Origin of the sequence: Pseudomonas spelaei (genome assembly GCF_009724245.1) — a bacterium.
Classification (GTDB): Bacteria; Pseudomonadota; Gammaproteobacteria; order Pseudomonadales; family Pseudomonadaceae; genus Aquipseudomonas; species Aquipseudomonas spelaei.
In genome coordinates this window covers 1-57,671 of record NZ_WNNK01000026.1, presented here as the reverse complement: position 1 = coordinate 57,671, position 57,671 = coordinate 1, and the positions used below count along the sequence as shown (strand labels likewise).

Sequence of the window (57,671 nt, the reverse complement as noted above, 5' to 3'; positions counted from 1 at the left end):
GATGTCATGCCGGGCCACGACCTTTTGCAGTGCGCCCGTAAAGGCCTGCAAACGCTCGAGACTGTCAAAGGCCATGCGCGATTGCAGCAGGTACGGGTCGCCCTGCTCGGCGCTGATGTGGTGGTAGAGAATGCCTTCCTGCAACGGTGCCAGGGGATAGATGTCCTGCACGTTGGCGCTGCCGCCAGGGACTGTCGCGACGATACGGTCAATGGCCGGTTGGTCCAGCTTCACCAGAGTCAGCATCGACGGTGTGAGGTGCTGGCAATCCTGTGGAATACCATTGGCCGGCACCACGATCTCCCGACCGCTGCCCACGGCAGCGGCCAGCGCCGCCAAGCTTGGCTGGCTGAATAACACCCGTACATCGGCGCTCAGGCCGACCTGGCGCATGCGCTCGATCAGGCTCACCGCCAAGAGTGAATGCCCGCCCAATTCAAAGAAGTGATCGTGACGCCCAACCCGTTCAACCTTGAGCACTTGCTCCCAGATCTGCGCCAGAAGCATTTCCACCTCACCCTCGGGCGCTTCATAACCACGGCTCAGCAGCGATGCCTGATCAGGGGCCGGGAGTGCCTTGCGGTCCAGCTTGCCGTTGGCGGTCAACGGCAACAGCGCCAGCCAGACATAGGCCGACGGCACCATGTAGTCGGGCAACTGGCTTTGCAGGTGCGCCCGCAGTCCATCGATGTCCAGCGCGGTCTCGGCGGTGTAGTACGCCACCAGGCGCTTGTCGCCAGGCTCGTCCTCGCGGGCCAGCACCACGGCTTCCTTCACCCCGGCACAGCTGGCCAGGCGGGTTTCGATTTCGCCTGGCTCGATACGGAAGCCGCGAATTTTCACCTGATTGTCGTTGCGCCCCTGATACAGCAAGGTACCGTCGGCCTGCCAACTGGCCAGGTCGCCAGTGCGATACAGCAGGCCATCGCCGAATGGGTCGTTGATAAATTTCTCGGCGGTCAGTTCCGGCTGGTTCAGGTAACCCTTGGCCACACCCGCACCACCGATATACAACTCACCGACCACCCCCAACGGTGCCGGTTGCCGACGGGCGTCCAGCACATAGGCACGGCTGTTGCCAATCGGTCGACCAATCGAGATGCCACTCTCGCCCACCGTGGTGATCTCGTGGGTCGTGGAAAAGGTCGTGGCTTCGGTGGGGCCGTAGCCATTGAGCAGGTGTTGCGGTGCGCCGTACTTGAGCACCCGACCGATCACCAGCGGGTCAAGCACATCACCACCAACGATCAGGTAACGCAACTGACGGAACACCGACATCAAGCCGTCGGCGTACTGGTGAAACAGGCCGGCGGTCATCCACAACACACTGACGGACTGCTCCTGCAACAGCGAGGCAAAGGCTGCCTGGGACAGCAGTACCGCATGTTCAACCACCACCACGCAACCGCCGTTGAGCAACGGTGCCCAGACGTCGAGGGTGCTGGCGTCAAACGCCGGGTTCGAGGCAAAGGCCACGCGGTCGTGCGGGTTGAAATCGGCGTAGCCGTTGTTGATCACCAACCGTGTCACGGCACGGTGCGGCACCCGCACACCTTTCGGGGTGCCCGTGGAGCCGGAGGTGTACATGATGTACGCCACGTCTTCGGACGACTGGGCAATGTCGGGGTTATGTTGCGCACCGCTGTCCAGGGCCAAGGTATCCAGGTCAATCCGCAGGACGGCGTAGTCGACGACCTCATCAGCATGGGTCAGCACGGCTGCAGCGCCGCTGTCCTGGACCATGAAACCCTGGCGCTCGGCGGGGGCATTGATGTCCAGTGGCACGTAGACTGCCGCACACTTGAGAATCGCTAACTGGCTGGCCAGCATGTCGATGGAACGTGGCAGCAGGATCGCCACGCTGTCACCCGGCTTGACGCCCTGAGCGATAAGGTAATGAGCCAGGCGGTTGGCCCGACGGTTGAGCACGCTGTAACTCACGGACCGTTCGCCATGCACCGCCGCCACCGCGTCCGGGCTGGCCTCGGCCTGGGCTTCGAAGAGGGCCTGCACTGTCTGCTCGGCCGGGTATTCGCGCGCGGTATCATTGAACGACTTCAGCAGTAGCTCACGCTCGGCGTGCGGCAGGATCGAAATAGCCTGCAACGGCGTCGCCGGGGCCTGTTGCAACGCCGTCACCACGTTGCGCAGCGCTGTGTACAGGTAGTCGGCGACGCGGTTCACGTCCACCTCGGCCACCCCTTGCACCGTCAGGGAGAAACCCTGTCCGAGGTCGTCGACACTCACCACCAGCGGGTAGTTGGTGCGCTCCTCGGCGCTGAGCACTTCGATCCCGGCGCCGGCAAACGGGCTGTCACCCGGTGCCTCTTCCGGCGCACTGTGACGGTAATTGAGCAACGTACTGAACAGCGGCAACGAACCCGGTACGCCGCTGCAACGCTGGGCCAGGGACAATGAAGCATGCTCATGCCCCAGCAACTGCGCCAGGCGTGCGTGGGTGGCGCGCACGCCGGCTTGCACACCGGCGCTGCTGACGCTGACCCGCAACGGCAAGGTATTGATGAACATCCCCAGGGCCCGATCCGCACCCTCGCCACCCTGCATCCGCCCCAGCAAAACGGTACCGAACACCACCTCTTCGCGGCCCGATACCTGGCTCAGCACCTGAGCCCAGGCCATGTGCACCAGGCTCGCAGCGCTGACACCCAACTGGCGCGCCTGCTCCCGCAGGCCCAGGCTCAGTGCCGGGTCCAGCGCCAGGTGCGCATCACGGATGCCACTGCCGTCACGGTTGACGTCCTGCAAGCCGAACGCCAGGGTGGGCTCATCGATATCCCCCAGCATCTCGCTGAAGAACGCCTCATGGGCCTCCTTGCTCACGCCCAGCCGCGCCTGGGCCACGTAGTTGCGATACTGCACGGCATCGGGCAACTGCGCACCGCGCCCTGCCAGGTAAGCGCTCACTTCATTCACCAGCACGTGCAGTCCGGTGTGATCCAACAGGATATGGTGCAACAGCAGCATGCCGACCCAACGGCCCTGCTGCGGATCTTCGGCATAGGCCAGGCGCATCAGCGAGGCCCGGGACAAGTCCAGTCGGTACTGACGCGGGTCGAAACGTTGCTGTAACTGTTGCAGGACGTCGCTGTGTTGCGGCTCGACCTCGATACGCTCCACCGCCAGGGGCGCCTGGCGCCAAACCACTTGCACCGGTTCGTCCAGCCCTTCCCACAGCACGCTGGTACGTAGGGTGTCATTGCGGGCGATGACGCTTTGCAGGGCGCCGACAAAGGCCTGCACCGCCGGCTCGTCGGTAAAGCTGAATTGCACCTGCAACACATAGGGATCGCCCTGGGTCGTCGACAGGTGGTGGTACAAGATGCCGGCCTGCAACGGTGCCAGGCCATAGATATCCTGCACATTGGCGATACCGCCCGGCACCGTGGCAACGATCTGGTCGATGGCCGCCTGGTCCAGCGCCACCAGGGGCAGCATGTCCGGGGTGATCCGCAGGCTGTCTGCGGCAATCCGGTTGGCCGGCACCCGTACCTCATGCTGTCCGCCTACCGCCGCCGCCAACGCGGCCAGGGTGGGTTGGCCAAACAGCACTTTCACGTCGGCGCTCAACTCCACCTGGCGCATGCGTTCGATCAACTTCACCGCCATCAACGAATGGCCACCCAATTCAAAGAAATGGTCGTGACGGCCGACCTGCTCCACGTTGAGCAATTCGGCCCAGAGTCTGGCCAGGGTGATTTCGGTTTGCCCGACCGGGGCTTCGTATTGGCGGGCAATCAACGAGCCCAGGCCCGGCGCGGGCAAGGCCTTGCGATCGAGCTTGCCGTTGGGGTTGAGCGGGAAGGCGTCGAGGTGCACGAACAACATCGGCACCATGTAGTCCGGCAACTGTTCCAGCAAGTGCGCCCGCAGGCTTTCGATCTCGGCCGGTGTACCGGTGTAGTACGCCACCAGGCGTTTGTCTCCCGGAACGTCTTCACGGGCCAGCACCACGGCTTCCTTGACGCTCGGGAAGTCACTCAGGCGCGCCTGGATTTCCCCCAGTTCGATGCGCAAGCCGCGAATTTTCACCTGGTCATCGTTACGCCCCAGGTACTCGATGGCGCCGCCTTCAAGGAAGCGCCCAATATCGCCAGTGCGGTACATCCGGCCGTCGGTGAACGGGTCCTTGAGAAAGCGCTCGGCGGTAAGCTCCGGACGGTTCAGGTAACCCCGCGCCACCTGCACCCCGCCAATAAACAGCTCACCGATCACCCCCAAAGGCACCGGCTGCAACTGCGCGTCCAGCAAGTACATGCGGGTGTTGGCAATCGGCTTGCCGATGGGGGTGTTGTCCGCTACCTGCTCGACAGGACCGGCGCAATCCCAGGCGGTGACTTCCACGGCGGCTTCGGTCGGACCATACAGGTTATGCAGCTCGCAGCCCGGCAATTGTTGCTTGAAGCGCCGGACCAGGCTCCCCGGCAAAGCTTCACCACTGCACATGACCCGGACCAGCCCGTTGCTCTGGCTGATATCACCGAAGGCCAGGAATACATCGAGCATCGACGGTACAAAGTGCATCGTGGTGATCCGAGCGGCGGCGATCACCTCCCGCAGGTAGGCCGGATCCTTGTGGCCGCCCGGGCGCGCCATGACCAGTTTTGCCCCCGTGATCAGCGGCCAGAAGAGCTCCCAAACCGACACGTCAAAGCTGAACGGGGTTTTCTGCAGCACGATATCGCCAGCCGTCAGGCCGTAGGCGCCCTGCCCCCACAACAGACGGTTAACCACCGCGCCGTGCTCGTTGCTGACACCCTTCGGTTGTCCGGTGGAGCCGGAGGTGTAAATCACATAGGCCAGGTGGTGTGCCGTATGTTCGGGAACTGACGGCTTGCCGGTGGGTTGCTGTTGCCAGGTGCAACAGTCCAGGTCCACCACCGGTACGGTCACCGCGCCCAGCAGCGGACGGGTCGCGGTTTGCACCAGCACCGCCACCGGGGCGCTGTCCTGCAGCATGTAGGCGATGCGCTCCAGCGGGTAGGCCGGGTCCAGCGGCACATAACCGCCACCGGACTTATGGATCGCCAACAAGCCAATCATCATGTCCAGGCCACGCTCGACGCAGATCGCCACTCGGGTGTCCGGTTGTACACCCAGCTCACGCAGGTGATGGGCCAATTGGTTGGCACGCTGGTCAAGCTCGGCGTAAGTCAGTTGCTGATCGCCGGCTTGCAGGGCCACCGCGCTCGGGGTACGCAGGACCTGCTGCTCGAACAGACCATGAATGGTCTGGTTGAGGTCGTAGTCGATGGCGGTGTCGTTCAAGCCAAACAGCAAGTGCTGACGCTCGGCGGCCGGCAGAATGTCCAGGCTGTGAAGCGCGGCATCCGGGGATTGTTCCAGGGCCTGCACCAGACTTTCGAGGGCTTTGTGCAGGTAACCGGCAATACGCGTGGCGCCGATGGCGGTGTCCACCAGTACGGTCAATGCAAAGTCCTCGCCGAGGTCATCGACGTTGACCGTCAGCGGGTAGTTGGTGCGCTCCTCGGCGCCCAGTACCTGGATGCCTTCGGCGATCTCGATGACATCGGCGGTGTCCGCAGCGTCGCTGTGGCGGTAGTTGAGGATGGCGCTGAACAACGGCGTCGGCGCCGCCACTGCACTGCAACGCTGGGCCAGGGCTAAAGACGCATGTTCGTGATTCAGCAACGCGGTCAGCCGCTCATGGGTGACCTTGACTCCGGCGCGCACGCCTTGCTCACCCACATCGACCCGCAATGGCAGGGTGTTGATGAACATGCCCAAGGCCTGATCAGAACCCTCACCGGCGCCCATGCGGCCGAGCATCACGGTGCCGAACACCACGCTCTCACGACCGGACACCTGGCCCAGCACCCTGGCCATCGCCAGGTGCATCATACTCACCGGGCTGACACCGAGTGAACGTGCCTGGGCCCGAAGGCGCTGGCTCAAGTCATGCTCGACCGTGATACGGGCCTCATCAATACCATGGCCATCGCCCTGCACTTCGTTCAGGCCGAAGGGCAGCGTCGGCTCATCAATGTCCGCCAACATCCCGCGAAAGAACGCTTCATGCGCCTGCTCGCTGACGCCTTGGCGTACCTGGGCGATGTAGCCGCGAAACGGTACGGGCGTGCCGGCCAGTTCCGCCTGCCCGGCCAGGTACAGCTGGATTTCCCGACGCACCACGTCGAGGGCGGTGTGATCGAGAATGGTGTGGTGAAACAGCAGCATGGCGACCATGCGCTGGTGGAGGGGGTCTTCGGTAAATACCAGGCGCAGTAACGGCGCCTGCCCCAGGTCCATGCGGTAATCGCGGGCATCGTAGCGGGCCCGCAATTGCGTCAGGGCATCACCGTCGGTGGCGCTGAACAGCGCTTCTTCACACACCAGGCGGGCCTGGCGCCAGACCACTTGCAACGGCTCGTCCAGGCGCTCCCAGACCATTGAAGTACGCAGGATGTCATGGCGATCGATCACCCATTGCAGCGCCTCGGAAAAAGCCTCAAGGCGGGCACGGTTGTCGAACACAAACTGCGCGTGCAGCACGTAGGGATCGCCCTCGCGCGAGGACACGTGGTGGTAGAGCATGCCTTCCTGCAGCGGCGCCAGCGGGTAGATATCCTGCACGTTGGCCGCCCCACCCGGAACGGTCGCGACAATGCGATCGATGGCCTGTTGGTCGAGCGTGACCAGCGGCAGCATATCCGGGGTGATGCGATAGGCCGGGCTCAGCCAGTCACCGCCGTGTTGGGCCACCAGCTCCAGCAATTGGGGTTTGTGCGCAATCAACTGGTCCCACAGCGCGTCATCCAGCGCATCGTCGTCACCCAGGATGATCAAGTCGCCTTCTTCCAGTTGCAGACGGATCGGGTAGGTGGAAAGAACTGCCAATAATTCGCTGAACTGCATGGGAGTAACCTGCTTTTTTGAGTCGGATACAGTTGGGGAGAAAGTCCGTTTTCAGCTGCCACATAAGTGCCCGAAGACGAGCGGGTTTGCCGCGAGGGACTGCGCAAAAAAATAGCGTGCGGCGTTCAGCCGCAGGGGCTCCCCGCAGGGTTGGAAAACTAGAGCATTCAGCTCGGTGGGGGTGACATGGGAAGCAGGGACAAGAGGGCGCGGTACACACCTTGCGCGTGCACCGTAGAGCGGATTACTTGACCCGTCGCGTTTCCCTGGAGGGTCGGTAGCCGAAAAAAGCGCTGTAGCATTTGCTGAAATGACTGGGCGACACGAAACCACAGGCCACCAGCACTTCGACCTGGGACATTTCAGTGTGCTGGAGTAAACGCCGCGCCTCGGTGATGCGCAGTTCCAGGTAATAACGCTGCGGGGTGGTGCCCAGTTGCTCCCTGAACAAGCGCTCCAGCTGGCGCCGTGAACGACCGGCATAAACCGCCAATTGGTCCAGCGCCAACGGATCTTCGAGGTTGGCCTCCATCAGCTTCACAACCTCGCGCAGCGGCGCGCTCACCGAGATGTGAGTCACCGGTTTGACCCGCCGATAGCGCGACTCTTCGAACGCCAGAATGTCTTCGATACCTTCCACCAGCGCCTTGCCGTGCACGCTTTTGATCCAGTCCAGCGCCATGTGGAAGGCGCCGGAGGGACTGGACGCGGTGAGTCGGTCGCGGTCAATCACATAGGGCTCACTGCTGACCTGCGTCGCCTTGGCGATCTCTGCCAGTGCAGGACGATGCTCGGGGTGAATGGCGCAACGATAACCGTCCAGCACACCCGCCTTGCCCAGGAACCAGGCGCCATTCCACAGCCCGGCCAGGCTGACACCCTGCTGCGATGCGGCCTTCAGCAGGTGCAGGAACTCGTCACTGGCCGTGAGCGCGGTACGGTAGCCACCACAAATCACCAACAAGTCCAGCTCGGAAAGCGCTGAGGCCTCGAGCCGCGCCTCTGGCCGAATGACCAGACCCAGGTCGCTGACAATCTCGCCCTCGCTCAAGCCGAAGGTGCTGGTGGAAAAGAGCCCGGGACGCAGCAGGTTTGCCGTGATGAGCGTATCCAGGGCCTGGGTAAATGCCGGCAGAGAGAAGTGTTCGAGCAGCAGGAAGCCTGTTCGGATCTTTTGTGGTGTCTGGCCAGGGGCTTCGTTCAGGTAGCGCAGGTTTTTCCCCTGCATACCCCCGCTGAATTGGCGTCGTTCCATTATTGTTTGACCGGCTGGTTGGCGGTGATCCGCCCGCTGGATGTCGGGCGGATGGAGCGCAATGCTAACTGCCGGGGCGGGAAAGGCGTACTACTTTGTTGTGGGGTGCAGGGGTGGCTCTCAAGCCAGCCCCCTTCAAAGCCTACGTCGACGATCCAGCTGCGGAATCAACGTCTGCGGCACCTCCACCCGCGGCACCAGCGCCCCGACCTTACCCGCCAACCCCGCCAGCGTCGGCTGGCTGAACAAGGTCCGCGCATCCACCTCCAGCCCCGCCTTGCGCAAGCGCGCTACCAGGCCTACCGCCAGCAATGAATGCCCGCCCAGTTCAAAAAAGTGGTCATGGCGCCCCACCCTTTCCAGCTTCAACATCTCGGCCCAGATGCCTGCCATCAACGTTTCCACTTCGCCTTGGGGCGCCTCATAGGTACGACTCACCACCGCCTCCAACCCCGGCTCAGGCAGAGCGTTGCGGTCGAGTTTTCCGGCCGGGTTCAGGGGCAGCGCTTCAAGCTGCACAAAGGCCGCCGGCACCATGTATTCCGGCAACAGCTCCAGTACATGGGCACGCAAACGCTCAAGGCTCGGTGCCTCACCGCGAACGGTAAAGTAGGCCACCAACCGCTCATCGCGAATCAGTACCGCGGCTTCACGCAACGCCGGATGCGCCACGAGTCGCGATTCGATTTCTCCCAGCTCCAGGCGCACACCCCGCAGCTTGACCTGGAAGTCGTTGCGACCGAGAAACTCCAGGTTGCCGTCCGGCAGGTAACGCACCCGATCCCCGGTGCGGTACAGGCGATCACCTGCCACAAACGGGCTGTCGATAAACCGTTCGGCCGTCATCTGCGCCAGTCCCAGGTAACCCCGGGCAACGCCCACGCCGCCGATATGCAACTGGCCACTGACGCCGGTGGCCACCGGCTGATCATGTTCGTCCAGCACATACAGCCGGGTGTTGCTGATGGCCCGGCCAATGGGCAGTTGCACCGACGGCACCGGCGCCCCCGGTTCCAGGGTCCAGGCACTGCTGTCGACGGTGGCTTCGGTGGGACCATAGACGTTGTGCAGGCGAACCTTGGGCAACCGGGCCTGCACACCTCGGGCCAAGGCTTCGGTGAGTTCGCCGCCGCCGCACAACACATCGGTAAGGCTGGTGCAGAGGCTGGACGCTTCCAGCTCGAGGAACTGTTGCAGCATGGCCGGCACGAACTGGACCACGCTGATCTGCCGCTCACGAATCAACTGGGCCAGATAAGCCGGGTCGCGGTGCCCGTCAACACGTGCCAACACCAGGCGCATGCCATTGGCCAACGGCCAGAACAGCTCCCAGACCGAGCCATCAAAGCTGAAAGGCGCCCGCTGCAACGAGGCGCCATTGCGGGTATTTGGGCACAACCGAGCGCCCCACTGCACGAGGTTACTCAGCCCACGATGCTCGACCATCACACCTTTGGGCGTGCCGGTGGAGCCGGAGGTATACATCACATAGGCCAGGTGGGCGGCATTCAGGAGGGGGACTTGGGGATTGGTGACCGGGTGCTGCTGCCATGTGGACTGATCAAGGTCGATCACCGGCACCAGGGTGCCTCCCGATAACCCACGGGTAGCCCCCTGCACAAGCATTGCCACCGGTGCGCTGTCTTGCAACATGTAGGCAATGCGCTCAGCCGGGTACCCCGGATCCAGCGGTACATAAGCACCGCCGGCCTTGAGAATCGCCAACAATCCCACGATAAGGTCTGGCCCGCGCTCAACACAGAGTGCTACCCGGGCATCCGGCTGCACGCCCAGTTCGAGCAGGTGATGGGCCAACTGGTTGGCACGTTCGTTAAGTTGGTGGTACGTCAATGACTGCTCACCCGCCTGCACCGCCACCGCATGGGGAGTCTGCCTGGCGTGGGCTTCGAAAAGTGCATGGACGGTCAGATCCACAGGATCATCGGTCTGGGTCACGTTGCAGTCGATCAACAACTGTTTCAGCTCGGCCACGGGAAGCATCTGAACCGTGCGAAGTAGCCTGTCCGGTGCTTGTTCAAGCGCCTGCACCAGGCCCACCAGTACCGTTTCCAGGTAATCCAGCAGGCGCCGCGCGCCAATCTTGCGCGGAGCCTTGGCCATGAGCCGAAAGCCGCTGGGCCGATCCTCTACTTCAAACACGAACGGATAACTGAGGATGTCTTCACTGCTCAGCAGCTCGACCCCCGGCACACCACGCAGCAGCCCGTGATCATCATCGGCCAAGGCATGCCGATAATTCAGCAGGCTGTTGAACAAAGGGGTCGAGGCAGGAAGGCTGCTGCAACGCTGGGCCAAGGCCAGCGAAGCCTGTTCATGGGCAAGCAGGGCGCTGAGTTGCCCGTGGGTGTCCAGCACCGCCTCGCGCACCGGTTGCCCGGCCAGGCGCAGACGCAGCGGCAACGTGTTGATGAACATGCCCAGGGCACGGTCCGCGCCCTCGCCCGCCTGCAAACGGCCCAGTAATACAGTGCCAAACACCACGTCGTCGCGTCCCGAGACCTTGCCTAGCACATGAGCCCAGGCCAGGTGATACAGGCTCGCCACGCTGACGCCCAGGGTACGTGCCTGTACCCGCAGACGTTGGCCGAGCGCCTCAGGCAGCGTGCACTCGACTTCTTGCGTCCCGCGACGATCCGCCTGGCGCTCCTGCAAGCCGAAGGCCAGGGTCGGCTCATCCATATCCCCCAGGCGCTCACGAAAGAACGCCTCATGCCGGGCCTGGCGATCCGGTGCTCGGGTTTGAGCGACGAAGTTGCGATAGGCAATCGGCGCTGGCAACTGCTGTTGCTGACCCAACAGGTGTGCCTGGATTTCTTCCATCAGCACGCCGGTTGACGTTGCGTCGTTAACCAGGTGATGGAAGCGCAACATGCCGATCCAGCGCTTGTTCTGCAGGTCTTCGACATAGGCCAGAGCCATCATCGGCGCCTGGCGCAGGTCAAGCGGTCGCTGGAGTGGATCGAAGCGTTCGCGCAGCTGATCGACGATAGCATCCCCCTGCAACGCCATGTGCTCCAGCGTCAGCCGCGCCTCGCGCCAGACCACCTGCATCGGTTGCTCGATGGCGTCCCAGGCCAGGCTGGTGCGCAGGATGTCGTGCCGGGCGATCACCTGCTGCAAGGCCTCGGCAAAGGCGTCCAGTTGCGCGCGACCGGCAAAGGTGAACATCGCATGTTGCTGGTAGGGATCACGCTCGTCGGTCACATGGTGGTAGAGCAGACCTTCCTGCAACGGTGCCAGCGGGTAGATCTCCTGCACATTGGCAGCGCCACCGGGAATCGCGGCGACAATGCGATCGATCGCCACCTGATCCAGCTCGGCCAGCGCCAGCATGTCCGGGGTGATGCGTGTGCAATCAGCCGGAATGCGATTGGTCGCGACCTCAAGCTCCGTGCCAACACCCACCGCCGCGGCCAACGCCGCCAGTGTGGGCTGGCCAAACAACACCTGGACATCGGCGTGCAACCCGGCCTGGCGCATGCGCTGCACCAGGTTGACGGCTAGCAGGGAATGCCCGCCGAGTTCGAAGAAATGGTCCTGGCGCCCTACCCGCTCCACCTGCAACACCTCGGCCCAGATCTGCGCCAGCGCAGTTTCCACGGCCCCTTGAGGCGCTTCGTAGCGACGGGTGATAAAGGCCTCTGGCCCTGGCGCGGGCAAGGCCTTGCGGTCAAGTTTGCCGTTGGCGGTCAGCGGTAGCGCGTCCAGTTTCATATAGGCCACAGGGACCATGGCGTCCAGCACGCGGGATTGCACATGGGCACGAAGCTCGTCGATTGCCACCGGCTCAAGTGCCGTGAACCAGGCCAGCAATTGCCCCTCACGGACTTGGGCCACGGCTTCAGCAACCCCATGATGGCAGGCCAGGGCAGCCTCGATTTCCCCCAGTTCGATGCGCACGCCACGAATTTTCACCTGGTCGTCATTGCGCCCCAGGTAGTCGAGGTTGCCGTCCTCCAGCCACCGTACCAGGTCGCCGGTGCGGTACATTCGACCAGGGTGGAACGGGTTGTCGAGGAAGCGTTCTGCGGTCATTTCCGGGCGGTTGAAATAGCCCCGCGCCACGCCTTTACCGCCGAGGTACAGCTCACCGGCAACACCCACGGGCGCCAGCCGCTGCTGCTCGTCCAGCACGTACACCGTGGCATTGGCGATCGGCTTGCCAATGTGCAATGGCTGGCCCACCTCGACCCGGCCAGAAGTGGCCACGACCGTGGCTTCGGTAGGCCCGTAGTTGTTGATCACCTCGAAGCGCTGGGCATGGGCGAACTGGCGCAGGCGGTCGCCGCCGATCAGCAAGGTGCGCAGCGTCGGGTGCTCCAGGTGTTGGCTGAAAGCGTACTCGGCCACTGGAGTAGGCAGGAAGCAAACGTCCAGGGGTTGTGCGCGCCACCAGTCCAGCAGCGCATCAATGTCTTCCGCGCCGTCGTGGCTTGGCGGCAGGTGCAATGTCGCGCCAACGCACAAGGCCGGCCAGACCTCCCAGGCCATGGCGTCAAAACCGAAACCGGCAACGCTGGCGGTGTGGCCCCCTTGGTGCAGATCGAAGGCCTGGCAATGCCAGTCCACCAGGTTGGCCACGGTGTGATGCTCCACCATGACCCCTTTGGGCTGACCGGTGGAGCCCGAGGTGTAGATCAGGTAGGCAAGGTTCGTCGGCGCCACAGCCGTTTGCGGGTTGGCCGTCGAATGCTGCTGCCAGACAGGTTGATCCAAATTGATCACCGGCACATCAAGGGCCGGCAAGCGTGCCAGCAAATCCTGCTGCGCGAGCACCGCCACCGGTGCACTGTCACTGAGCAGGTAGTTCAAGCGTTCGGCCGGATGGGACGGGTCCACCGGCACGTAACAGGCGCCGGACTTGAGGATCGCCAGCAAGCCCACCAGTGTGTCCAGCCCGCGCCGCGCGACGATGGCTACGCGGTCGTCGGGTTGAACCCCCAGCGTCAACAGGTAATGCGCCAACCCGTTGGCCTGTCGATTCAACTCGGCATAGGTCAGTGACCGGCCCTGATACAGCGCTGCCACGGCATCCGGTGTCAGCGCGGCCTGGTTTTCAATGCGCCGGTGAAGGGTGTGCCCGGCCGGGTAAGCCTGAGCCGTCGCATTCCAGTGCTGCAACTGCTCGGCTTCCCGGGGTGTCAGCAGCGAGAACTTACCCACCGGCAAGGTCGTGTCTTCCAGCCCCTGCTCCAGCAGATACGTAAAGCGCTCCGCCAGGGCCTGCACCTCGTCGTGTTGGAAATACGCCTGGTTGTAGACGCAGTGCAGGCAAGCGGTATGGTTGTAGCGATTGCTGCGCAGGTGGATAGCCATCGGCAGTTGTTCATGATGGTTGGAGACCTTGATCGCGTGGGCCATGGCCTGACCGTAGCGGTAATCATGGTCATCCTGCTCATAGGACACCGACAGGTCGAACAACTGGCCGCGATCCACCTGCAACAGGCCCAGCTCGCGATTCATCTCGCTCAACGGGAAACGCTGGTGGCGAAAATCCTGCTTGAGTTGATCACGCACGCCACGCACCAGCGCGCTGAACGGCAGTTGCTCGTTGAACTCAAAGCGCACGGCGCTGACCTGGGCGAACAGCCCCAGGGTCGAGCGAAAACGCGCATTGGAGCGGTTCAGAATCGGCAGCCCGACGACCCATTCCTGGCGCTGCGCGGTACGGGTGAAATACACGTACATCGCCGCCAGCAAGACATGGAACGCCGATGCCTGATAGCGGTTCGCAACCTGCTCCATGCGGTCCAGCAGGGCAACAGGAAAGGGTTGCGCCAGGGTTTTGCTGGGGGCCTGCTCCTTGTCGCGCCGTGTGCGATAACGAGGTACCAGCAGTGGTTCAGGCAGCGTCTGGTATTTATCCAGCCAGTACTTGCGGTCGCGGGCGTAACGGGCCGACTCACGATAGTGTTCATCGTTATCAATAAAGTCGATATAGGACGGCGCCACCAGATCCGGCTGCCGCCCTTGCTCCAACGCGCAATAGATCCCGGCCAGGGATTGCAGCATCTGGCCAAAACCCCAGCCATCGAGAATCAGGTGGTGAGCCTGGGTGCCGAGGCGGTAATGATCGTCATCAAGCTTAACCAGGAAGAAGCGGAACAAGGGTCCGCTTGCCATGGAGTAGGCCTGCGCCATCTGCTGTTGCATCAGGGCCTGGGTAGCACCCTGTGGATCTGGCAACGTGGAAAAGTCGTGCATCGGCACTTGCACCGCCAATGTCAGGGTGAAGGTTTGCCGGGGCATGCCGTCGCCATCGAGCAGCAGCACCGTGCGCAACGCATCGTGCTTGAACACCAACAGCTCCACCGCTCGCTGGATCAGCTCGGGGATGACAGGGCCCGCAAGGTCGACATAACCGCCAATGTTGTACAGCGGCGAGTCGCCGAGGCGCAGTTGGTCCAGCCAGATATCCCGTTGGGCAGCGGTGAGCGGGAACTCCGGCAACGTGCCACAAGGGACCTCATTCACGGCAACGTCGCCCACGGCGGTGGTAGAAAAAAGCGTCATAAGGTCCATCTCATGGGAGGGTGTTCAGAGGGCGCGTAAAGCTGCCCGTTCAGGCGAAATCAACGGATTTAAGCACTGCCCCCGGGGACTGTCTGTCACCCGAAACCCGGACAGTCCGAGGCATCTGGGGACCGATGTCGGTGCCTCAAAAGCGGGTTGGCTAAACGTTCACTGCTGAAACGATTAAATGAATGTAGGAGATTGACCATTTTCTTCCGATGCCTAGCTAACTAATTAGCTTGAGACATCAACAAAATATGTTTCTTATCAATCAGTTAAAAAACCCTAATCACCACTATTCGTCAGATCAAAAAACCTCTTCCTGTCAGAAACAACGAGTTCATTTCATGGATTCTATGGCAGGTTGTGTCCCCCGTTTCCGCTACATACGTAGGACAAATCTATATGGCTAAATAAAATCTCGAGCGCCGCATTACGTTTAAGGAGTACGGACGGTCTGCTGATGCACCGGGCAACCGTTGACGGTTTTCGACATCAAGGATGGATGTATATGAGCCTGACCAGCAGTATTCGACAGATGGAAAGCCCACATTTCTATTTCGAATTGGGAGAGTTGATTTCAAGTACGGGCAATGAGCACTTTGCAACGCGGATGCTGCACCTGGTGGACAAACTGGTGCCGACGCACCTGGTGGACCTCAGTGAGTGGACCCTGGACGAGCAGCAGGCCAGCGTACTGGACATCACGTTGCTGGGCAGCGCCGGTTTGAAGGAAGACTTACCCGCACCGCGCATCCTGCACCATCGCAACGATCATCCGTTGCTCAAGGAAATGCTGGGCATGGATGATTCTCTGCTGATCCAGATGAATGCCAAAGCCAATAGCCCCCATGTGCGAGGCACCTCCCATCAGTGCAATCTGGTGTCACGCAGGGCCAATCGTCGCTACGTGATTTCTCTTTACCGTCCTCATACGCAACCGGTGTTTTCCCTCACGCAATTGTCTTTTCTCAAGTGCTTGTCCGACACCCTGCTGCCACTGATCGAGCGGCACGCCCAGACCAGCCGGCAAGCCCTGCGGGCCGAGTCGGTAAATGCGGCGCTGGAGTCGCAAACCTTGCTGGAACAGTCGCAATTACAGCGTGAGTTCTACAAGCGCCTGTCCCTCACTGACATCACCCTGTCGGCGCGGGAACAAGAAGTCTGCCTGGGGCTGTTGACCGGCGGCACCGTACCGCAGATGGCCGAGAAGCTCAGCGTAAAAAACAGCTCCATCGAAACTTATCTCAAACGCGCCGCCGCCAAACTGGGGGTCAGTGGCCGTCATGGCCTGGCCAAATGGATGGTCGGCGCCTAAAACACCTTCACGCTGGCGAGCCCTGCAACCCGGCTCGCCTCCTTCCTTTTTCCTGAGGCTGGTCAATGAGCAAGCTCCCCATCTCTTTGGTGACTGTTGCGTGGATCCTCGGCGGTTGCTCGCTGACTCCGGACTACCAACAACCCAAGGCGCCCACCCCTGCACAGTACCCCCTGGGCCCGGTCTACCAGGCCGCGCTGACGGGAGTCGATACAGCGTCAGGACCGGACTGGCAACAACTGTTTCATGACCCGGCGATGCAGCAGTTGATCCGCGATGCGCTGGTCAACAACCGTGACCTGCGAGTGGCGGCCCTGAACGTGGAAGCGTTCCAGGCGCAGTACCGCATTCAACGGGCCAACCTGTTCCCGGCCGTGTCCGCCAGCGGCGCCGGCAAACGCCAGAAGCTTCCCGGCGACCTCACGGGCACCGGCAAATCCGCTATCACCTCCTCTTATTCGGCGACGCTGGGAGTCAGCGCCTATGAACTGGATTTCTTCGGCCGCCTGCGCAGCCTCAGTGAACAGGCCATGCAGACCTACCTGTCCACCGAAGAAGCCCGGCGCAGTGCCCAACTGAGTCTGGTGGCCAACGTTGCCAACGGCTATCTGACCTGGCGCGCCGACCAGGAATTGCTGGCCCTGGCCGAGAAAACCCTGGCGGCCGACGAGCGCAGCCTGCGCCTGACCGCCCGCAGCAAGAGCGCCGGCAAGGCGTCCTCGCTGGACGTGATCCAGGCCCGTACCAGTGTGGAAAGTACCCGCGCCAGTGTCGCCCGCTATCAGCGCCAGGTCGCCCAGGACGTAAACAGCCTGAGCTTGCTGGTGGGCGGTCCGGTCTCGGAAACACTGCCCGCGCGCCCGTTGGCTGACGACCTGATTGCCCGGGTCCCCGCCGGGCTGCCGTCAGACCTGCTGCAACGGCGCCCGGACATTCTCCAGGCCGAATACCAACTCAAGGCCGCCAACGCCAACATCGGCGCCGCTCGCGCTGCGTTTTTCCCCTCCCTCACCCTGACCGCCAATGCCGGCAGCGCCAGTAAAGACCTGTCAGGACTGTTCAAGGGTGGCTCGGGAAGCTGGACGTTCCAGCCACAGATCAACCTGCCGATCTTCAATGCCGGCAGCCTGCGGGCCAGCCTCGATTACGCGAAAATCCAGAAAAACATCCTCGTCGCCCAATACGAAAAGTCCATCCAGACCGCCTTCCAGGAAGTCTCCAACGGCCTCGCCGCACGGCAGACCTACAACGATCAACTGGAAGCACAACGGGACTTCGTAAAGGCCAACCAGACCTACTATGACCTGGCGGAACACCGCTACCGCAGTGGCGTGGACAGCAACTTGACGTTCCTGGACGCACAACGCTCGCTGTTCAGTTCGCAGCAGATGTTGATTGCCGACCGGTTGGCACAACTGGTGGCGGAGGTGAATCTGTATACGGCGTTGGGTGGCGCGTGGGCGCAATGGCCGAGCCTGGTAGGCTCGACACAGAAACCTTAGTGTTGAGCGGTTGAGTTCAGCCTCGAAAATAGCGGAGCATCACCGTAATATCGTCACAACTTTACCTGGAGTCAAAAGACCGTCCATGCAAGAAGAAATTGAGCGCTTTTTCGAGATACATGCAGCTCTGGAACAGGCCGAAAAAGATCGCCATCGCGTAAAAAGACAGGAAGCGAAGTCCACAGCGGCCTATCGATTGAGTAATCACGTTTTCTGGTGGGCGCTCTGTGCACCCGCTGCGCTGTCCATCGCTGTCGGAGTTGTTGCGTGGCTCGGGGAATGGCGGGAGCTGTTCATCTTAAGCTGGACCCTGCTGGGTATTTCCTACCTGACGATACTGTTGTCTCCACTTCTGGGAGCCTGGCTGTACCGATCGGCGCTCAAGAATACTTATCGCGCGCCGTTTTCCAACTTGCTCAATATCAACGTTAAAGTTCCAATGCAAACAGATGGTCAATATCTCGACTCGTTCTGCGAGCTGTCCGCCGCGACCCTGAAGCTCGGCGTCCTGGAACTCAAAAGTGAACGGGCAAGCTTTGAAAGGCGTACGACGATGGTTGCCGGCCCGATCGAGAAGATTGGCATATTGCCGGGACTGCTGGCCTTCATGACTGCAATTCCCAAATTGGACTCACAGCCTGATTGGGTATATGCCCTGGCGTACTCCACCATCCTGGTCATTCCGCTTTGCATCTTTGTCCAAGTATCCCTTGTACGTTATGAACGAATGATTGCGCTGACCGAACTGGCCATAGATCGAAAAAAGGACCTGCCGGTACCCGAGGACCATTAAGCCCTGTATGGAAGTATCATTTCAAACAAGAGCGCTGATGGTCGCTGTAAAACACAGTTCACCGCACATGTATTTACAGACACCCTTCGAAACACCTCGCTATTTTTTCCAGATCAATCGGGAATCAACGCCTCGGCCTCAATCTCGATCAACCATTGCGGCAGCGACAAACCGCTGACGATAATCCACGACGATGGTGGCGGGCTTTGTGAAAAACGCTCACGCAAGGCCACGGCGATAGGTTCCTGCTGATCACGGGCAGACTCGACGATATACAGACGCAACATGATCACATGGGACAGATTGCCATCGACCGCCGCCAGGACCTTCTCGATGTTATCCAGCGCCGCAGCGGTCTGCTCGGCAATACCCGGGCCCACGGTGTTCTCCTCTGCATCCACACCCACCTGGCCGGACAACAAAATTCGCCGACCATCGCGCACCTCAATAGCCTGGCTGAATCCGTATTGCAGGGAGTTGAAAACGGTTGGAGGGTTTATGGTCCTTCTCTGCATCGCCATTCCTTGTGTGCAATAGGTAACGTCAGGGTTTGATGCCTTTGAGCTTTTCGAGCAACGTCATCAGTTGTTCAAGTTGCTCCTCGCCGAACTGTTCCTGGATCTTCAGGTAATTACTTTCCATCCCCTCGCTCATGTCGACGAAGCGCTGTTGCCCAAGCTCGGTCAGGGCGACGAACACCCGGCGCTGGTCTTCAGAGGATTTGCGGCGGCGAACAATACCGTCACGCTCCAGCCGCCCGAGCACACCGGTCATGCTGGGTTTGAGGATACAAGCCAATTGGGCCAGTTGATGACTTTCCAGCTCGCCTTGGCGGCGCAGGATGCGGATGACTCGCCATTGCTGCTCGGTCAGGTCGTGCTCGTTGAGCAGCGGCCGGAAGAAAGCCATGGTCGCTTCGCGAGCTTGCAGCAGGGTGAGGGTCAACGAGGGTCTCGGGGTGGGCATGGTTTACGCGTCGCTAGGGGCTGAAGTGGTGGAGCTTAGAGTCGGGGCCCGGGGGGTGCAAGCTACGAACTCGCATAATCCCCACAACCAACTAAGCTCACTCCACCCAAAAAAACCACAACGAGCCACGCCCATGCCGCACCCCACCGAGGCCTTCCGCACCCGCTACCGAGCCAGCGTCCACCCCCGCTACAACCCCTGGCTCCACGCCGGTTTCGTGCTGGGCTATGGCCTGCTCTGCATCACACTGTTCTGGTCCACCGCCCACCAGATTCATCCGCTGGAATGGTTGGCCATCCCCCTGTCCCTGGTGTTCTTCAACCTGTGCATCTACCTCGTCCATCGTCACCTGGGCCACCACAAATACGCCTTAGCCAAACTGTTCTACGCCCGCCACACCGGTGACCACCACAGTTTCTTCACCCCTGGCCACATGACCTACCAAAGCGCAAAAGACTGGCGCGTCATTCTGTTCCCCGCCTGGCTGATCATCCTCCACAGCCTGGCCATTACCCTCCCCGCCTGGTGGCTGCTCAAACAACTGAACCCCAACGTCGCCGGCCTGTTTGCCGGCTGTATGATCCTCGGCTACCTGCTCTACGAAATCTTCCACGCCTGCGAACACCTTCACGACACCCATCCTCTGGCCCGCCTCCCCTGGATCCGCCAGATGCGCCAACTGCACGCCCTGCATCACCGCCGCGAACTGATGCAGGGACGCAACTTCAACATCGTCCTGCCATTGATGGACTACCTGTTCGGCACCCTGCACTGGGAGCCCGCCACCCAAGAGCCCAATGACAGCCAGGAACGACCATGAACACCCGTCCACGAAAAGTTCGGCATCTACTGCTGGTGATCCTGATCGCCGTTATTGCCTTCCTGCTGCTGATGCCCACCAAGGTCCAGCCGGTCAACTGGTCGCCGCCCAAGGCACCGTCGATGAAGGATGGACCTTATGCACAAAACCAACGCCTCAAGAACGTGCAAAGGGTCGGTGCCCAGGGCATCGCAGGCCCCGAAGCCCTGCTGCTGGATACTCAAGGTTTTCTCATCACCGGTCTGCATGACGGGCGCATCATCCGCACCTCGCCCGATAGCCAGGCACTGGAGGTATTGGCCGACACCCAGGGCCGCCCCCTCGGCCTGGCGCAACACCCGGACGGTCGATTGATCATCGCCGACGGCATCAAGGGCCTGCTCGCCCTCGACACCCAAGGCACACTGACCACCCTGAGCAGCAGCGCCAACAACCTGCCTTTTGGTTTTACCGATGACGTAACGGTGGACACTGCCGGGCGCTATGCCTATTTCAGTGACGCATCGAGCCGCTGGGGTTATGGGCAGGATGGTGAGGCGGTGATCGAACACGGTGGCGACGGCCGGCTGCTGCGCTACGACTTCAGCAACGGTCATACCGAGGTGCTGCTGGACCAACTGCAATTCGCCAACGGTGTCGCCCTGGGTCCAAACGAAGACTACGTGCTGGTGAATGAAACCGGCGCCTACCGCATCAGCCGCTATTGGCTCAAAGGCGATAAAGCCGGCCATCACGACCTGTTTATCGATAACCTGCCAGGGCTGCCGGATAACCTCAGTTTCAATGGCCGGGACCGTTTCTGGGTCGCCCTGTATTCCCCGCGCAATCCACTGCTGGACGGGTTCGCGGGTTATCCCTTGATGCGCAAAGTCATGGTGCGGGCGCTGATGGTGGTGCCCAAGCCGGTCGAGCACCGGGCCTTTGTGCTGGGGCTGGACGTCAACGGCAAGGTGGTCGCCAATCTGCAAGATGGCGGCCCGGGTAATTACTCGCCTATCACCACCGCCCGCGAGTACGGCGACTGGCTGTACCTGGGCTCATTGAAGAACACCAGCATGGCGCGGCTGCCACTGCAGGTTGCACTGAAACCCTAGAGACAAAAAAGGGATACAGACCGCAAGGCCTGTATCCCCGGAATCGCTACATCAAATCAGCTCTTGGTGCTGCTGATCAGGGTTTGCTTGCACAGGTGCCCGAAGGTGACGAACTGCACGTTGTCGCCACCGATACCAATACCCGGGAACTCCAGCACACCCATGCGCCACACGCCGAAGTTGTACTCCGTACGCCAGGTATTGTTGTAGCCCATCGAATAGTCGACAGAGGTCGCTTCGAAGTCACCGAAGCACGTCCCCAGGTTGACGGTAGACGTCGCCTGGCCACTGCTGTTGGTGGTTGCCGGATAAGCCTTGTAGAGAATGTCGCCAGTGTTCGGATTGATGTGCTGGTCGAGGAACAGGATCGGGTGCAACCCCACCAACGGCGCGCCGGTGCTGTCCGACAGGTTCATCGACCAGTTCAGCGTCCGGTAGGCCTGGGTGGTCATGAAACCATAAGGGCTGGAACCGGGAGCGCGAATCACAGTGGGCTCGCCCTTGACCTCACCGCTGTTCATGCGGGGGCTGGAACCCAACGACAGGGTGTATTTACCGTTCGGGCTCCACGGCTCATTGGGGTGTTGATTGGGACGCACCCGAACCTTGACCACACCATTGACGCCTGGACTGGAGACCGTCGTCGTCGGGATATTCGCGCCCAGGGTCACCCACTGGGTGCCATCGAATCGCTCGAGAATCCACTTGCCACGGGTACTGCCGCTCGCCGCGTCAGCCGTCAGCGCGATACCGACCGCCTGGCCACGCACCGCCGTGAAGTCAAAGTAATCGACATCATCCAGGGTGTCAGCGTTGGCGCTGAGGAAGTTCAATGTATCCGGCAGTTGGAAGGCGGTGTCCGGCGTGTCATTGGGCTCGAAGTCATCGATATTGCTGTCCACCGCGACACCGAACTGGAACGTTGACCCGGCCACTGCCGCCTTGGTCTCCATAAACCAATAGTAATCACCGGCTGACACCACCCCGCCAATGCTTTCATCGGCAGTGCCCGGGTTGTCGGAAGTCACCAGGGGAATCGGATTACCCTGGCCATCGTCCTGGAACAGGGTCAACGACATGTCGGTGCCTTCGCTCTGACCAATCAACAGGGCATTGATCCGGGATTTCTGCGGCACGTTGAAGTGGTAGCACAGCAGGTCGCCGGTTTGCACACCGTCCACCGGGTAAAGCACGTTGATATCCAGCGTGGTTTCACACCCTGCCACCAGCGCAGCCTTGGCAACCTGCGCCACACCGGCCTGACTCGCGCTTTGCTTGAGCACCTTGATGGCCGGCGCACGTGCAGCGCTGCCTTCAACCACAGCGGCACTGGCCACTGGCTTGGCATTGAGGGTGGTTTTTTTCAGTTGGGAAGCGGCTTGCAACTGCTGCTTCAGCTCAGCAGAAGCCTTGTGGACCGCTACTTTTGCGCCTTGCTTCAGGCCCTGTTTGTCAGCAGGCCGAGCCGTTTTCTGGGTCAGTTGAGGGTATTGCTCGGCCAGGGCAAAGGCCGAAACAAAGCAGGAAGCGGCCATGACCGCGCCCAGCATAAAGGCTTTTTTCGAGTGCATTTTTTATCCATCCATAGTTAAAAAATTTGACGCTGAGGTGCTCGGTGACATCCGAGTCACCGGGGATGGAATGTAGGATAAAACTGTACATATGTACAGTATTTTTTGCATTGATTGTGGCAGATCTACCGCAAGGCACACGAGAAAACACGGTGAAGCCCAGTTGTCATTCTGGCCACAAACTCAGTACTGCAATTGCAGATATGACATTCATATTGGGAATTAATCCTACAGTTAAAACCCTCAAAGATTACATCCACTTCTCAATCAATCATTCAAGCAGAAAATTTAACACTACTTAAACTAAAAATAATTAAAAAAGTCATAAACGTCCATCACTCTCTCACTGCACCACCTACTGACATCAATTCAATATAGAAAAGGAAATCCGATATGAACCTTGCTCACTGCAACCTTAAAGAGTTGACCCTTGATGAGATAAATGCTGTTTCAGGAGGCGATCGGGGAGATGCTGCAGTTAGTATGGCTCAACAGATGGGTGCAGGTGGAGCCGCCATAGGCGCCGGGATTGGAATAATAGGTGGACCCGTAGGTATTTCCCTAGGCATCGCAATTGGTGGAACTATCGGAATAGCGATTGGAGCTATTGTTGGCGCGGAAATTTATGACGAATTTAGTGAAAGTGACCCGGAAAACATGATGTGCGAAAGCTAACTAATACGAGAACACGAGAACACGAGAATATTCATGAGATCCATATTCAGTAAGGCACTGGCAGCACGACTTGGAATACTAGCATTTACAATACCCTCATACCATTTTATCTGCGGCCCCCATAAATATGAAATCACAATGTCAATTTTCGCTCTATCTATTTTCCTTATGCACCTGACATTTACACTTGAAGAAGGAGAAAGAAAGGCCTCTCTGAAATTCAGTGTTATTACAGGACTTATCACCACCTCTTGTATCGTCTATGCAGCACCCTACATCATCAGTAAAAGCATAGCACCATGACCCACTTCGAAAAAATACTCCCTGAAGACTTGGTTACCAACAAGCACTTCAGGGCCGAAAAAAACCTGGGAGGACAACAACATGCTCTGTCCGCCGCGCGCGCCTATGTGCGTGCGCGGCACAAGAGCTGCCTCGTGTCCTTTGTCACTGGCTCTTACTCATCGGGTCGATTTGGCGAGTACTCCGATGTCGACATCTATGTCATCGACGAAAGAGTCAATAAACCACTACGTGAGCAGATCATTACTACCTTCCCTATACAGGTGGCCATTATGGATACCCGCCATTTGCAAAGACTGCTACAGCTGGAAAGTGTCCATGGCAGCATTACCATTACCCACGCTCTCTACAACGCTAAATACCTTTCAGGTGACACGCACTACTTCGACAGTATCCATAAGGATGCCAAGCAGCGGATCGAAACGCCTCCCCTATATGATAGACGCATCGTTTATCGATGCCGATTGGCCGTCACCAACAACTTGATAAAACTCAGAAAGGTCAACACAGAAATTGAAATTTCGTGCGCCGCAGTAAAGCTGTTCCAGAGCGTCATAAAATATCTGCAACTGGAGAATGGCAGCTGGATATATAACAACGAGTTCTGCCACCTTAACTTGCATGAGTGCGACGAGTTCACAGCCGTCCGTACTCACTTTTCAAAAGCCGTATCAGGAGACACTTATGATTTTTGTGATGCCATTGCACAACTATTAAGGTCTCGGGAGAAATGAAGTGGTCCACCCATGAAACAGGTCTACTTCCGCTCCATAGCTGAACATTTTTCACTCCACATCATTCAATTTTTAAACATCGAGGACTATTCGTGAGTGCCCCCCTCTTTCGTACAGCGGCATCTGAGGCGCAGCAGGTCAAATGGCTAGGTGAAATCGTATTAATCCGTCCTACCTCCTTTATATTTCTCACTTTGTTTGCCGGAGCGCTGGCTGTTCTGGTAGTCAGCTTTTTTGTCTGGGGCTCCTACACCAAACGAAGCACGGTGAGCGGTCAACTGGTTCCGGCCAACGGCCAGATAAAAGTGCATACCCCACAAATGGGTGTTGTGCTGGAGAAGCTCGTGTTCGAAGGCCAACCCGTGACCCGCGGAGATCCGCTGTTGAGCATTTCCAGTGAGCGTTACGGCTCCAATTCCGATCCTGTACAAGCCAGCGTCAGCTTTCAGTTAAGGCAACAGCGTGACTCCCTGCTCGCTGAAATAGAGAAGACTCAGAAACTCCAGCAGGCAGAACACGACAGCCTGACGAGCAAAGTTAACAGCCTGCGCACCGAGCTGAAGACTTTAGCGGCGCAAGCGGCTAACCAGAAAACACAGGTGGCCGTGGCCAGTAACGCTTCGGAACGCTATCAGGGATTAATGGAAAAGGGTTACATCTCCACGGACCAGTTCCAACAGCGCCAGACAGAACTGCTCACAGAGCGTCAGACGTTACAAAGCCTGGATCGCGAACGCACCTCAATGCAACAACAGTTGACCGAACAGCATAACCAACTATCGGGGCTCAAGACCCGTCAGGAAAATGATCTGGCCCACCTGCATCGCCAGCTCTCGAGTCTGGAGCAAGAACTCGCCGAAAGTGAAGCCAAACGTACCGTTCTCATCACAGCTCCGGGGACCGGAATAGCTACCGCAGTGCTCGCTGAAGTGGGCCAGAGTGTGGACTCTTCACGTGCCCTGTTGAGCATCATGCCGATTGATATGCAGCTGCAAGCGGAGCTCTACGCCCCCAGCAGATCAGTTGGATTCATCAAGCCCGGGGACTCGGTTCTGATTCGCTATCAGGCTTACCCCTACCAGAAGTTTGGCCAGCACCAAGGCGAGGTACTGTCCATTTCCCGTACCGCAGTACCCGTCCTGGACCTGGCCAACAGGGTCGGCGAGGTGCCAGGGCTCGCCCAGAGTGGTGAACAATTATATCGACTGCGTGTACGCCTGAATGAACAAGCCGTCATGGCCTACGGCAGCCCTCAACCGCTACAGAGTGGAATGCTGTTGGAGGCCGATATCTTGCAAGACTCCCGGCACCTTTATGAGTGGGTACTTGAGCCGCTCTACAGCCTGACCGGCAAACTCCAGGAAGGATGACTATGGTGTTTTTCGATGCGATCAACTTGCGCATGGGGCGCAGACTTCCCCTGTTGTTGCAGACCGAAGCAGCCGAATGCGGCCTGGCCTGCCTGGCGATGATCGCCGGATACCATGGCTACCGCACGGACATGGTCGACCTGCGACAACGTTTCAGCGTGTCCCTCAAGGGTGTCGAACTCAAACAGCTGATTCAGAGTGCCCATCGCCTACACATGGGCACCCGTGCAGTGAAACTGGACCTGGATGGCCTGAAGCAACTCAAACTGCCCTGTGTACTGCATTGGAACTTCAACCATTTCGTCGTACTCAAGTCTGTCGACTCGCGGGGTATTAGCCTGCACGATCCGGCGCACGGAGTGCGCCAGATGAATTGGGAAGCGGTTTCCCGCTGCTTTACCGGCGTTGCCCTGGAAATATGGCCGGATGCAGGCTTCGAGAAACAAGAGGTCAAACCGAGAATTAAGCTACTGGGCATGATGGGGCGGATCAGCGGCTTATATCGCTCACTGCTGCAAGTAATCGCACTGGCCTTCACGCTGGAAATTTTTTCCCTCATCAGCCCGTTCTTCCTGCAATGGACCGTCGACAACGTGATCGTTAGTGCCGATAGTGATTTGCTGGTGACTCTCATACTGGGTTTTGGTCTCCTGTTGTTGATGCAACAGGCCGTCAGCGGCGTACGTGCCTGGGTCATGATGCACCTGAGTACCCTGCTCAGTGTGCAATGGCGGGCCAACGTCTTTAGTCACTTGTTACGCCTGCCGACGCAGTACTTTGAAAAACGTCATCTGGGTGATGTGGTATCGCGTTTTAGCGCCGTAGACAGTATCCAGCGAACCCTGACGGCGGCTTTCCTCTCAGCCATTCTCGACGGCCTGATGACGATCGCCACCTTGACCATGATGATGCTCTACAGCCCACCGTTGGCGGCCATTGCCATCACCGCCATGACGCTCTACGCCCTGGGACGCTGGGCGTGGTATCGCCCGCTACGCAATGCGACCGAAGAGCAGATCATCCACGCTGCGCGCCAGCAAAGTCATTTTCTAGAAACGGTGCGTGGAATACGCCCGCTGAAGCTGTTCCAGCGCCAGGATGAGCGGCGTTCGGCTTGGTTGGGCCTACTGGTGGAGCAAATCAACGCAGGCTTACGCACGCAAAAACTACAGCTGCTCTATCAGCAAATGAACGGATTGCTGTTCGGTACGGAAAACCTGCTAGTCATCTGGATGGGTGCTACAGCCGTCATGAAGGGGCAATTCAGCGTTGGCGTGTTGATGGCATTCATTGCGTACAAATCTCAATTTGATAGCCGGGTCGGCAGCCTCATCGATAAGTGCTTTGAGCTACGAATGTTGCAACTACAGGGTGAGCGACTGGCAGATATTGTCCTGCACCCTCCCGAGGAAACTCACGGTGATATTGACCCGCAGATGTTGACCGCAAGCGAGGCCAATATTGATATCCAAGGCTTGCAGTATCGCTACTCAGAACAGGATCCGTGGGTGCTGAATAACCTTGATCTGCATATTGCGGCAGGAGAGTCAGTCGCTATCGTGGGACCTTCCGGTTGCGGAAAAAGCACGCTGCTCAATGTCATGCTGGGCCTATTGCCACCGACTCAAGGACAGATTCGAATAGGCGGCATCGAGCTCGCACAGCTGGGTCTTGATGGACTGCGCCAACTGGTTGGCACAGTACTGCAGGATGACGTGCTATTTGCTGGTTCACTCAAAGACAACATCAGTTTCTTCGATACCCATGTAGATATGCCGTGGTTAGTTGAATGTGCACAGATCGCCTCGATTCACACTGACATTCTGGCCATGCCGATGGGTTACAACTCGCTGGTTGGCGACATGGGCACAGTACTGTCGGGGGGACAAAAACAACGAATATTGCTGGCCAGAGCACTGTACAAAAAACCTAAAATCCTGTTTCTCGACGAAGCGACAAGCCACCTCGACGTCGCATGTGAACAACAAGTGAATCAAGCTATCAGGAACTTGCGTATCACTCGAATCATGGTCGCGCACCGGCCTGAGACTATTGCCTCCGCAGATCGCATCATCAGGCTGGAAGCCGGAAAATCGGGACTGGACCGGCACACAAAACACCCGGCGCAGATAGCGGTATCAGCAGCATCCAGCATGACGCCCGAGTGTTTTACATGAGACGTCTGCTACATGGACTGCTGGCCTGCCTGCTTTGGTGTTCGCTGCCGGCAGAAGCCTATGAACCGGGCATCTTGGGTACCACCAAAGGCGTGCGCCATCAGGCAGTGCATGACGACGTACGCGCTAACATGTCCTGCCAGTTTGGTCAGTTGCCCAAACAACTACCTCTCGCCGAAGTCATTGAGCGAATTCTCTGCCAGGATCCTCAAACTCGGCTGAGCTGGGCCCATGCCAAGATTCAGGCCGCCCAGGTCGGTCTTAGCCAATCGGCCTATCTGCCTCGCCTGGATGGGCGCCTGAGCAGCGGCCAGACAGATCGTTTCGGCGGAGCACATCGGCGCTATGACACTGCCAGCCTAGAACTGAGCTGGGTACTCTTTGACTTTGGCCGACGTAGCGCCGCCATGCGTAACGCTCACCAATTGCTGCTGGCCGCTAACGCCAACCAAGACGCAACGTTGCAGAACGCCTTTGCTCAAGCGGCGCAGATCTATTACGACGCCCAGGCGGCCGAGCGCCGCCTGACAGCCTCGGTACAAATTGCCAACCTGGCGACACAAAACCTCGACGCCGCCGACGCACGATACAAAGCCGGGACTACAGCCATCTCCGAGCGGTTACAGGCGCAGACAGCCTTGTCCCAGGCCCACCTGCGCGAGGTCCGCGACCGTGGTGCTTTGCACAATGCCATTGGCACCATCGCCCTGCGCATGGGACTGTCGCCTAACGTACCCTTGCAACTGGCCGTAGACCCGACACCTCTGCCCGACACCCACTTTGTCAAAGCTATCGATAAGTTACTGTCACAAGCTCATCAGGAGCATCCAGCTCTCCTTGCGGCCCGGGCACAGCTCCAGGCTGCCAATGCCGCCGTCGAGGAGGTCCGAGCAACAGGACTGCCCAGCGTGGCATTCACCGCCGACTTGTCACAGGGGCGTAACATGACAAATGGCGATACGGGTGAGCAGAGTCATGGTATTGGCCTGCAGCTAACCATTCCCCTGTTTGACGGATTTGGACGTACCTACCAAATCCGCAACGCGAAGGCCCGCGTTGAAGCAGAGCAAGCCAATTTGGCCAACGCCGAACAGCAGGTCGCACTGGACCTTTGGACCCACTATCAGACCCTGAGCACAGAGACCCAAAGCTTGCAACGTACCAGCGAACTGGTGGATCAATCGCGCCAAGCCCTTGAGGTGATACAAGGTCGTTACCATTCCGGCGTCGGCAGCATGGTCGAGGTGCTCAATGCATTAACTGCTTACGCTGATGCCGAGGAACAACACACACAAACATTGAATCATTGGCAGACTTCGCGCTTGAAGCTGATCGCAAGCCTCGGTCAACTGGGATTTTGGGCGTTATAGGTGAAGGAACCCACAGACCACGATGGGCACCACACTAATACCCCGTCATCTCCAAATACCCCACTCCCCCCTCAAACCGCACCGGCCCTTCCCAGTACGGAATGCTCACCTTCATCCACGCCTTCGGGTTCACCGCTTCAGTGGTGATGTCGAGCTGTTTAGCGGGCACCTTCAACGACCAACGCGTAGGAACACTGCGTCCGTCGACCTCGGTACTGGTCAGCGGCGTGAGTTGGATGTCCTGGCTGTGCAACACCTGGGTACGCCCATCCTTGTCGATCCAGGTGCCGGTCAGGTAGGACCCGCCTTCTTTCTGCCGCACCCGGAACAGCATCAACTGCTCACCACTGTCCAGGTGCAGGGAGAACCAGTCCCAGCCAGTCTGGTTAGCCGTCAGCGGCTGGCTGCTCCACTCGCGGTCGAGCCAGGCCGGGCCGCTGACATGGTAGGTTTTGCCCTCCAGGGTGAGGCTGCCGTTGGCCTGGAAAAATGGCTGGCTGTAGTAGTACGAGGCCTGGCCCTGGTCGGATTTTCGGCTGTAGCCGTTGTCGCCCTGGAGGACCAGTGGCCGGCTGGACGTCAGGTGCAGGTCGTAGTTGAAAGGCCCATCACCGGCCTTGAGCTGCATATCAGCCAAGGTGCTCGCGGCGCCCGGGCGGGTGGCGAAACTCCAGTTGTCGATCCAGGCACTGAAGGGCATCGCTTGAGCGCCGGCCTGCCCCACACCCCCTCGGGCGTAGCGCTCGGCGGCGTAGTGGTGGGTGGCTGAGGTGACGGCGGCATGGCCGAGCCAGATCGTCGAATCATGCCAGCCCGGTTGCACTGGCCCGGCCTTGAGGGCGTTGCGAAAGAGGGTCCATTGCACACCGAAAAGATTGCCCTGAGCATCCTTCAAGTTGGCGGTGACGTACCACCACTCAATGCGAAAGCCATCATGGGGGCCGTGATCTTCAGGAAAGCTGAAGACCTTGCCGGGGACTACCTGGGCAAAGTCGGCGGCGTCGCTGCCAAGGCCGGCGAAGCTTTCTTCAGGCGGCGCCGGCTTATCGCAGGCGCTCAGCAACAGCAGTGAAATCCACAACAGGCACTTAATCTTCATGGGCAAAGGTCCTCAGCAAATCAGCCGGGCGACTGCGGTACAACTGCCAGAGCGGCCAGGCCGAGGCCAGCAACGTGGCAAGCATCGCCAGCCCCAGCAACTGGGCCAACTGCCAGGGAAAAACCTGTAACGGCAAGCGCCAGCCAAAGGCCTGAACATTGATCACTGCATCCAGGCACCACGCCAACAGCAAGCCCAAGGGCAACGCGAGCACCAGGGTCAGCATCGCCAGCAGCCAGGTTTGCCCCAGGTTGAGCAGCATCAATTGGCGTCGCGTCACCCCCAACGCCCACAACGGCGCCAATTGGCCGAGGCGGCTTTGGCTCTGGGTCAGCAGGCTGATGAACAGCGCCACGCCGGCCACACCCAGGGTCAAACTGTTGAGAGCGGCGGTGGCCGCAAAGGTGCGCTCGAAGACCTGGCTCGACCAGCCCTTGAGTTGCTGTTGGTCGACGATACGACTGTCTTCCAGGGCAAACCGGGCTTGCACCTCATGCACCAGCGCCGGCACATTTTCCGGCACTACCCGCAGGTTGAAACGCGCCGGAGATGATCCTGGCCAGTGCTGCAACAGATGCCGGGCGTTGACCAGGATGTGCCCCTTGGGGTTGCCATAGTCGGCGTAGATCCCCACCACCGTGGGCGTCCATGCCCCCTGTGGTGTCGGGACCGTCACCGTATCGCCCAGTTGCACTTTCAACCGGCGAGCCAGTTGTTCGCTGAGCATCAGCGTATCGGCCTGCACTAACTGATCCCACGGATCACCCGTCACAGATTGCAGTAGCGGCCAGTGCTGACGATAGGTGGGATCATCCACCACACCAAAAACATCCGCCGGCCAGCCCTGCAATTGCACCGGGACTTGCCAGGCAGGCAGCACCGCTTGCACCCAGGGTTGTTGCGCCAGCCACTGCTGCAACTGCTCGGCCTGGGCCGGGTTTTGCGGATTGACGTACAGCTCGGCGGTGAGCCGTTGCTCCAGCCAGTTGCCGAAGGTCTGGCGAAAGCCCGAGGTCATGGAGCCGGCGCCGATATTGGCCGCCAATGCCAACAGCAACGCCATCAACGCCAGGCTCAAGGCCGGTAATTGTTGGCGGCAATCGGCGAGAAACCATTGACCCAACACCGAACGGCTACGTCCCAGCACCGTCTTGAGCAGGACGTTGAGCAGCACCGGTAAACCGAGCGCCGCCCCCAGCAGCAACGCTGCCATCAGGATGAAACCGCTGACGAGACTGTCACCCAACCACAGCGCCAACAGCGCGACCAATAATGCCACGGCGGCCACCCAACCCTGACGGTGCAACCAACGCCCGTGGGCCTGGTGCCAGGCCTGGGCATTGGCCAACGCCAGCAGCGGCAGGCGTGCTGCCCGCCACACACTGCCGGCCCCGGCGAGCAAGGCGCCCAGCAGGCTCAAGCCCAAGCCGCTGGCCCACCATAATGGGCTGAGATTCAATTGCCCTGCCACTTCGGCGCCATACAGGCCCCGCAAGCTGGCCGCCACATCCGGCAGCAACAGGCTGGCCAGCAGGTATCCACTGGCGACCCCGGCCAGCCCGCCCAACAAGGCCAGTCCACCCAGTTCAATGCTCAAGCTGAGGATCAGCACCCGCGCGCTGACCCCACAGGCACGCAAGGTGCGCAACAGACCACGGCGTTGTTCCAGGGCCAGGCCAATGGCCGCGTGGACGATAAATAACCCCACCACAAAGGACAAAAAACCCAGGGCATCAAGGTTCAAGTGGAAGCTTTCGGTCAGGCGCGCGAGGTTATTTTCCTCACCGGCCCTGAGTTGCAGTTGCCCACTCACCTCCTCTGGCAAAGCGGGATGAGTCGCTGCAAAGGCCTTGTCCACCAGCAGCCGCGACAGGCGTTGAGGCATATCCAGCAACGGTTGGGCAAAGCCGATGTCGGTCAGCAAAAGGCCGGGGGCCATGTCAGGTTGTGCATGCAGCGGCGGCAACGTCTGGCCGCTGGCTGTCAGGGGTTGCTCGCCTTCTCGCAAGCCCAACGCTTGCAGCGTCTGCGGAGCGACCCAGGTGCGGCCCGGCGGATTGAAGAAGGCAACCATCTGCCCCCGGTCCAGGGTCTGCCCGGCGAGTGATCCGCCTCCCGGCAGCGACACGGGGTCAATGCCCATCAATTGCAAACGCCGGTCTTCGTGGCCCTTGAGCACCACGCGGCCCTGTACCACTGGAGACACCGGCCACCCGGTACGGCGCAACGTCACAAACAGTGCTTGCGAAAAACTCGACCCATCCGGCGCAACAAGGCTGGCCTGGGGTTCACCACCGATCAACTGACTGGCTCGAGCGTAGCTGTCACGCGCCTGGCTGTTGAGGGCTTGCACGCCGGTCAACAGCGCAGTAGCCAGCCACAGTCCGGTCAATACACTGAAAAACTGCACCGGATGCCGACGCCAATGGCTGAGCAGCGCGCGCAACGTCCAATAGATGACCCGCATCTCAGCGGGCCTGCGCCGCGACCACATGACCGCGATGCAACACCATCTGCCGGTCCAGGCGCGCAGCGATTCGAGGGCTGTGGGTGACCATCAACAAGCTGGTGGCGCTGTCGTGCAACAGGTCCAGCAGCAGTTGCAGGACTTCATCGCTGGTGGCTTCGTCGAGGTTGCCGGTAGGCTCATCTGCCAGCAACAACCCTGGCCGGGATGCCAGTGCCCGCCCCACGGCGACTCGCTGTTGCTGGCCACCGGACAATTGTTCAGGGTAACGCTGGAGCAAATCCCCCAGCCCCAGGCGCTCCACCAGTTGCGCTTGCCACACCGGGTCAAAACGCCCCGCCAGACGCGCTTGAAACGCCAGGTTGTCTTCCACCCGCAGGCTGCCGATCAGATTGAATTGCTGGAACACCAGGCCAATTTCGGTGCGACGCCAGTGGGCCAGTTGCGACTCGGTCATTCGGTCCAGGCGCCGCTCACCGACCTGAATAGTGCCTTGATCCACTTGGTCAAGCCCGGCTACCAGGTGCAATAACGTACTTTTTCCACTTCCGGATTCGCCCATCAGCGCCAGACTGCTACGCTCACTGAGCTTGAGGTCAACACCTGTCAAAACCTCCAATGGTCCCGAGGGCGTTCCGTAGCGCTTGAAGACACCTTGCACGTGCAGCATTTAAAGACCCACCTGCCGTTGGACTGAAGGCAGAGAATAACGGTTGTCACATTTTTATGTCACAACACAGGGCCAAAGGAGAGCCCCATGAACCACCGCAATTTTTTCACATTCATTTCACTAGCCACCAACCTCCCACGCTTTAAATTGCCCCCCGTGCACAGATAACGAATCGGTTATCTGCAACTTGCTAGTTGCCGTACCTAAATATTTTTTTACATCGGGATGTTCAGCAAAAAGACAGCCGCGCTGTGACAGGCTCCTGCTCCGTTGCAACCTGCGTCTGTTAGTTGTGCCTGTTTCATTCAACGCTACCGATAGCTGCCCATGGTGAATAGTGTGGTTGACCTGATCCTGCCCAAACCCCGCTCGCGCTGGGCTTCGGTAAAACGACTCAAGAAGCTCTGGCTGAGCCTGGCGGGTATTGCCGTTATTGGCGTGCTGGTGGCTGGCGTAATGTTATGGCCAACCACGCCCCCGGACTTGAGCGTGGGCCATCGCATGCTCAGCTCGGGCGTCGTGTCCAGTTGGCGCGACGGCGACCTGATCGTATTGATACGCCACGAGGAGCGCTGCGACCGCTCCAGCAACCCTTGCCTGGGCCCGGCAGACGGCCTGACCGTTGCCGGTACTGTCATTGCCACGGCCGTGGGCAAAGCCTTTCAAACCCTGGGCATGAGCAACAGCGATGTGCTGAGCAGCCCCGCCACACGTACCGCGCAGACCTCGCTCTTCATGTTCGGCAAGACCGAGTTGTCCCCTGGCCCCCTGGCCATCTGCGGCAACGCCATGGCCGACGAATTGCTTGCGCATAAAGCCAACGGGCGCAACCTGCTGCTGGTGACCCACAGTGCCTGCATCAGCGATCTGGAGAAGGAACTCGGCTACCCACGCGCCGCTCACGCCGAATACGGCAGCGCACTGTTCGTGAAGGTCGACGCCAACGGCAAACTCAAGGCACTGGGTGTTATGAATACAAAGGACTGGCCGGCCGCGCTTAAACAACTTTAAACACTTAATTACATCTAACAACGCCCTGTTTGTTCAGCAAGAAGACAGCCATGACATGGCATTTTTGTCTGTTCGAATGCATGTTTACGCTGGGCACTTTAGTAGCTAGCTAACAAATAGTGTTTTTAGACATGATGGAAAGTTTCAGCATGTTGTTGGACATCGCTCCTGGCACCGGCTTGACTGCTGTGCGTGGTTCTTTGTTCCCTCCAACGACTAACAGACTGTTTAAGGAATGACGCTCTGTGACTGTTTTTTATATTGAGTTTTTACCCCTGATCCCCCTGGCCCACCCGAGAAACCCCGGCACGTGTTCTATGGCGGATTCGACACACACGTCGAATCTCCGCCAACGCTGCGTGGGGGAGCACTGATTGATGACCCGAATCAAACCACTGCCATTATTGCTACTGGCATTCGCCCTGTTCTACCTGTTGCCTCTGGGCCTGCATGGCCTATGGACGCCAGACGAAAGCCGCTACGCCCAGATCAGCCAGGAAATGCTCATGAGTGGCAACTGGGTGTCTCCACACTTCATGGGCGTACGTTATTTTGAAAAACCTGCTGCGGGCTACTGGCTGATCGCGCTCGGCCAGGCCGTGTTTGGCGAAAACCTGTTCGGGGTACGTATCGCCTCGGCGTTGACAACGGGCTTGAGTGTATTGCTGGCCTACCTGATCGCCCGACGCCTGTGGAACGAGCCACGCAAAAGCTTTGCGTGTGCCCTGCTTTACATGAGCTTTGGCCTGGTGGCTGGGCAAGCGGGGTACTCCAACCTCGACCCGCAATTCACCTTCTGGGTCAACCTGAGCCTGGTCGCACTGTGGTTTGCCCTCGACAGCCGCACCCAACGCAGCCGTCTCGCATGCTGGGCGCTGCTGGGTGTCGCCTGCGGCATGGGCTTCCTGACCAAGGGGTTTCTCGCCTGGTTGTTGCCGGTGTTGATCGCCCTGCCCTACATGATCTGGCAGCGCCGGCTGGGGGAACTGCTGCGTTACGGCCCATTGGCGATGCTGGTGGCCGCAGTGATATGCCTGCCATGGGCATTGGCGGTGCACGCCCAGGAGCCCGACTACTGGCGCTTCTTTTTCTGGCATGAGCACATTCGTCGGTTTGCCGCTGACAACGCACAACATGCCCGACCCTTGTGGTTCTTCCTGCCGATCATCGTGGTGTCCTGCCTGCCATGGGCTGCATTGCTGCCGGCGACGCTGATCAACACCTGGCGGGAAAAACGCCAGCCGGCCATGGTTTTCCTGGCCCTGTGGTTCCTGCTGCCCCTGGCCTTTTTCAGCCTGAGCAAAGGCAAATTGCCGACCTACATCATGCCGTGCCTGCTGCCCCTGGCGTTGCTGATGGGGCATACCCTGATCGACCTGGTGACCCGTGCAAAACCCCGGACCCTGTTCATCAACGGCCTGCTCAACTTCCTGATCGGCCTGGCGGCGATGGTCGTGCTGATTTACCTGCAAGTCGACCGGCCGCTGTACGGCAACAGTCACAGTGAGATGTTCAGCCTGTCCCTGGCCTACATCGTATTGATGGGTTGGATGCTGACAAATTTGTTGCAAGTGCTGCGCCCGCTGACCCTGTGGGCGATGCCCGCCCTGGGCATCGGCCTGCTGGTCGCCCTGCTGCCCGTGGGTATGCCTGCCGTGGTGACGGATAACGAAATGCCCGACCAGTTCATCCTTGAACACCTGGACGAACTGCAGCAGACCCGCGCCCTGCTGAGCAATGAACTGGACTCCGCATCGGCCCTGTCCTGGCGCCTGCGACGGCCCGAGGTGGCGTTCTATGACACCGTCGGCGAGTTGCGCTATGGCCTCAACTACCCCGACTCGGCCTACCGCAAGGTCGACCTGGATAACGTCCAGTCCTGGCTGGCCGAAGCCCGTCGGCAAGGCTCGGTGGGGGTCATCATGCGGGTCAAGAGCACCAGCGAAATGCGTGAAGCCGGGCAACTGCCACCGGGCGGCAAGCGCTATTACAAGGGCAACCTGGAAATCATCATTTACCCGCAATCCCTGTAACACAGCAGTACTAATGTGGGAGCGCCTGCGCTCCCACATTTGATCCGGCTTGCCGCCTCCCCACCCTTACCTGCATTGGAATCGCCCCATGAGCTTCTGGAAAACCGAACGAGGGGCACTGCTCCTGCTGCTTGGCGTGTCAGCCGTGATTCTGCTGCTGGGCCTGGGCAGTCGTGACTTGTGGGGGCCGGAAACACGCTGGGCGAACATCGCCCTGCAGATGCTGCAAAGTGGTGATTACTTCGATCCCTACCTCAAGGGCGCGCCTTATTACGACAAACCCCTGCCCTCTTATTGGCTGATCACCGCCGCAGCCAACGTGATGGGTGGCCTCGGCCCCTGGTCACTGCGCCTGTCTTCGGTGATCGCGGCCTGGCTGAGCATCTGGCTGGTCTATCTGATTGGCGAGCGCCTGTACCGTAAGGGTACCGGGCTGATTGCCGGTTGGATGCTGGCGACCACCTTCTACTTTATCTTCTGGGCCCGGGTGGCCACGGCAGATGTGCTGACCGTGTGCGGTGTGCTCGCAGCCGTCTGGTGGTACTGGCGCGGGCCGGACGATACCCGACTGGGCCGCTACACCGTATTTTTCCTGCTGCTGGCGGCTACATCGCTGTTCAAGGGTTTGATCGGTTTTGTGCTGCCAGGCCTGGTGCTGCTGCCGCACCTGCTCAGCGAACAGCGTTACAAGCGCCACCTTAATCCGCGCCTGCTGCTGGCCGTGGTGATCGCCGGGGCGTTTTATGCGATTCCCTTTGTGTTGTCCCGTCTCTACGGCGCACCGACTTACGGTGAAAGCGGCCTGGAACTGGTATTTCGCGAAAACGTGGTGCGCTTCTTCGATCCTTTCGACCACATGGGGCCGATTTACACCTACCTGATTTACCTCCCGGCTTACACCTTGCCCTGGGCACCGTTTTGGATACTCGGTTTGTGGCTGGCCGTGCGGCACTGGCGCAAGACCGAACCCAACACCCGCTGGCTGGTCTGGGGCCTGGGCCTGCTGTTTGTGTTTTTCACCGCCAGCGGCAGCCGTCGAAGCTACTACGTATTGCCTCTGGTGCCGTTCGCCCAATTACTGGCGGCGTGGTGGGTCAGCGAGCGTATTGCCCAAAAGCGTGCGGCCGGCAAGATCAGCGGGCCGGGTTGGCGCTGGGGTTTTGGCATTGCTGCCGGGGTCATGCTGCTGGTGCTCGGGGTGATTTATCCGTGGACCAACGGCAACGGCGGCGTTACCCGCTTCGCCGAAGATGTGCAAACCCAAGCGGTTAAAAGCGCCCCCTGGGACGAGTGGAAATTTGTCATGGTGGAAGTGGACAACAAGCTGCCGATGTACCTGCAAAATAACGGCGCACCGTTCTATTACGTCGCCGAAAGCCAGGACTTCCCGCGTCAAGGAGACAGCGCCGCCTTCATGGCCTGGCTGGAAAAAACCAGCGGCAAACGCTGGGACCCGCGACGCACGATCATCGTCGCGCAGTACTCCAAGGAAGATCCGACGCCGCTGGCGTTCCTGGGCAACGACCATCAGGTGATCACGACACAGCCGGACAATGGCGAGCGGTATTTTCACAAGCGCTCGGGTGGCAGTGTGGCGTTCATTCCGAACCCCCAGTGAAACCTGAGAAAAGTCCTCTTTCTTACATCCAGCGTTATTTGCGCCTACATTCCTCCCCCAGCGGTCCTTGGTAAAACGTCGCCTTGAAAAATGGCAACCCAGGACCGCTGATGAAACCCCATGACGTTACAAGAGGCATCACGGTCGGCTGCGGGCTGTTGCTGACGGTGCTGGCACCTACCATTGCCTATGCCGATACCGAGCAGCCGAAAACCGGCATCGAGTGGTTGTTGGAGTGTACCCGGCCTTCCCTCGACCGATTGGACCCCGAAGTCCTTGAAAGGACCCAATGCGGCATCGTCACCGCACCACTGGACCACGCCACGCCCGCTTTGGGCACCCTCAGTTTCGACATCACACGTGTTGGCGCAAAGCAACCACTCGCTCGCCAAGGCGCACTGTTCGTCCATCCCGGTGGGCCCGGGGTCGACGCTGGCGGCGCGTTCGCCGTGCATCTGGCAACGGTCTGGAAGCATTACGCAACGCAACCCGCCTGGGGGAAAACCTATCGCGCACTGGCCGATACCTATGACGTGATTGAAATCGCTCCTCGCGGGCTGGGCAACCTGCCGGGATCACGCCTGGAGTGCCGATCCGACGCCTCGCTCATGCCTCAAGGGGATGTCACTGAAGACCGCAGCGAGCGCAACCTGACAGCGATGCGTCACAACGCCCGGGTCATCGCCGATGCCTGTGCCAAACATCCCTTGACGCCCTATATCACCAGCGAGCAGACGGCCAGAGACCTGGAGTTTGTGCGCAGGCAACTGGGCGAACTGCGGTTCAACTACCTGGGGATCGGCTACGGCACATGGCTCGGCGCCTGGTATGGCGGACTGTTCCCGGAGCAACTCGGACGCATGGTGCTGGACTCGAATATCGACTGGACGTCGTCCTTCGAACACGCAAGCTTGATCGTTGCCCGGGAGAAAGAGCGAATCTTCGATCACTTCGTGGCCATTCCCGCTGCCAGCAACCCGCAAGTCTATCAACTGGGCAATACCCAGGAGGCAGTACGGCAAGTGTTTCTAGCATTGCACCCCACAGTTCGCGCGGCGTTACGCTCCAATAACCGTTACTACAGCGACCCCGCCGGCCTGATGAGCGCCCACGTGCTCAGCCGCTGGTTGCAGGAAACACCGGACGCCGACGACCTGACACTCCAGGCACGCGCCCGGGCTTATGTGTTCAGCCCCGAAGCCGTCATCGAACACCGGGCAAAGTCGCTGTTTGGTCTGTTGTTGCAGCGCGTTCGCGAGCCGCTCCAACCCAATGTCCCGACGCCGGGGCCATTGCGCCTGTCAGCGGCCGAGTCGGTGAGAAACGCTATGTTATGCAGTGACTCGGTCTACTCGAACGAAGCCTTCTGGGCGCAGACGGAAGCTGAATATGCGGTGAAGTACCCCATCGCCGGGAGCTTCCTGGAAGGGCGTCAGTGCACCGCATGGCCACCCCGTACAGCCAATCCCCTGCCCCATAAACGCTTGGCCGAACTCGAAAACCTGTTGATGGTGCAAGCTGATTTCGATGACCAGGCCCCGGCCATCGGCGCCGCCTGGGCCTTTGAACGAACGCTGCCGGCCAGCCGGGTACTGCTCAAGGGGGCCTATCTGCACGGCGTGTCGTTCAGCGGGGCGAGTGCGTGTGTGAGTCAGTGGGTCGGCGAATACCTCGTCCACGGGACGATGCCACCACGATCGACCCTGTGCAGTGACGGTCATGACGGTGCCCGGCCCCGATTACGACCTTTCTTTACTGAAAACGACCCCCTCCGTTGACGCCCTCCACCAATCTCTATTAAGTACTATTTATCCGCATTAATACGATAAATGACAAACATGCTCAGCCGCCCCCTGCGACGTAAACGCCAGAAGCTTTCCGATGTGATTGTCGAGTCGGTCAAACGCTCCATCGTCACCGATGCCTTGAAGCCCGGCGACCGCTTGCCCACCGAACGTGAGCTGATGGAAAGCTTCCAGTGCTCCAAGGGCTCGGCCCGCGAAGCACTCAAGGCGCTGGAGGTCGAAGGACTGGTCAACACCCGCACCGGCCCCAGCGGTGGCGCCTACCTGAACCAGGCCGGGACTGAACCCGCCAGCCGCGCCTTGCGTAACTACCTGCACTTCCAGCACCTGGACGGCGAGCAGGTGTACCAACTGCGCAAGGTCATTGAGGTAGAGCTGGCCGTGTCGGTGCTGGGCCGCTTGAGCGAAGACGACTACCGCGCCCTGCAAGACAACGTGGACTTTTGCAGCGCCCCGGAAGACAGCGAAGCCGGCCAGCGTGAGCAGCGTCTGGCAGAACTTGAGTTCCATAACCTGTTGGCCAAGGCCTGCCCCAACCCGCTGCTGAGTTTCATGGCGCAGTTTCTCAACGACCTGCTGCGCGACCTGGTGGTGCTGAAGAAGGCCTATAAGCCCAAGCGCAAGCAGTTCGACGCGGCGAACCTCGATTACCACAAGCAGTTGTTGATCGCCTTTCGCGCCGAGGATGAAACGGCCGTGCGCAGCTTGATGCATGAACACATGTGCGACGCCGAGCACCACATGACCGCGCTGGAAGGTCAGGTCAGCCCGCATTTTCTGCTGGAGTTCGATCACAGCCACTGATGTGGGAGCTGGCTTGCCTGCGATGCAGGCACCTCGGTACATCAAGTAGACCCAATCGCAGCGGTGCGCCAACCCGACAAGCCAGCTCCCACATTGGGCCGAGTACCACGTGCCATACCGAGTTACCCCAATAAAAGGCCTGCCCACAGGCCGTGATGCGCCGTTTTGCCATTGCCACTCCTGCCAATAATTAAACCAGGGAGTCACCCCATGCAGCGTCGTACGTTGTTGAAAGCCAGCCTTACCGCCGCAGCCGCTCTCAGCCTCCCGCTGAGCGTGCGCGGTGCATTCGCCGCCGAGCCCTTTACCTTTTACGGCCTCAAGTCCATGTCCGGCGCCTTTGCCAGCTATGGCAAATTTGCCGACATGGGTTCGCGCCTGGCAGTGCAACAGCATCCCGAACTGTTGGGCCGACCGCTGAATTACAAGGTGATCGACACCGAAGGCAACGCCGGCAAGGCGGTGCGCAAGGTCCAGGAGGCGATTCAACAGGACGGCGCGCGCTTCTTCCAGGGTTGCACCCTGTCCTCCTCGGCGCTGGCCGTGGCCAAGGAAGTGGCCAAGGTCGGCGGCGTGTTCATGACCCCGGTAGGCGCCGACGAAGTCACCGGCAAGGACTGCAACAGCGCGACCTTCCGTTGGTCGGTACCCACCTACGGCGCGATCCGCGAAACCCTCATCCCGCTGATCAAACTGCTGCCGGACGCCAAGCGCTGGTACACCATCACCCCGCAATACGTATTCGGCGAAGCATTGCTGGAAGGTGCCAGGACCGTGCTCAAAGAGAACGGCCTGGAGCATATCGGCAACAGCTACCACTCATTGCAGGAGCAGGAGTTCTCCGGTTACCTGACCAACGCCATCGCCGCCAAACCCGACGTATTGGTGCTGCTCAACTTCGGTAGCCAGTCGTCCAACACCCTGCGCCAGGCGGTGAACTTCGGCATCAAGGAGCGCATGAAGGTGCTGCTGGTGTGGTCTGCCGGTCTCGACCAGTTCCAGGAGTTGGGCAGCGATGTGCTGGAAGGCGTGTACCTCGGCGCGCAGTACTGGCATCAGGTCGACACACCACTCAACCGCGAGCTGGTGAAGCTGACCCAGGCCAAATACGGCATCAACCCCACCTACCCACTGGCGGCCGACTACATCAGCACCAAGGTCATGCTCGACACCATCCTCAGCACCGCCAGCTTCGATGGCCCCACCGTGGCCAAGGCCATGCAGGGTTTGAGTTACGAAGGGCCGACCGGCAAGGAGTCGATCCGCGCCGGCGACCACCAGGTGATCAAGGATTACTACCTGCTGGTAGGCAAGGCGGCCGGCGACATAGCTGACAAGGACGACCTGGCCAAGGTGCTTAGCGCCGGCCAGTCATTCCCGCCGGTGGAAGCCACGGGCTGCGTGCTCGGCTGATCCGCTAAAAACTATCGGTTACACACGGCAGGGTCGCGCCAGCGGCCTCCTGTTCGAGGGCTCCTGCATGCTCAATCTTTACCTGTTCCAAATTCTCAACGGCCTGGGCCTTGGGATGATCTACTTCCTGATCGCGGTCGGGCTGACGATCATTTTCGGCCTGCTGAACTTCGTCAACTTCGCCCACGGTGCGTTTTTCCTGTTGGGCGCCTACATCTGCTACACCGCCGTCAGCCTCACCGGCAGCTTCTGGCTGGCACTGCTGATCGCGCCACTGGTGGTGGCCGCACTGGCCTGGGCCATCGAGCGATTATTGATCCAGCGGATCTACCACTTGCCACACATGTTCCAGATTCTGGTGACCCTGGGGATTGCGCTGATCATCCAGGAAGCCAGCGTGATGATCTGGGGCCCAGTCGGCAAAAGTGTTGCCGTGCCGGAACTGTTGCGCGGGGTATTGGTGATCGGCGATTTCGTCTACCCCTACTATCGCCTGTTCCTGATCGTCTTCTCCGGCCTGGTGGGCCTGGGCCTGTGGCTGCTGCTGGAGCGCACACGCTTCGGCGCCCTGGTGCGGGCCGGCAGTGAAAGCACCGAAACCGTGTCGCTGCTGGGCACCAATATCTTTCGCCTGTTTTCCATGACCTTCGCCCTCGGGGTCGCCCTGGCCGGCGTCGCCGGTGTGCTGTTCGCGCCATTACGCGGGGCCCAGCCCTTTGTCGGCCCGGAAATTCTCGGCGTCGCCTTCGTGGTGGTAGTGATCGGCGGCATGGGCTCGTTCAGCGGCGCCCTCGTCGGCGGCCTGTTGGTGGGCGTGGTGCAAAGCCTGATGACCACACTCTGGCCCCAGGGTGCGAGCCTGATGATCTACGGCGCGATGGCCGTGGTGATTCTGGTACGCCCTTACGGCCTGTTCGGGAGAGCCTGACATGAGCGAGAAAAATCCCCTGCCGTTCGCCAAGACCCAGTCGCGCTACATGCTGCTGTTAGTGCTCGCAGTGCTGGTCGGCTTGCCGCTGATCCTGCCCTCGGCAACCCTGGCCACCGAGATCCTGATCTTCGCCATGGCCGCCCTCGCCTGCAACCTGCTGCTGGGTTACACCGGGCTGTTGTCCTTCGGCCAAGGCATCTTCTTCGGCGCCGGTGCGTATTGCGCGGCGCTGCTGATGATCCACCTGCAACTGGGCCTGTTCAGTGCGCTGTTGGGCGCTGCGGTCGCCGGTGGTTTCCTGGCCTTTTTAGTCGGCGCCCTGGCGATCCGGCGCACCGGCATCTACTTCGTGATGCTGACCCTGGCCTTCAGTCAGATGGCTTACTTCGTGGCCTACACCCTGAGCGACTGGACCGGCGGCGACAATGGCCTGCTCAGCGTGCCGCGCCCCGAGATCCGCATCGGTGACAGCGTGCTGCTGTCCCTGACCGATGCCCGAGCCTTCTATGGCTTCGTCGCGGTGCTGTTCCTGCTGATCTTCATCGGCGCCCGCCGGGTGATTGCCTCGCCGTTCGGCAGCACGCTGATGGCGATCCGCGAAAACGAAACCCGCGCCTGCGCCATCGGCTACGACACCCGCCACTTCAAGATTCTGGTGTTCGTGCTGTCCGGCGCGGTCACCGGGATTGCCGGTGCGCTGTACGCCATGCTGCTGCACTTTGTACCGTTGTCGAATATCGACCTGGCGATGTCCGAAAACATTCTGATCATGACCATCGTCGGCGGCACCGGCTCGCTGTTCGGCTCGTTGCTGGGGGCCGGTTCCATCGTGCTGTTGGGGGACTTTCTCTCCGACCTGTGGCCGCGCTGGCTGATGCTGCTGGGGGTGATCCTGATCATGGTAGTGATCTTTATGCGCGGCGGGTTATGGGGCGGATTGTCGGCGCTGTTCGAACGCCTGCGCGGCAGCCGCAAGGCCCGTGTCGTGAGCAAGGAGACGCTGCTATGAGCATCCTGTTGGAAACCCGAAACCTGGAACTGGCCTACGGCGCCTTCCACGCGGTGAACGGCGTCAACCTCAAGGTCGAGACCGGCACCATCCATACCATCATCGGCCCCAACGGCGCCGGCAAGACCAGCCTGTTTCATTGCCTGACCGGCGAACGCCAGGCCACTGCCGGGGCGATCCATTTCGACGGCAAGAACCTGATGCACAAGCCCGCCCACGGCCGCGTCGGCCTGGGCATGGCGCGTTCATTCCAGCTCACCAGCCTGTTCCAGAACCTCAGTGTGCGGGAAAACCTGCGCCTGGCGGCCCAAGGTCGCGATGGCGCCAAAGCCCTCAACTTCTGGCGCCGGGTCGATAGCAAACGCGAACACCTGGAAATGGCCGACCAGGTGCTGGAACGCCTGCAACTCACCGCCCGCGCCGACACCCTGGCCGGGGAGTTGTCCCACGGCCAGCAGCGGGTGCTGGAGGTTGGCATGTCGATCTGCTCAAAACCCAAATTACTGATGCTCGACGAGCCCACCTCGGGCATGGGCATCGACGACATCCCGATCATGACCCAACTGATCAGCGACCTCGGCCGCGATCACACCGTGCTGTTGATCGAACACAACATGAGCATCGTCATGTCCATCAGCCAACGCATCACTGTGATGAGTCATGGGCAGATTCTGGTGGAAGGCACACCGCAATTCGTCCGCGCCGATGAGCGTGTGCGCGCTGCTTATTTGGGAGAAGCCGCCTGATGCTGACCGTCGACAATATCCACTCCTACTACGACAAGAGCCACGTCCTTGAAGGCGTGTCCCTGACCGTCAACCCCGGTGAGCTGGTGACCCTGCTGGGGCGCAACGGTGCCGGCAAGACCACCACCCTGCGCAGCATCCTGGGGATTATCTGCCCACGCCAGGGCCAGATTCACTTCAATGGCCAGCCGTTGGTGGGTCAGAAAATCTTCGAGATCGCTCGCCAGGGCCTGGCGCTGGTGCCGGAAAACCGTGGGATTTTCCGCCTGCTGACCGTCGAGGAAAACCTGCGCATCGCGGTGCGCAAAACCAGCCGCTGGCAGATGGAGGATGTCTACGGCATGTTCCCGCGCCTCAAGGAACGCCGCAAAAACGCTGGCCACGCGCTGTCCGGCGGCGAACAACAGATGCTCGCCATCGCCCGTGCCCTGCTCAACGATCCCAAGCTGCTGATCCTCGATGAACCCACCGAAGGCCTGGCCCCGGTGATCGTCGACGAACTGGTGAAGATCCTGCGCAAGGTCAAGGACGACGGCCTTCCCGTGTTGCTGGTGGAACAGAACCTGATGGTCTGCGACAAGCTCGCCGACCGTCATTACGTCCTCGAACAAGGCCGCGTGGTGTACGAAGGCAGCGCCGCCGCCTTTCGCGCCGACCCGACGATCAAGAACCGCTATTTGGCCCTGAGTGCCTGACCGGAGACTGTTGATGAATAGTGTGTCGCAACCGCTCACCAGTAACGCCCCGCTGATCAACCGCGAACGCCTGTGGCAGTCGCTGATGGACCTCGCCCGCCTCGGCGCCACACCCAAGGGCGGCGTGTGCCGCCTGGCCCTCACCGACCTGGACCGCCAGGCCCGCGACCTGTTTGTACAGTGGTGCGAAGCCGCAGGTTGCAGCGTCAGCGTCGACGCCATCGGTAATATCTTTGCCCGCCGTCCCGGACTTGATCCAAACCTGCCGCCGGTGATGACCGGCAGCCATATCGACACCCAACCCACGGGCGGCAAGTTCGATGGTTGCTATGGGGTGATGGCCGGCCTGGAGGTGATCCGCACCCTTAACGATTTGAATATCCAGACCCAGGCGCCGATTGAGGTGGTGGTGTGGACCAACGAAGAAGGTTCGCGCTTCCCACCGTGCATGATGGGGTCCGGGGTGTTCGCCGGTAAGTTCGACCTGCAGGACACCCTCGATAAACAGGACGAGCAAGGCCTGTCGGTGGGCGCCGAATTGCAACGCATCGGCTACGCCGGTTCCCGCGCTGTGCTCGGCCATCCGGTGGGCGCATATTTTGAGGCGCATATCGAACAGGGCCCGGTGCTGGAGGATCAGGCCACCACCATCGGTGTGGTCATGGGTTGCCTGGGCCAGAAGTGGTTCGACCTGACCCTCACCGGCGTCGAAGCCCACGCCGGCCCCACGCCCATGCGCCTGCGCAAGGACGCCCTGGTGGGTGCCGCGCAAGTGGTCAGCGCGGTGAATCGTATCGCCCATGAGCAACAGCCCCACGCCTGCGGTACCGTTGGTTGCCTGAGTTTGCATCCTGGCTCGCGCAATGTGATTCCTGGCCAGGTACACATGACCATCGACCTGCGGCACCTGCATGCCGACAAGCTGCAAGCCATGGTCGACGAGGTGCGCCAGGTGATCGAGGCCACTGCCAGGCAACACGGCCTGACCTTTGAACTGACCCCCACGGCCGACTTCCCGCCGCTGGACTTCAACCCTGCCTGCGTCAACGCCGTACGCGATGGTGCCAATGCCCTGGGCCTGAGCCATATGGACATCGTCAGTGGCGCCGGGCATGACGCGATTTTTGTCGCCGAGCTGGGGCCGGCAGGCATGATCTTCGTGCCCTGCGAAGGCGGCATCAGCCACAACGAAATCGAAAACGCCGCGCCGGATGATCTGGCGGCGGGCTGTGCGGTATTGCTGCGGGCCATGGTCAATGCGGCGCAAGGAGGTGCCCTATGACGCAGATCGCCAACCTGACGGCGGTTGAACTGCTGGCTCACTATCGCGACAAGACCCTGTCACCCGTGGAAGTCACCGAAGACACGCTGCTGCGGATCGAGCGATATAACCCGACGGTCAACGCTTACTGCCATGTCGATCCCGAAGGCGCTCTACACGCTGCACGGGCCTCGGAACAGCGCTGGCTCAAGGGTGAACCTTGCGGCGCGCTGGACGGCGTACCCTCGTCGATCAAGGACCTGACGCCGACAATCGGCATGCCCACCCGCAAGGGTTCGCGCACCACCTCGGCCGACGGTCCATGGGAGGTGGATGCACCCTTCTCGGCCTTTATGCGCAAGGCCGGCGCGGTCTTGCTGGGCAAGACCACTACCCCGGAATTCGGCTGGAAAGGCGTCACCGACAACCCGTTGTACGGCATCACCCGCAACCCTTGGGACACCCGCATGACGGCAGGTGGCTCATCCGGTGGCGCCGGTGCGGCGGCGGCATTAAATCTGGGTGTGCTGCACCAGGGTAGCGACGCGGGCGGCTCGATCCGGATCCCTTGCGCGTTTACCGGCACGTTCGGCCTCAAGCCGACCTTCGGTTATGTGCCGCAGTGGCCGGCCAGTTCCATGACTATTTTGTCGCATTTGGGGCCGATGACCCGCACCGTGGAAGACTCGGTACTGATGTTGCAGACCATCGCGCAGCCCGACTCACGGGACGGCTTGATCGGCGCACCACGGACCACGCCGTGGTTGCAAGCCGGGGCGGATTTGAAGGGGCTGCGTGTCGCCTATAGCCCGAACTTCGGGTATGTGAAGGTGGACCCACAGGTGGCCAGGGTGGTCGCCCAGGCGGTCGAAGGGTTAAGGCAATTGGGTGCCCATGTTGAACAGATTGATCCGGGATTCAGTGATCCGCTGGAGGTGTTCAATACCTTATGGTTTGCCGGTGCAGCGCAGTTGGCCAGGCCATTGGCCGGCGCCCAGCGTGAGCTGCTTGACCCCGGCCTGCTGCGCATTGCCCGACTGGGCGAACAGCTCACCCTCAGCGATTACAGCGCCGCACTGCAAGCACGGGCCGCTCTGGTCGCGCGCATGGCGGCGTTCCATGAACATTACGATGTGCTGGTGTCGCCGATGATGCCGATCACGGCCTTCGAAGCGGGGCACAACGTGCCGCCAGGTTCAGGGCTGGGGGAATGGATGGAATGGACGCCGTTCAGCTATCCCTTCAATCTGACCCAGCAACCGGCCGCTTCGGTGCCGTGCGGGCTGGCGGCGAATGGGCTGCCGGTGGGGTTGCATGTGGTGGGCGCGCGGTTTGCCGATGAACAGGTACTGCGGGTGTGCCAGGTGTATGCCAAGGCCTTTCCGACCGACCACCTGCAAACCCCGAAAACCCCGACCTGAAATGCAATCACCTGTGGGAGCTGGCTTGCCTGCGATGGCAATTTTGAATGTTCCACCGCCATCGCAGGCAAGCCAGCTCCCACACTGATCGCATTCCAATCGCGCATCGCTCTACAATGTCCCCCCTTCAAATCCGGGACTCCCATGGACATCGAACTGGCACGCACCTTCCTCGAAATCACCCGCTGCGGCAGCCTGGCCGCCGCCGCCGAGAAATTGCACGTCACTCAGACCGCCATTACCGCCCGGGTGAAAAACCTGGAAGGCCAATTGGGCAGTACCCTGTTCGTACGTAACCGTGCCGGTGCCCGCCTGACACCGGACGGCGAGGCCTTCGTGGTCTACGCCAACCAGCTGGTACAAACCTGGGAAGCCGCCCGGCGCGACCTGCCACTGCCCGACGGCTATCGCAACGTGCTGCACATCGGCGGCGAAGTCAGTCTGTGCAGCCCGCTGATGCTTGGCTGGGCCCAGGCCCTGCGCGAACACATTCCCGGCCACGCCCTGCGCACCGAAATCCGCGAAGGCGAATACCTGTTGCGCCAGCTGGAACTCGGGGTGCTGGACGCCGCACTGGTGTTCCAGCCGCAGTACTGGCCGGGGCTACAGGTGGAACAGGTGCTGGAAGAAAAACTGATCCAGGTCCGCCTGGTGGCCAAGCCACAACCCTACGTCTACATCGACTGGGGCCCGGGCTTTCGCCAGCAACACGACGCCGCCCTGCCGGACAAGGCCCGCGCCGCCCTGAGTTTCAACCTCGGGCCGGTGGCCTTGCAGTACATCCTGGAAAACGGCGGCGCCGGGTATTTCCGCACGCGGGTGGTACAACACTATCTCGACAACGGCGTGATGGAGCGGGTGCCCAAGGCGCCGGAGTTCAGCTTCCCCACCTACCTGGTGTATTCCCGGGAACGGGATTCGGCAGTGTTGCAACAGGCCCTCGAACTACTGCGAGGCGTGGTCAAGGCAGAGAGTGACTGGTCGCAACGCTGGGATCCGGTGATTTGAACCGGCGCACATGCTAGCCTCCTACTGTTTTCTTCTGGTCCCACCTCTCGATGAACAAGAAAAAGTCCGTCACCATCAGCGACATCGCCAAACGGGTCAACATGACCACCATCACGGTGTCCCGGGCGTTGAGCAAACCTGACCTGGTCAAGCCCGCCACCCTGGCGCGGATCCTTGAGGTTGCGCGGGAGCTGGACTATGTGCCCAACGCCTTCGCCCGTGGGCTCAAGCGCAGCGAAAGCCTGATCATCGGGGTGATCACCGCCTCGGTGGACAACCCGTTCTACAGCGAGATGATCAAGGCCATTTCCCGGGAAGCGAAAAAGCACGGCTACACCATCATGCTGGTGGACACCGACGAGTTGGAAGAACTGGAAAGCAAGGCCGTCGACACCTTGCTTGGGTACCGCGTGGCGGGGATTATCCTGTCGCCGGTTTCCGATGAGCCCAGCTACCAGCCCGACTATCTGGAACGCCTGGGCAACGGCAAGACCCCGGTGGTGTTGCTCGATCGCACGATCCACGACAGCCCGTTCAGCCGCGTGGTGCTGGACAACTACCACAGCGGCATCGAGGCCGCGCGGTACCTGCTGCGCCAGACGCCGGATCTCAAGCGCCTGCTGGTGCTGACCGGGCCAGAACATTCGCGCATCACCGTGGAACGCCTCAAAGGCCTGCAAGAAGTACTGGCCGAGCACCCTCAGGTGCACGTCGAAGTGCAGGCCGGTGACTACACACTCATGCCCTCCTACCTGCACACCCTCGACTACCTGGCCGAACACTCGGCGCCGGACGCGATCATGGGCTTCAACCAGTTGATCACCCTCGGTGCCCTGCGTGCGTTGCGCATGCACAATATTCCCCACGAAAGCCTGACCATCTGCGGCATCGACCGCCTGCCCTTCGCCGACATCTTTGGCGTGCCGATTGCCTGCGTGGCCCACGACGCCTCGCTGGCCGGCAGCAGCGCGGTAAGGCTGCTGCTGGACCGTCTTGAAGACCCCCACAAACCACGAGACAAGGTGGTAATTTCCGGCAAGTTGGAGAACGGCTAGCGGCTGGTGTAACCACCGTCGATCGGCAGGCTGACACCGCTGATCATGCTCGCGGCATCGCTCAGCAGAAACAGCACCGGTAATGCCACCTCTACCGTTTGCGCAAAGCGTCCCAAGGGAATTGCCGCCAACGCCGGATCGCGTCTGGCCGGATCCGACCAGGCCATTTGCGCCATGGGCGTCAAGGTCACGGTGGGGTTGACGCTGTTGACCCGAATCCCGAAACGCCCCCATTCAGCACATTGCACACGAGTGATCGCATCCAGTGCCGCCTTGGAGGCGCAGTAGCCGAGGTGATCCTCCAGCGCGACCAATGAGGCCTGGCTGGAGACGTTGACGATGCTGCCGGAAATTTTCGCCTTGATCATCGCGGCGGCCACCCGGCTGGCGACTTGGGCCGCGGCGCGGGCATTGACGTTCATGACCTGATCGAACGCCTCGCTGCTGATAGCGGCGGCGGGTTCCAGACGTGAGATGCCGGCGCAATTGACCAGTCCGTGCATCGGCGGCAAGTCTTGCAGGGCCAGGTCCAGGGCGGCGCTGTTGGCGATGTCCAGGCACAGGGTTTCGCAGCCCAGTTGGGACAGCGCCAGGGCATCACGGCCGAGGGCGAAGACCTGGGCGCCGCTGGCGATCAGTTGCAGGGCGATTTCCCGACCGATGCCGCTGCTGGCGCCGGTGACGAGGATGCGGTGGTGGGTGAAATCAAAAGTGGCGTTCATGGTTCACGATCTCTAAAACGATGGAGATCCAATGTGGGAGCTGGCTTGCCTGCGATAGCAGTTGTAGCCGCTGCCGAGGCACGAGGCTGCGATGCGTGTCCGCAGGACCGCCGCCTTGGGGCCGCTACGCAGCCCATCGCAGCTTCATTCTTCAGCAGCGGCTACAACTGCTATCGCAGGCAAGCCAGCTCCCACATTTAGATCGATGTTCACTTAGCTGCTTTGCAAGCTATGCATCACCGGTTTCAACGCCGGATACAGTCTCAAGTAGTCCTCAAATGCCCGGTCATAGGCCTCGACATTCCTACTCTCCGGCTGCGCCCTCAATTCCAACTGCACCCACCCCTTATCCATCTCGGCCTCATCCACCAACCCCACCGAATGCGCCGCCAACAACGCCGCCCCCAATGCCGCCTCCACCTCCTGAACAATGGTGTAAACCGGGTAGTGGGTAACATCCGCAATAATCTGCATCCACAAATCCGAATGGCTCGCCCCACCCACCACAATCAATCGCGGATCAAGGGAATGCGCCCCACGAGTCCCCGCCTCGATGTTGTGACGCAAAGCAAAACTCACCCCTTCCAGCACCGCGCGATACAGGTGAATACGGCTGTGATACAGGTTCAAACCGACAAAACTGCCACTGGCGCGATCATCCCACACCGGGCTGCGCTCCCCCATCAGGTACGGCAGGAACAACAGCCCTTCACTGCCCGCCGGGATCTTCGCGGCGCTCTGTTCCAGCAGCCACAAACTGTCTTGCCCGGTCTGTTGCGCCAGCTGTTCCTCAGCCTGGCAAAACTGCTCGCGAAACCAGCTGACCGACGCCCCGGCGGTAATTGCCCCACCGAAGATGTACAGGTCCTGATGCCCGTTATAGACATGGGGCATGCTCACCAGGCCATGCCGTGCATCCACCTGCTGGTTGAGATAACCCCAGCACATGCTGGTGCCGATCATCGCCACATGATTGCCCGGCCGCGTCACCCCGGCCGCCAGGGTGGCCATAGCCGCATCGACACCACCCGCCAGGATCGGCATCCCCGCCTGCAAACCCAAACGCTGCGCCCATTCCGGCAGCAAACCACCCACCACTTCGCCGGAATACAGCAACCGCTCGGGCATCATCGCCAGGGGGATCTCCAGCGCCGCCAGCATCTCGGCGGACCAACCGCGCCGCGCCACGTCGTAGACCCCGCCGATATTGCCGGCACTGCTGTGATCCACCGCCAACTCGCCGGTCAGGCAATAGTTGATGTAGCTGTTGGGCGGCAGCAGGTAACGGGTATTGGCCCAGACGTCGGGCTGGTGCTGCTTGAGCCAGAGCATCTTGGTGAACCCGTAATAGCTGTCCACCGAGTTGCCGGTGATCTGAAACAGGCGCTCCAGATCCACATGCTCACGCACCCATTCCACTTGCTCACCGGCACGCCGGTCCATCCAGATCAGGCACGGATGCAACGGTTTGATGGTTGCATCCACGGCAATACCCGAACCGCCGTAAAGGCTACTGATGCACAACGCCTTGACCTGCACCGGTGCCACGCCGGCCTTGGCCATGCACTGGGCGACGCACGCTTCCACCGCCTCCAGCCAGACCTGTGGCCACTGCTCGGCCCAGCGCACTTTCGGGGTATCCACCCGATAACCCTGGCTGTGCTGGGCGATGATCGTGCCCTGGCCATCCACCAGGAGGGCCTTGGTACTCTGGGTACCGATGTCCACACCGATGACGTAGTCCATGGTCACTGCGCCGGTTTCAACAGCACTTTGATCGACTTCACCGAGTTGGCCAGGTCGAACGCTTCGGCCCAGTTATCCAGCGGGAAATCATGGGTAACGATGCCCTTGGAGGTCACCAGGCCGCGTTCGAACAGGTCGATGGCCACCGGGTAGCAATACGGCCCCAGGTGCGCGCCGCGTACGTCCAGCTCCTTGCGGTCGCCGATGATCGACCAATCGGCGCTGGTCTCGGCACCAAACACACTGAACTCGACAAAACGCCCCAGCTTACGGATCAGTTCCAGGCCCTGGGTCACGCCCACCGGCACGCCGGTGGTTTCGATGTACACGTCACAACCGTAGTTATCGGTCAGGCCGTTGATGATCTCGCGGGCGTTATCCCGGGATGGGTTGATCACCACATCGGCACCAAACTTTTTCGCCAGTTCCAGTCGCTCATCGACCATGTCGATCACCACCAGTTTCTTCGGCGTCTTAAGTGCAGCCACCTGGACCATGCACAGGCCCAGGGTGCCGGCGCCGGCAATCACCAGCACGTCATCGAGCTGGATTTCACCACGGTTGACGGTGTGGATCGCGCAGGACATCGGCTCGATCAACGCCGAATCCTCAAGCGACACCGACTCCGGAATCTTGTGCACGATGGCGGTCTTGGGGATACGCATGTACTGGGCCATGCCGCCTTCGGCCACTTCCTTCTGGAAGCCAAAGATGTTGTGCACTTCGCACATCCAATACTTGCCTGACTTGCAGAAACGGCACTTGCCACACGGCACGATCTGCTCGGCGATCACCTTGTCACCGACCTTGACCTCGAAGTGTTCCTCGGCGCCCTCGCCCGCTTCCACCACGTAGCCGAAGAATTCATGCCCCGGCACCACCGGCGCCTTGACCCACGGGTTGTCGCCACCCCAGAACATCGCCGCGCCCGAATGGCATTTGCAATCACTGGCGCAAATCCCGCAAGCCGCGATGCGGATCACCAATTCATTGGGACGGGCCTGGGGTTTGCTGATGCGCTCCAGGCGGTAGTCTTTCGGGCCGTGGCAAACGACGGCTTGCATTTCGCTGTGCTTTTCCATGGTGTTCTGACCTTTCTTGAGCATGAAGGAACCCGTCGCGGCCAGCGGGCCGCGTCGAGAAAACGTTGTTCACTTACTTGTGGCGCTGACGGCTGATAAAGATCGCCAGCAAAATGATCCCGCCCTTGATCACGCTCTGGACGTACGGCGACACCCCAAGCATGTTCAAACCGTTGTTCAGCACCCCCAGCAGCATCGCCCCGAGCAAGGTGCCGACAATCACCCCGCGCCCACCGGCAATCGAGGCGCCGCCGAGGACCACGGCCGCAATCGCGTCCAGTTCAAACGAAACCCCGGCATTCGGTTGGCCACTCATCAGGCGTGAGGTCAGCACCAACCCGGCAATCGCAGCGGTCAAGCCGCTGATGCCGTACACCAGCAACTTGAAGCGCGCCGCCCGCACCCCGGACAAACGCACCGCCTCCTCGTTGCCACCAATGGCGTAGATATAACGGCCGATCCGCGTGTGTTGCAGCAGCACATAGGCCGCGAGGTAAGTTACCAGCATGATCAGGATCGGCACCTCGATGCCGAACAGGCTTTCGCGGCCGAAGAATCCGAACCACTCCGGCAAGCCGGAAATCGGGTAGCCATCGGTGTACATCAAGCCAAAGCCACGGGCGATGCCCATGGTCGCCAGGGTGACGATGATCGGCGGCATGTGCAGGTACGCCACGAACAAGCCGTTGCCGATGCCAAACGCCACGCCAATCAGCATCCCGGCACCAATCGCCAGCCCCGGCGGCAAGCCGGCGACCATCAACCCGGCGGTCAAGGTGCCGGACAAGGCCATCACCGGTCCCACCGACAAATCGATGCCGCCGGTGAGGATCACGCAGGTCATGCCAACCGCGATAATCGCGTTGATCGACACCTGGCGGGCAATGTTCGACAGATTGCTGGCGGTGAGGAAGTTGTCACTGGCGAAGATCATCACCAACGTCACCACGAGCAACCCGACAAAGGGATAAAACGCCGGCGAGCGAATCAGCCGCGCCAGGTTCAGGCGCAGTCGGCTGGTGTCGACGGCATTAATGGACGTATTCACTTGAGCCCCCTGTTGCATGGCGCATGACCTCTTGTGGGTTGACGGCGGACGCTTCCAGCACCTTGACGATGGCGCCCTTGTGGAATACGGCGACGCGGTCGCACATGCCGATAATTTCCGGCAGCTCCGAGGAAATCATGATGATCGCGTAGCCCTGTTCGGTGAGGCTGCGCATCAGCGTGTAGATCTGCGCCTTGGCACCGACGTCAATGCCACGGGTGGGTTCGTCGAACACCAGCACGTCGCAGTGATGGTTGATCCAGCGGGCAATCACCACTTTCTGCTGGTTACCGCCGCTGAGGTTGAACACCCGGCTCTCACCACTGGGGGCCTTGATCGACAGTTGTCGCATCAAGTCATCGACACTGGCGCATTCCTTGCCTTTGTCGATCAGACCGCTGGCACCCTGGTACTTGCTCAGGTTATTCAGCGAGATGTTTTCGCGAATGCTGAAGTCGGTGATCAGCCCTTCGCTCTTGCGACTTTCCGGCAGCAGGCCGATGCCGTGGGCCAGGGCCTGGGCCGGGTCGTCCAACGTGACGTGCTCACCCCGCAACCAGACGTCTTTGCTCACCGACGGCAGTGCGCCCATCATGCCCAGGGCCAGCTCGGTACGGCCGGAGCCCACCAGGCCGGCAAAGCCGAGGATCTCTCCCTTGTGCAACTGGAACTGGTTATGCGGCCCGTTGCGCACCAGCTGGATGTCCTTGACCTCCAGCAACAACGGCCCGCGCTCGGTGGTTGGCTTGGGCGGAAAATTACACGCCAGGCGCCGGCCCACCATCATTTCCACCAGCCGGTCGATATCACTGTCAGCCACATCGGTGACGCCGACATTGCCGCCGTCACGCAAGACACTGATGCGATCACAGACCTGGAAAATCTCTTCCAGGTGGTGAGAGATAAAAATCACCGCCACACCCTGGCGCTTGAGCTCGCGCATGATCTCGAACAACAGCTCGGCTTCGCTCGGCGTGAGGGTTGCGGTGGGCTCATCGAGCACCAACAACCGCGCATCCAGGGCCAGGGCCTTGGCGATCTCGACAAACTGTTGCTCGGCCACACTCAAGTGCTTGACCGCACATTGCAGGTCGATGGTCACCCCAAGACGCTTGAACAAGGCTTCAGACGCCTCAACCATCTCGCGCTTGCGCAACAGGCCAAAGCGGTTGCTCAACTCATGGCCGAGGAAGATATTTTCCACCGCCGTGAGGTAAGGAATCAGGCTGAACTCCTGGAACACGATGCCAATCCCGGCGGCAATCGCATCGCGATACGTCGCGAACTGCTGCGCCTGGCCGTCGATCAGAATCCGCCCTTCATCCTGATGCTCAACGCCCCCGAGGATCTTCATCAAGGTCGACTTTCCCGCACCATTCTCCCCGAGCAAGGCATGAATCTCGCCCCGTTCCACTTGCAGGTTGATGGACTTGAGGGCTTGCACCCCCGGGTAGCGCTTACAGATATTTTCCAACTGCAGAAGACTGCTCATGCCGCCGACCTCTCGTTCAGAAGCGTGCCCTGTGCCCCACGACGTGCGTGGGGCCTGGACGGTTTACCAGCTGAAGTCCTTGGCCTTCGCCTGATCGATCAGGGCGATGTCGACCGGAATACTGGCGGGCACTTGCGAGCCCCACTTCTTGGCCAGGGCAATGCCCAGCGCCAGGCGGATCTGATCCCGTGGGAACTGCGCCGAGGTGGCGATGAACTTACTGCCGGGTTTCTGGATCGCCTTGATCGCCTCGGGCGCACCGTCGACGCTCACCAACTTGACGTCCATGCCGCTGGCTTCGATGGCTGAGAGCGCACCGAGGGAGCCGTTGTCATTGACGCTGAAAATACCCTTGAGGGTGGGTTGGGCCTGGAGCATGTTTTCGGTGACGGTCAGCGCCTGATCACGTTCCTGCTTGCCGTTCTGAATGCTCACGATCTTGATGTCGGGGTGCTTGGCCACCGCCTCCTTGCAACCGCGCACCCGCTCCAGGATCGGCACCACGGCGATGCCGTCGAGAATGGCGATATTGCCTTTGTTGCCGATGTTCTTGGCCAGGTATTCACAGGCCTGGAACCCGGCGTCGAAGTTCTTCGAGCCGACAAAGGAGTCGAGTGGGCCTTCGGCTTGGGCGTCCACCGCGACCACCACCACACCGGCGGCGTGGGCGGATTTGACGGCGGATTGCACGCCTACCGAGTCGGTGGGGTTGATCAGCAGGATGTCGATGCCTTTTTGCAGCATGTCTTCGACGTCGCTGACTTGCTTGGAGACGTCGTGACGGGCGTCGGTGATGATCAACTGCGCACCGATCGTCGCACCGGCTTCCTGCAGGGCGTCTTTCATGGTGACGAAGTAGGGGTTGTTGATTTCCTGGAAGGACGCGCCGATGCGGATGGGCGCGGGTTTGGTGTCGGCCTGCGCCAGGGTGGCGGTGCCCAGGGTGATGCTCAGGGCCAGCAAACACAGGGTTTTCGGGAGCGTTTTCATGGCTAGGATCTCTGTTTTGTTTTTATTTTTAGAGCGAATGTTATCGTTAACATTTTTGGAGAAGCTAGCAAAGAAAATTGGGGGTCGCAAGTGTTCTGTTGTTCTTTTGGGGTGGGGGGCATATCCGTTGCTGCGGTCACGGCGGCTATTGGTTTCGCTCTTACAGCGA

Annotated in this window: 39 protein-coding genes (1 of these 39 running past the window's edge); 24 read left to right on the top strand and 15 right to left on the bottom strand. The window is 60.4% G+C overall.

Going from position 1 to position 57,671, the window contains the following annotated elements; translation table 11 throughout:
- The 3 genes from GNF76_RS24625 to GNF76_RS24615 all read right to left on the bottom strand — a co-directional run.
- Positions 1 to 6,894 carry the 5' portion of a non-ribosomal peptide synthetase gene (locus GNF76_RS24625; RefSeq protein ID WP_155585683.1) on the bottom strand. The gene continues 6,108 nt to the left of window position 1, outside the view, so the window shows 6,894 of its 13,002 coding nt (coding positions 1–6,894); its start codon is at positions 6,892 to 6,894; its stop codon lies beyond the left edge, outside the window.
- A 244-nt stretch (positions 6,895 to 7,138) separates the two neighbouring features.
- Entirely contained in the window at positions 7,139 to 8,149 is a 1,011-nt protein-coding gene (locus GNF76_RS24620; RefSeq protein ID WP_155585682.1) for a GlxA family transcriptional regulator, read from the bottom strand.
- 135 nt (positions 8,150 to 8,284) lie between these two features.
- Positions 8,285 to 14,620, bottom strand: coding sequence for a non-ribosomal peptide synthetase (locus GNF76_RS24615; RefSeq protein WP_246211984.1), 6,336 nt, complete (start codon positions 14,618 to 14,620; stop codon positions 8,285 to 8,287).
- A 574-nt stretch (positions 14,621 to 15,194) separates the two neighbouring features.
- Here GNF76_RS24615 and GNF76_RS24610 point away from each other — a divergent pair.
- The 3 genes from GNF76_RS24610 to GNF76_RS24600 all read left to right on the top strand — a co-directional run bounded on the left by GNF76_RS24610 (position 15,195) and on the right by GNF76_RS24600 (position 18,296).
- Positions 15,195 to 16,001, top strand: a complete 807-nt coding sequence (locus tag GNF76_RS24610; protein WP_155585680.1) for a helix-turn-helix transcriptional regulator — start codon at positions 15,195 to 15,197, stop codon at positions 15,999 to 16,001.
- Positions 16,002 to 16,066: 65 nt separating this feature from the next.
- Positions 16,067 to 17,503, top strand: coding sequence for an efflux transporter outer membrane subunit (locus tag GNF76_RS24605; protein ID WP_155585679.1), 1,437 nt, complete (start codon positions 16,067 to 16,069; stop codon positions 17,501 to 17,503).
- Between the two features lie 85 nt (positions 17,504 to 17,588).
- Complete coding sequence (locus tag GNF76_RS24600) at positions 17,589 to 18,296, top strand: hypothetical protein (protein ID WP_155585678.1); 708 nt, start codon at positions 17,589 to 17,591, stop codon at positions 18,294 to 18,296.
- Positions 18,297 to 18,409: 113 nt separating this feature from the next.
- Here GNF76_RS24600 and GNF76_RS24595 read toward each other — a convergent pair whose 3' ends face one another.
- On the bottom strand, positions 18,410 to 18,811 hold the full coding sequence (locus GNF76_RS24595) for a RidA family protein (RefSeq protein WP_155585677.1): 402 nt from the start codon (positions 18,809 to 18,811) through the stop codon (positions 18,410 to 18,412).
- Positions 18,812 to 18,839: 28 nt separating this feature from the next.
- Positions 18,840 to 19,262 (bottom strand): homoprotocatechuate degradation operon regulator HpaR, encoded by a 423-nt coding sequence (gene hpaR, locus GNF76_RS24590; RefSeq protein ID WP_155585676.1) that lies wholly within the window; start codon positions 19,260 to 19,262, stop codon positions 18,840 to 18,842.
- Between the two features lie 133 nt (positions 19,263 to 19,395).
- Here hpaR and GNF76_RS24585 point away from each other — a divergent pair, with 133 nt between their 5' ends.
- Entirely contained in the window at positions 19,396 to 20,082 is a 687-nt protein-coding gene (locus tag GNF76_RS24585) for a sterol desaturase family protein (protein WP_155585675.1), read from the top strand.
- Entirely contained in the window at positions 20,079 to 21,176 is a 1,098-nt protein-coding gene (locus GNF76_RS24580; protein ID WP_155585674.1) for an SMP-30/gluconolactonase/LRE family protein, read from the top strand. Before GNF76_RS24585 ends, GNF76_RS24580 begins: the two co-directional genes overlap by 4 nt.
- A 56-nt stretch (positions 21,177 to 21,232) precedes the next feature.
- On the opposite strand, the gene GNF76_RS24575 is transcribed toward GNF76_RS24580, so the two are convergent.
- On the bottom strand, positions 21,233 to 22,747 hold the full coding sequence (locus tag GNF76_RS24575; RefSeq protein WP_155585673.1) for a cell envelope integrity TolA family protein: 1,515 nt from the start codon (positions 22,745 to 22,747) through the stop codon (positions 21,233 to 21,235).
- A gap of 393 nt (positions 22,748 to 23,140) precedes the next feature.
- On the opposite strand from GNF76_RS24575, the gene GNF76_RS24570 reads away from it, so the two are divergent.
- From GNF76_RS24570 to GNF76_RS24550, 5 genes are all read left to right on the top strand, one after another.
- Complete coding sequence (locus GNF76_RS24570; protein WP_155585672.1) at positions 23,141 to 23,422, top strand: hypothetical protein; 282 nt, start codon at positions 23,141 to 23,143, stop codon at positions 23,420 to 23,422.
- 299 nt (positions 23,423 to 23,721) lie between these two features.
- Positions 23,722 to 24,459 (top strand): nucleotidyltransferase domain-containing protein, encoded by a 738-nt coding sequence (locus tag GNF76_RS24565; protein WP_155585671.1) that lies wholly within the window; start codon positions 23,722 to 23,724, stop codon positions 24,457 to 24,459.
- Positions 24,460 to 24,551: 92 nt separating this feature from the next.
- Positions 24,552 to 25,829, top strand: a complete 1,278-nt coding sequence (locus GNF76_RS24560; protein WP_178123541.1) for a beta-barrel domain-containing protein — start codon at positions 24,552 to 24,554, stop codon at positions 25,827 to 25,829.
- Between the two features lie 2 nt (positions 25,830 to 25,831).
- The gene (locus GNF76_RS24555; protein WP_155585670.1) at positions 25,832 to 28,006 is read left to right on the top strand and encodes a peptidase domain-containing ABC transporter; all 2,175 of its coding nucleotides are present in this window, start codon (positions 25,832 to 25,834) and stop codon (positions 28,004 to 28,006) included.
- Positions 28,003 to 29,376 (top strand): TolC family protein, encoded by a 1,374-nt coding sequence (locus tag GNF76_RS24550; protein WP_155585669.1) that lies wholly within the window; start codon positions 28,003 to 28,005, stop codon positions 29,374 to 29,376. Before GNF76_RS24555 ends, GNF76_RS24550 begins: the two co-directional genes overlap by 4 nt.
- A 34-nt stretch (positions 29,377 to 29,410) precedes the next feature.
- Here the strand turns inward: GNF76_RS24550 and GNF76_RS24545 are convergent, their stop codons facing one another.
- From GNF76_RS24545 to GNF76_RS24535, 3 genes are read right to left on the bottom strand one after another with little or no spacing between them, the layout of a single operon-like run.
- The gene (locus tag GNF76_RS24545; protein ID WP_155585668.1) at positions 29,411 to 30,475 is read right to left on the bottom strand and encodes a lipocalin-like domain-containing protein; all 1,065 of its coding nucleotides are present in this window, start codon (positions 30,473 to 30,475) and stop codon (positions 29,411 to 29,413) included.
- A complete protein-coding gene (locus GNF76_RS24540) occupies positions 30,465 to 32,942 on the bottom strand; it encodes an ABC transporter permease (protein WP_155585667.1) in 2,478 nt (825 codons plus the stop codon). Before GNF76_RS24540 ends, GNF76_RS24545 begins: the two co-directional genes overlap by 11 nt.
- A gap of 1 nt (position 32,943) precedes the next feature.
- A complete protein-coding gene (locus GNF76_RS24535) occupies positions 32,944 to 33,612 on the bottom strand; it encodes an ABC transporter ATP-binding protein (RefSeq protein ID WP_155585666.1) in 669 nt (222 codons plus the stop codon).
- Between the two features lie 327 nt (positions 33,613 to 33,939).
- On the opposite strand from GNF76_RS24535, the gene pmrG reads away from it, so the two are divergent.
- The 14 genes from pmrG (at position 33,940) to GNF76_RS24465 (ending at position 50,422) form a co-directional block, all read left to right on the top strand.
- Positions 33,940 to 34,623: a lipopolysaccharide core heptose(II)-phosphate phosphatase PmrG gene (gene pmrG, locus GNF76_RS24530; RefSeq protein ID WP_155585665.1), complete on the top strand. Its 684-nt coding sequence runs from the start codon at positions 33,940 to 33,942 to the stop codon at positions 34,621 to 34,623.
- 377 nt (positions 34,624 to 35,000) lie between these two features.
- Positions 35,001 to 36,656: a lipid IV(A) 4-amino-4-deoxy-L-arabinosyltransferase gene (gene arnT, locus GNF76_RS24525; RefSeq protein WP_155585664.1), complete on the top strand. Its 1,656-nt coding sequence runs from the start codon at positions 35,001 to 35,003 to the stop codon at positions 36,654 to 36,656.
- Between the two features lie 88 nt (positions 36,657 to 36,744).
- On the top strand, positions 36,745 to 38,274 hold the full coding sequence (locus GNF76_RS24520; RefSeq protein WP_155585663.1) for an ArnT family glycosyltransferase: 1,530 nt from the start codon (positions 36,745 to 36,747) through the stop codon (positions 38,272 to 38,274).
- Positions 38,275 to 38,384: 110 nt separating this feature from the next.
- The gene (locus GNF76_RS24515; RefSeq protein WP_155585662.1) at positions 38,385 to 40,052 is read left to right on the top strand and encodes an alpha/beta fold hydrolase; all 1,668 of its coding nucleotides are present in this window, start codon (positions 38,385 to 38,387) and stop codon (positions 40,050 to 40,052) included.
- A 60-nt stretch (positions 40,053 to 40,112) separates the two neighbouring features.
- Positions 40,113 to 40,883 carry a FadR/GntR family transcriptional regulator gene (locus GNF76_RS24510; protein ID WP_155585661.1) on the top strand — a complete coding sequence of 257 codons (771 nt, stop codon included), beginning with the start codon at positions 40,113 to 40,115 and terminating at the stop codon, positions 40,881 to 40,883.
- A 210-nt stretch (positions 40,884 to 41,093) separates the two neighbouring features.
- A complete protein-coding gene (locus GNF76_RS24505) occupies positions 41,094 to 42,296 on the top strand; it encodes an ABC transporter substrate-binding protein (RefSeq protein WP_155585660.1) in 1,203 nt (400 codons plus the stop codon).
- 67 nt (positions 42,297 to 42,363) lie between these two features.
- Positions 42,364 to 43,224, top strand: a complete 861-nt coding sequence (locus GNF76_RS24500) for a branched-chain amino acid ABC transporter permease (protein ID WP_155585659.1) — start codon at positions 42,364 to 42,366, stop codon at positions 43,222 to 43,224.
- A gap of 1 nt (position 43,225) precedes the next feature.
- The gene (locus tag GNF76_RS24495; RefSeq protein WP_155585658.1) at positions 43,226 to 44,236 is read left to right on the top strand and encodes a branched-chain amino acid ABC transporter permease; all 1,011 of its coding nucleotides are present in this window, start codon (positions 43,226 to 43,228) and stop codon (positions 44,234 to 44,236) included.
- Positions 44,233 to 44,982 carry an ABC transporter ATP-binding protein gene (locus GNF76_RS24490; protein WP_155585657.1) on the top strand — a complete coding sequence of 250 codons (750 nt, stop codon included), beginning with the start codon at positions 44,233 to 44,235 and terminating at the stop codon, positions 44,980 to 44,982. Before GNF76_RS24495 ends, GNF76_RS24490 begins: the two co-directional genes overlap by 4 nt.
- Positions 44,982 to 45,677, top strand: a complete 696-nt coding sequence (locus GNF76_RS24485) for an ABC transporter ATP-binding protein (protein WP_155585656.1) — start codon at positions 44,982 to 44,984, stop codon at positions 45,675 to 45,677. The genes GNF76_RS24490 and GNF76_RS24485 overlap by 1 nt, the downstream gene beginning before the upstream one ends.
- 13 nt (positions 45,678 to 45,690) lie before the next feature.
- The gene (locus GNF76_RS24480) at positions 45,691 to 46,959 is read left to right on the top strand and encodes a Zn-dependent hydrolase (protein ID WP_155585655.1); all 1,269 of its coding nucleotides are present in this window, start codon (positions 45,691 to 45,693) and stop codon (positions 46,957 to 46,959) included.
- Positions 46,956 to 48,359 carry an amidase gene (locus GNF76_RS24475; RefSeq protein ID WP_155585654.1) on the top strand — a complete coding sequence of 468 codons (1,404 nt, stop codon included), beginning with the start codon at positions 46,956 to 46,958 and terminating at the stop codon, positions 48,357 to 48,359. The genes GNF76_RS24480 and GNF76_RS24475 overlap by 4 nt, the downstream gene beginning before the upstream one ends.
- Before the next feature lie 144 nt (positions 48,360 to 48,503).
- Positions 48,504 to 49,367 carry a LysR family transcriptional regulator gene (locus tag GNF76_RS24470; RefSeq protein WP_155585653.1) on the top strand — a complete coding sequence of 288 codons (864 nt, stop codon included), beginning with the start codon at positions 48,504 to 48,506 and terminating at the stop codon, positions 49,365 to 49,367.
- A 50-nt stretch (positions 49,368 to 49,417) separates the two neighbouring features.
- The gene (locus GNF76_RS24465; RefSeq protein ID WP_155585652.1) at positions 49,418 to 50,422 is read left to right on the top strand and encodes a LacI family DNA-binding transcriptional regulator; all 1,005 of its coding nucleotides are present in this window, start codon (positions 49,418 to 49,420) and stop codon (positions 50,420 to 50,422) included.
- On the opposite strand, the gene GNF76_RS24460 is transcribed toward GNF76_RS24465, so the two are convergent.
- The 6 genes from GNF76_RS24460 to GNF76_RS24435 form a co-directional block, all read right to left on the bottom strand.
- Positions 50,419 to 51,144: an SDR family oxidoreductase gene (locus GNF76_RS24460; RefSeq protein ID WP_155585651.1), complete on the bottom strand. Its 726-nt coding sequence runs from the start codon at positions 51,142 to 51,144 to the stop codon at positions 50,419 to 50,421. The two genes, GNF76_RS24465 and GNF76_RS24460, sit on opposite strands and share 4 nt — an antisense overlap.
- A gap of 213 nt (positions 51,145 to 51,357) precedes the next feature.
- Complete coding sequence (locus GNF76_RS24455) at positions 51,358 to 52,890, bottom strand: FGGY-family carbohydrate kinase (RefSeq protein WP_155585650.1); 1,533 nt, start codon at positions 52,888 to 52,890, stop codon at positions 51,358 to 51,360.
- A gap of 2 nt (positions 52,891 to 52,892) precedes the next feature.
- Positions 52,893 to 53,972: an alcohol dehydrogenase catalytic domain-containing protein gene (locus tag GNF76_RS24450; protein WP_155585689.1), complete on the bottom strand. Its 1,080-nt coding sequence runs from the start codon at positions 53,970 to 53,972 to the stop codon at positions 52,893 to 52,895.
- Between the two features lie 73 nt (positions 53,973 to 54,045).
- Complete coding sequence (locus tag GNF76_RS24445; protein WP_155585649.1) at positions 54,046 to 55,038, bottom strand: ABC transporter permease; 993 nt, start codon at positions 55,036 to 55,038, stop codon at positions 54,046 to 54,048.
- The gene (locus tag GNF76_RS24440) at positions 55,004 to 56,512 is read right to left on the bottom strand and encodes a sugar ABC transporter ATP-binding protein (RefSeq protein ID WP_155585648.1); all 1,509 of its coding nucleotides are present in this window, start codon (positions 56,510 to 56,512) and stop codon (positions 55,004 to 55,006) included. Before GNF76_RS24440 ends, GNF76_RS24445 begins: the two co-directional genes overlap by 35 nt.
- A gap of 63 nt (positions 56,513 to 56,575) precedes the next feature.
- Positions 56,576 to 57,502 (bottom strand): substrate-binding domain-containing protein, encoded by a 927-nt coding sequence (locus GNF76_RS24435; protein WP_155585647.1) that lies wholly within the window; start codon positions 57,500 to 57,502, stop codon positions 56,576 to 56,578.
- Positions 57,503 to 57,671: the final 169 nt, after the last annotated feature.

Bases quoted from the DNA above. Each gene is read 5' to 3' on its own strand.
- GNF76_RS24505 (WP_155585660.1), top strand. From the start codon at position 41,094: ATGCAGCGTCGTACGTTGTTGAAAGCCAGCCTTACCGCCGCAGCCGCT.
- GNF76_RS24455 (WP_155585650.1), bottom strand. From the start codon at position 52,890: ATGGACTACGTCATCGGTGTGGACATCGGTACCCAGAGTACCAAGGCC.
- arnT (WP_155585664.1), top strand. From the start codon at position 35,001: ATGACCCGAATCAAACCACTGCCATTATTGCTACTGGCATTCGCCCTG.
- GNF76_RS24475 (WP_155585654.1), top strand. From the start codon at position 46,956: ATGACGCAGATCGCCAACCTGACGGCGGTTGAACTGCTGGCTCACTAT.
- GNF76_RS24600 (WP_155585678.1), top strand. From the start codon at position 17,589: ATGCAAGAAGAAATTGAGCGCTTTTTCGAGATACATGCAGCTCTGGAA.
- GNF76_RS24515 (WP_155585662.1), top strand. From the start codon at position 38,385: ATGAAACCCCATGACGTTACAAGAGGCATCACGGTCGGCTGCGGGCTG.
- GNF76_RS24470 (WP_155585653.1), top strand. From the start codon at position 48,504: ATGGACATCGAACTGGCACGCACCTTCCTCGAAATCACCCGCTGCGGC.
- pmrG (WP_155585665.1), top strand. From the start codon at position 33,940: ATGGTGAATAGTGTGGTTGACCTGATCCTGCCCAAACCCCGCTCGCGC.
- GNF76_RS24595 (WP_155585677.1), bottom strand. From the start codon at position 18,811: ATGCAGAGAAGGACCATAAACCCTCCAACCGTTTTCAACTCCCTGCAA.
- GNF76_RS24535 (WP_155585666.1), bottom strand. From the start codon at position 33,612: ATGCTGCACGTGCAAGGTGTCTTCAAGCGCTACGGAACGCCCTCGGGA.
- GNF76_RS24540 (WP_155585667.1), bottom strand. From the start codon at position 32,942: ATGCGGGTCATCTATTGGACGTTGCGCGCGCTGCTCAGCCATTGGCGT.
- GNF76_RS24500 (WP_155585659.1), top strand. From the start codon at position 42,364: ATGCTCAATCTTTACCTGTTCCAAATTCTCAACGGCCTGGGCCTTGGG.
- GNF76_RS24620 (WP_155585682.1), bottom strand. From the start codon at position 8,149: ATGGAACGACGCCAATTCAGCGGGGGTATGCAGGGGAAAAACCTGCGC.
- GNF76_RS24545 (WP_155585668.1), bottom strand. From the start codon at position 30,475: ATGAAGATTAAGTGCCTGTTGTGGATTTCACTGCTGTTGCTGAGCGCC.
- GNF76_RS24445 (WP_155585649.1), bottom strand. From the start codon at position 55,038: ATGCAACAGGGGGCTCAAGTGAATACGTCCATTAATGCCGTCGACACC.
- GNF76_RS24510 (WP_155585661.1), top strand. From the start codon at position 40,113: ATGCTCAGCCGCCCCCTGCGACGTAAACGCCAGAAGCTTTCCGATGTG.
- GNF76_RS24485 (WP_155585656.1), top strand. From the start codon at position 44,982: ATGCTGACCGTCGACAATATCCACTCCTACTACGACAAGAGCCACGTC.
- GNF76_RS24575 (WP_155585673.1), bottom strand. From the start codon at position 22,747: ATGCACTCGAAAAAAGCCTTTATGCTGGGCGCGGTCATGGCCGCTTCC.
- hpaR (WP_155585676.1), bottom strand. From the start codon at position 19,262: ATGCCCACCCCGAGACCCTCGTTGACCCTCACCCTGCTGCAAGCTCGC.
- GNF76_RS24490 (WP_155585657.1), top strand. From the start codon at position 44,233: ATGAGCATCCTGTTGGAAACCCGAAACCTGGAACTGGCCTACGGCGCC.
- GNF76_RS24440 (WP_155585648.1), bottom strand. From the start codon at position 56,512: ATGAGCAGTCTTCTGCAGTTGGAAAATATCTGTAAGCGCTACCCGGGG.
- GNF76_RS24565 (WP_155585671.1), top strand. From the start codon at position 23,722: ATGACCCACTTCGAAAAAATACTCCCTGAAGACTTGGTTACCAACAAG.
- GNF76_RS24465 (WP_155585652.1), top strand. From the start codon at position 49,418: ATGAACAAGAAAAAGTCCGTCACCATCAGCGACATCGCCAAACGGGTC.
- GNF76_RS24605 (WP_155585679.1), top strand. From the start codon at position 16,067: ATGAGCAAGCTCCCCATCTCTTTGGTGACTGTTGCGTGGATCCTCGGC.
- GNF76_RS24450 (WP_155585689.1), bottom strand. From the start codon at position 53,972: ATGGAAAAGCACAGCGAAATGCAAGCCGTCGTTTGCCACGGCCCGAAA.
- GNF76_RS24495 (WP_155585658.1), top strand. From the start codon at position 43,226: ATGAGCGAGAAAAATCCCCTGCCGTTCGCCAAGACCCAGTCGCGCTAC.
- GNF76_RS24555 (WP_155585670.1), top strand. From the start codon at position 25,832: ATGGTGTTTTTCGATGCGATCAACTTGCGCATGGGGCGCAGACTTCCC.
- GNF76_RS24435 (WP_155585647.1), bottom strand. From the start codon at position 57,502: ATGAAAACGCTCCCGAAAACCCTGTGTTTGCTGGCCCTGAGCATCACC.
- GNF76_RS24550 (WP_155585669.1), top strand. From the start codon at position 28,003: ATGAGACGTCTGCTACATGGACTGCTGGCCTGCCTGCTTTGGTGTTCG.
- GNF76_RS24610 (WP_155585680.1), top strand. From the start codon at position 15,195: ATGAGCCTGACCAGCAGTATTCGACAGATGGAAAGCCCACATTTCTAT.
- GNF76_RS24460 (WP_155585651.1), bottom strand. From the start codon at position 51,144: ATGAACGCCACTTTTGATTTCACCCACCACCGCATCCTCGTCACCGGC.
- GNF76_RS24520 (WP_155585663.1), top strand. From the start codon at position 36,745: ATGAGCTTCTGGAAAACCGAACGAGGGGCACTGCTCCTGCTGCTTGGC.
- GNF76_RS24585 (WP_155585675.1), top strand. From the start codon at position 19,396: ATGCCGCACCCCACCGAGGCCTTCCGCACCCGCTACCGAGCCAGCGTC.
- GNF76_RS24480 (WP_155585655.1), top strand. From the start codon at position 45,691: ATGAATAGTGTGTCGCAACCGCTCACCAGTAACGCCCCGCTGATCAAC.
- GNF76_RS24570 (WP_155585672.1), top strand. From the start codon at position 23,141: ATGAACCTTGCTCACTGCAACCTTAAAGAGTTGACCCTTGATGAGATA.
- GNF76_RS24580 (WP_155585674.1), top strand. From the start codon at position 20,079: ATGAACACCCGTCCACGAAAAGTTCGGCATCTACTGCTGGTGATCCTG.